Annotated in this window: 50 protein-coding genes, 1 pseudogene and 1 riboswitch; of the genes and pseudogenes, 15 read left to right on the top strand and 36 right to left on the bottom strand. The window is 61.7% G+C overall.

Going from position 1 to position 56,737, the window contains the following annotated elements; translation table 11 throughout:
• The first annotated feature begins 112 nt into the window (after window positions 1-112).
• The 4 genes from IEX16_RS11890 (at window position 113) to IEX16_RS11905 (ending at window position 1,886) form a co-directional block, all read left to right on the top strand.
• Window positions 113-526, top strand: coding sequence for a hypothetical protein (locus tag IEX16_RS11890; RefSeq protein WP_188708709.1), 414 nt, complete (start codon window positions 113-115; stop codon window positions 524-526).
• A 28-nt stretch (window positions 527-554) separates the two neighbouring features.
• Entirely contained in the window at window positions 555-836 is a 282-nt protein-coding gene (locus IEX16_RS11895; protein WP_188708710.1) for a hypothetical protein, read from the top strand.
• Between the two features lie 93 nt (window positions 837-929).
• On the top strand, window positions 930-1,307 hold the full coding sequence (locus IEX16_RS11900; RefSeq protein WP_188708711.1) for a hypothetical protein: 378 nt from the start codon (window positions 930-932) through the stop codon (window positions 1,305-1,307).
• Between the two features lie 114 nt (window positions 1,308-1,421).
• Window positions 1,422-1,886, top strand: coding sequence for a GNAT family N-acetyltransferase (locus tag IEX16_RS11905; RefSeq protein ID WP_188708712.1), 465 nt, complete (start codon window positions 1,422-1,424; stop codon window positions 1,884-1,886).
• Window positions 1,887-2,029: 143 nt separating this feature from the next.
• On the opposite strand, the gene IEX16_RS11910 is transcribed toward IEX16_RS11905, so the two are convergent.
• The 4 genes from IEX16_RS11910 to ahcY all read right to left on the bottom strand — a co-directional run bounded on the left by IEX16_RS11910 (window position 2,030) and on the right by ahcY (window position 6,069).
• Window positions 2,030-2,656, bottom strand: a complete 627-nt coding sequence (locus tag IEX16_RS11910) for a septal ring lytic transglycosylase RlpA family protein (protein ID WP_188708713.1) — start codon at window positions 2,654-2,656, stop codon at window positions 2,030-2,032.
• Window positions 2,657-2,660: 4 nt separating this feature from the next.
• A complete protein-coding gene (gene metF / locus IEX16_RS11915; protein WP_188708714.1) occupies window positions 2,661-3,491 on the bottom strand; it encodes a methylenetetrahydrofolate reductase [NAD(P)H] in 831 nt (276 codons plus the stop codon).
• Between the two features lie 16 nt (window positions 3,492-3,507).
• Window positions 3,508-4,506: a TlyA family RNA methyltransferase gene (locus IEX16_RS11920; protein WP_188708715.1), complete on the bottom strand. Its 999-nt coding sequence runs from the start codon at window positions 4,504-4,506 to the stop codon at window positions 3,508-3,510.
• A gap of 123 nt (window positions 4,507-4,629) precedes the next feature.
• Window positions 4,630-6,069 (bottom strand): adenosylhomocysteinase, encoded by a 1,440-nt coding sequence (ahcY, locus tag IEX16_RS11925; protein WP_188708716.1) that lies wholly within the window; start codon window positions 6,067-6,069, stop codon window positions 4,630-4,632.
• Between the two features lie 99 nt (window positions 6,070-6,168).
• Window positions 6,169-6,243: riboswitch (S-adenosyl-L-homocysteine riboswitch) on the bottom strand.
• Window positions 6,244-6,600: 357 nt separating this feature from the next.
• On the opposite strand from ahcY, the gene IEX16_RS11930 reads away from it, so the two are divergent.
• Complete coding sequence (locus tag IEX16_RS11930) at window positions 6,601-7,428, top strand: HAD-IIB family hydrolase (RefSeq protein ID WP_188708717.1); 828 nt, start codon at window positions 6,601-6,603, stop codon at window positions 7,426-7,428.
• A 6-nt stretch (window positions 7,429-7,434) separates the two neighbouring features.
• Here the strand turns inward: IEX16_RS11930 and IEX16_RS11935 are convergent, their stop codons facing one another.
• Together IEX16_RS11935 and uvrA are read right to left on the bottom strand one after the other, a co-directional pair.
• Window positions 7,435-8,268 (bottom strand): DUF4399 domain-containing protein, encoded by an 834-nt coding sequence (locus IEX16_RS11935; RefSeq protein WP_188708718.1) that lies wholly within the window; start codon window positions 8,266-8,268, stop codon window positions 7,435-7,437.
• Window positions 8,269-8,378: 110 nt separating this feature from the next.
• A complete protein-coding gene (gene uvrA / locus IEX16_RS11940; RefSeq protein ID WP_188708719.1) occupies window positions 8,379-14,375 on the bottom strand; it encodes an excinuclease ABC subunit UvrA in 5,997 nt (1,998 codons plus the stop codon).
• Between the two features lie 185 nt (window positions 14,376-14,560).
• On the opposite strand from uvrA, the gene IEX16_RS11945 reads away from it, so the two are divergent.
• On the top strand, window positions 14,561-15,673 hold the full coding sequence (locus IEX16_RS11945) for an ABC transporter substrate-binding protein (RefSeq protein WP_188708720.1): 1,113 nt from the start codon (window positions 14,561-14,563) through the stop codon (window positions 15,671-15,673).
• A 197-nt stretch (window positions 15,674-15,870) separates the two neighbouring features.
• On the opposite strand, the gene IEX16_RS11950 is transcribed toward IEX16_RS11945, so the two are convergent.
• From IEX16_RS11950 to IEX16_RS12005, 12 genes are all read right to left on the bottom strand, one after another.
• Window positions 15,871-16,323 (bottom strand): hypothetical protein, encoded by a 453-nt coding sequence (locus IEX16_RS11950; protein WP_188708721.1) that lies wholly within the window; start codon window positions 16,321-16,323, stop codon window positions 15,871-15,873.
• A gap of 287 nt (window positions 16,324-16,610) precedes the next feature.
• Complete coding sequence (locus IEX16_RS11955) at window positions 16,611-18,287, bottom strand: MFS transporter (RefSeq protein ID WP_188708722.1); 1,677 nt, start codon at window positions 18,285-18,287, stop codon at window positions 16,611-16,613.
• Between the two features lie 178 nt (window positions 18,288-18,465).
• On the bottom strand, window positions 18,466-19,110 hold the full coding sequence (locus tag IEX16_RS11960; protein WP_188708723.1) for a 2-hydroxychromene-2-carboxylate isomerase: 645 nt from the start codon (window positions 19,108-19,110) through the stop codon (window positions 18,466-18,468).
• Between the two features lie 28 nt (window positions 19,111-19,138).
• Window positions 19,139-19,909, bottom strand: coding sequence for a YbaK/EbsC family protein (locus IEX16_RS11965; RefSeq protein WP_229676315.1), 771 nt, complete (start codon window positions 19,907-19,909; stop codon window positions 19,139-19,141).
• 21 nt (window positions 19,910-19,930) lie between these two features.
• A complete protein-coding gene (locus IEX16_RS11970) occupies window positions 19,931-20,839 on the bottom strand; it encodes a hydroxymethylglutaryl-CoA lyase (protein ID WP_188708724.1) in 909 nt (302 codons plus the stop codon).
• A gap of 168 nt (window positions 20,840-21,007) precedes the next feature.
• Complete coding sequence (locus IEX16_RS11975) at window positions 21,008-21,937, bottom strand: 2-hydroxyacid dehydrogenase (protein WP_188708725.1); 930 nt, start codon at window positions 21,935-21,937, stop codon at window positions 21,008-21,010.
• A 177-nt stretch (window positions 21,938-22,114) separates the two neighbouring features.
• The gene (locus IEX16_RS11980) at window positions 22,115-24,187 is read right to left on the bottom strand and encodes an acetyl/propionyl/methylcrotonyl-CoA carboxylase subunit alpha (RefSeq protein ID WP_188708726.1); all 2,073 of its coding nucleotides are present in this window, start codon (window positions 24,185-24,187) and stop codon (window positions 22,115-22,117) included.
• A 1-nt stretch (window position 24,188) separates the two neighbouring features.
• Window positions 24,189-24,851 (bottom strand): DUF4126 domain-containing protein, encoded by a 663-nt coding sequence (locus tag IEX16_RS11985; RefSeq protein WP_188708727.1) that lies wholly within the window; start codon window positions 24,849-24,851, stop codon window positions 24,189-24,191.
• A 16-nt stretch (window positions 24,852-24,867) separates the two neighbouring features.
• Window positions 24,868-26,019: a dienelactone hydrolase family protein gene (locus IEX16_RS11990; RefSeq protein ID WP_188708728.1), complete on the bottom strand. Its 1,152-nt coding sequence runs from the start codon at window positions 26,017-26,019 to the stop codon at window positions 24,868-24,870.
• Between the two features lie 15 nt (window positions 26,020-26,034).
• Window positions 26,035-26,817 (bottom strand): enoyl-CoA hydratase/isomerase family protein, encoded by a 783-nt coding sequence (locus IEX16_RS11995; RefSeq protein ID WP_188708729.1) that lies wholly within the window; start codon window positions 26,815-26,817, stop codon window positions 26,035-26,037.
• A gap of 24 nt (window positions 26,818-26,841) precedes the next feature.
• Entirely contained in the window at window positions 26,842-28,005 is a 1,164-nt protein-coding gene (locus tag IEX16_RS12000; protein ID WP_188708730.1) for an acyl-CoA dehydrogenase family protein, read from the bottom strand.
• Window positions 28,006-28,022: 17 nt separating this feature from the next.
• Complete coding sequence (locus IEX16_RS12005; protein ID WP_188708731.1) at window positions 28,023-29,657, bottom strand: carboxyl transferase domain-containing protein; 1,635 nt, start codon at window positions 29,655-29,657, stop codon at window positions 28,023-28,025.
• Between the two features lie 151 nt (window positions 29,658-29,808).
• Here IEX16_RS12005 and IEX16_RS12010 point away from each other — a divergent pair, with 151 nt between their 5' ends.
• Window positions 29,809-30,870, top strand: coding sequence for an AraC family transcriptional regulator (locus tag IEX16_RS12010; protein ID WP_188708732.1), 1,062 nt, complete (start codon window positions 29,809-29,811; stop codon window positions 30,868-30,870).
• A gap of 13 nt (window positions 30,871-30,883) precedes the next feature.
• Here IEX16_RS12010 and IEX16_RS20015 read toward each other — a convergent pair whose 3' ends face one another.
• Together IEX16_RS20015 and IEX16_RS12015 are read right to left on the bottom strand one after the other, a co-directional pair.
• Entirely contained in the window at window positions 30,884-31,270 is a 387-nt protein-coding gene (locus tag IEX16_RS20015; RefSeq protein WP_373288336.1) for a class I adenylate-forming enzyme family protein, read from the bottom strand.
• Between the two features lie 69 nt (window positions 31,271-31,339).
• Window positions 31,340-32,458: pseudogene (locus IEX16_RS12015) on the bottom strand (class I adenylate-forming enzyme family protein); the annotation flags it as partial.
• 101 nt (window positions 32,459-32,559) lie between these two features.
• On the opposite strand from IEX16_RS12015, the gene IEX16_RS12020 reads away from it, so the two are divergent.
• Together IEX16_RS12020 and IEX16_RS12025 are read left to right on the top strand one after the other, a co-directional pair.
• Complete coding sequence (locus tag IEX16_RS12020; RefSeq protein WP_188708733.1) at window positions 32,560-34,287, top strand: 2-hydroxyacyl-CoA lyase; 1,728 nt, start codon at window positions 32,560-32,562, stop codon at window positions 34,285-34,287.
• Window positions 34,288-34,308: 21 nt separating this feature from the next.
• Window positions 34,309-34,998 (top strand): GntR family transcriptional regulator, encoded by a 690-nt coding sequence (locus IEX16_RS12025; RefSeq protein WP_188708734.1) that lies wholly within the window; start codon window positions 34,309-34,311, stop codon window positions 34,996-34,998.
• Between the two features lie 23 nt (window positions 34,999-35,021).
• On the opposite strand, the gene IEX16_RS12030 is transcribed toward IEX16_RS12025, so the two are convergent.
• Window positions 35,022-36,587 carry an acyl-CoA synthetase gene (locus tag IEX16_RS12030; protein WP_188708735.1) on the bottom strand — a complete coding sequence of 522 codons (1,566 nt, stop codon included), beginning with the start codon at window positions 36,585-36,587 and terminating at the stop codon, window positions 35,022-35,024.
• Window positions 36,588-36,729: 142 nt separating this feature from the next.
• Between IEX16_RS12030 and IEX16_RS12035 the strand changes: the two genes are divergently transcribed.
• A complete protein-coding gene (locus IEX16_RS12035; protein ID WP_188708736.1) occupies window positions 36,730-37,560 on the top strand; it encodes a hypothetical protein in 831 nt (276 codons plus the stop codon).
• 102 nt (window positions 37,561-37,662) lie between these two features.
• On the opposite strand, the gene IEX16_RS12040 is transcribed toward IEX16_RS12035, so the two are convergent.
• From IEX16_RS12040 to IEX16_RS12050, 3 genes are all read right to left on the bottom strand, one after another.
• Window positions 37,663-38,514, bottom strand: a complete 852-nt coding sequence (locus IEX16_RS12040; protein ID WP_188708737.1) for a nucleotidyl transferase AbiEii/AbiGii toxin family protein — start codon at window positions 38,512-38,514, stop codon at window positions 37,663-37,665.
• Window positions 38,501-39,628 carry a hypothetical protein gene (locus IEX16_RS12045; protein ID WP_188708738.1) on the bottom strand — a complete coding sequence of 376 codons (1,128 nt, stop codon included), beginning with the start codon at window positions 39,626-39,628 and terminating at the stop codon, window positions 38,501-38,503. Before IEX16_RS12045 ends, IEX16_RS12040 begins: the two co-directional genes overlap by 14 nt.
• 161 nt (window positions 39,629-39,789) lie before the next feature.
• Entirely contained in the window at window positions 39,790-40,068 is a 279-nt protein-coding gene (locus IEX16_RS12050) for a YciI family protein (RefSeq protein ID WP_308421344.1), read from the bottom strand.
• Window positions 40,069-40,337: 269 nt separating this feature from the next.
• Here IEX16_RS12050 and IEX16_RS12055 point away from each other — a divergent pair, with 269 nt between their 5' ends.
• The gene (locus IEX16_RS12055) at window positions 40,338-40,892 is read left to right on the top strand and encodes a DUF427 domain-containing protein (protein WP_188708739.1); all 555 of its coding nucleotides are present in this window, start codon (window positions 40,338-40,340) and stop codon (window positions 40,890-40,892) included.
• Between the two features lie 92 nt (window positions 40,893-40,984).
• Here the strand turns inward: IEX16_RS12055 and IEX16_RS12060 are convergent, their stop codons facing one another.
• On the bottom strand, window positions 40,985-42,145 hold the full coding sequence (locus IEX16_RS12060; protein WP_188708740.1) for an aminotransferase class V-fold PLP-dependent enzyme: 1,161 nt from the start codon (window positions 42,143-42,145) through the stop codon (window positions 40,985-40,987).
• A 230-nt stretch (window positions 42,146-42,375) separates the two neighbouring features.
• On the opposite strand from IEX16_RS12060, the gene IEX16_RS12065 reads away from it, so the two are divergent.
• Window positions 42,376-43,926, top strand: coding sequence for a tetratricopeptide repeat protein (locus IEX16_RS12065; RefSeq protein ID WP_188708741.1), 1,551 nt, complete (start codon window positions 42,376-42,378; stop codon window positions 43,924-43,926).
• Window positions 43,920-46,208, top strand: coding sequence for a glycosyltransferase (locus IEX16_RS12070; protein WP_188708742.1), 2,289 nt, complete (start codon window positions 43,920-43,922; stop codon window positions 46,206-46,208). The genes IEX16_RS12065 and IEX16_RS12070 overlap by 7 nt, the downstream gene beginning before the upstream one ends.
• 8 nt (window positions 46,209-46,216) lie before the next feature.
• On the opposite strand, the gene IEX16_RS20020 is transcribed toward IEX16_RS12070, so the two are convergent.
• The 3 genes from IEX16_RS20020 to IEX16_RS12090 are packed head-to-tail and all read right to left on the bottom strand — an operon-like array spanning window position 46,217 to window position 48,548.
• Window positions 46,217-47,020, bottom strand: a complete 804-nt coding sequence (locus IEX16_RS20020) for a response regulator transcription factor (RefSeq protein ID WP_229676316.1) — start codon at window positions 47,018-47,020, stop codon at window positions 46,217-46,219.
• A complete protein-coding gene (locus IEX16_RS12085; protein WP_188708743.1) occupies window positions 47,017-48,024 on the bottom strand; it encodes a PAS domain-containing sensor histidine kinase in 1,008 nt (335 codons plus the stop codon). The genes IEX16_RS20020 and IEX16_RS12085 overlap by 4 nt, the downstream gene beginning before the upstream one ends.
• Window positions 47,916-48,548, bottom strand: coding sequence for a GAF domain-containing protein (locus IEX16_RS12090; RefSeq protein ID WP_188708744.1), 633 nt, complete (start codon window positions 48,546-48,548; stop codon window positions 47,916-47,918). Before IEX16_RS12090 ends, IEX16_RS12085 begins: the two co-directional genes overlap by 109 nt.
• 442 nt (window positions 48,549-48,990) lie before the next feature.
• Here IEX16_RS12090 and IEX16_RS12095 point away from each other — a divergent pair, with 442 nt between their 5' ends.
• The gene (locus tag IEX16_RS12095; RefSeq protein ID WP_188708745.1) at window positions 48,991-49,155 is read left to right on the top strand and encodes a hypothetical protein; all 165 of its coding nucleotides are present in this window, start codon (window positions 48,991-48,993) and stop codon (window positions 49,153-49,155) included.
• Between the two features lie 3 nt (window positions 49,156-49,158).
• Window positions 49,159-49,329, top strand: coding sequence for a hypothetical protein (locus IEX16_RS12100; protein ID WP_188708746.1), 171 nt, complete (start codon window positions 49,159-49,161; stop codon window positions 49,327-49,329).
• Window positions 49,330-49,373: 44 nt separating this feature from the next.
• Here IEX16_RS12100 and IEX16_RS12105 read toward each other — a convergent pair whose 3' ends face one another.
• The 8 genes from IEX16_RS12105 to can all read right to left on the bottom strand — a co-directional run bounded on the left by IEX16_RS12105 (window position 49,374) and on the right by can (window position 56,565).
• Window positions 49,374-50,045: an HAD family hydrolase gene (locus tag IEX16_RS12105; RefSeq protein WP_188708747.1), complete on the bottom strand. Its 672-nt coding sequence runs from the start codon at window positions 50,043-50,045 to the stop codon at window positions 49,374-49,376.
• Between the two features lie 68 nt (window positions 50,046-50,113).
• Window positions 50,114-50,536 (bottom strand): YchJ family protein, encoded by a 423-nt coding sequence (locus IEX16_RS12110; protein ID WP_188708748.1) that lies wholly within the window; start codon window positions 50,534-50,536, stop codon window positions 50,114-50,116.
• On the bottom strand, window positions 50,536-50,955 hold the full coding sequence (locus tag IEX16_RS12115; protein WP_188708749.1) for a rhodanese-like domain-containing protein: 420 nt from the start codon (window positions 50,953-50,955) through the stop codon (window positions 50,536-50,538). The genes IEX16_RS12110 and IEX16_RS12115 overlap by 1 nt, the downstream gene beginning before the upstream one ends.
• 245 nt (window positions 50,956-51,200) lie before the next feature.
• Window positions 51,201-52,331: an acyl-CoA dehydrogenase family protein gene (locus IEX16_RS12120; RefSeq protein ID WP_188708750.1), complete on the bottom strand. Its 1,131-nt coding sequence runs from the start codon at window positions 52,329-52,331 to the stop codon at window positions 51,201-51,203.
• Between the two features lie 45 nt (window positions 52,332-52,376).
• The gene (locus IEX16_RS12125) at window positions 52,377-53,570 is read right to left on the bottom strand and encodes an acetyl-CoA C-acyltransferase (protein ID WP_188708751.1); all 1,194 of its coding nucleotides are present in this window, start codon (window positions 53,568-53,570) and stop codon (window positions 52,377-52,379) included.
• 20 nt (window positions 53,571-53,590) lie between these two features.
• Window positions 53,591-54,073, bottom strand: coding sequence for a hypothetical protein (locus IEX16_RS12130; RefSeq protein WP_188708752.1), 483 nt, complete (start codon window positions 54,071-54,073; stop codon window positions 53,591-53,593).
• Window positions 54,070-55,893 carry a bifunctional isocitrate dehydrogenase kinase/phosphatase gene (gene aceK / locus IEX16_RS12135; RefSeq protein WP_188708753.1) on the bottom strand — a complete coding sequence of 608 codons (1,824 nt, stop codon included), beginning with the start codon at window positions 55,891-55,893 and terminating at the stop codon, window positions 54,070-54,072. Before aceK ends, IEX16_RS12130 begins: the two co-directional genes overlap by 4 nt.
• 12 nt (window positions 55,894-55,905) lie before the next feature.
• Window positions 55,906-56,565, bottom strand: a complete 660-nt coding sequence (can, locus tag IEX16_RS12140; protein ID WP_188708754.1) for a carbonate dehydratase — start codon at window positions 56,563-56,565, stop codon at window positions 55,906-55,908.
• Window positions 56,566-56,737 lie beyond the last annotated feature (172 nt).

Consider the following 56,737-nt stretch of genomic DNA (forward strand, 5'->3'; position numbering starts at 1 on the left):
CCGATCCGCGAACCGTGCACAGCCGAAATGGCGGGGGTGGAAATTGGGTTTTTTTACAGCCTCGTTAGGAGTCAACCAGCGGGGGCATGGCGAGTGATGTCTAACCCTGTCCATGCAAAATAAGTCAATGCGCCAACCCGATACCCCACCTCAAGTCCGCCAGGCCATCATCCTGCTCTGGATCACGCAAACCCTGGTCGTTGTCGATGCAGTCCTCACGCTGATGTTTCCCGAGCCGGACATGGCCGGTGAGACAGGTTTTCTTGTCATTGTTTTTCTGCTTCTTTTGGGCTTGTATGCCACGCTGATCACCTTTGCAGCGAGGCGAAAAAACTGGGCGCGAATCACCTTGCTCGTCTTCGCCGTCATCAACACCGCCGGGTATTTCTTATTGCCATTTGAAACGCCTGAACCCTGGTGGACCGAGGCCAATTTCTGGCTCAGTTCAATCCTGGAGGTGGTCGCGCTGTACTGGTTGTTCTCTGGGGCTGGCGCGCGGTGGTACGCAGGCAAGGCGGCAGAGTAGCCGCTCCATTCACATCAGGTGCTCAATGATGAACAGGTTTCTTCAAAGCAGATACCAGAACTATGTGCGTTGGTGGAACGCTCCGGTCACGCGCCGCGACCGCATCATCGGGGCATTCATAGGCGGTATGGGCTGCTTCTGGATCGGCATCCTCGGCCGGCTCGCGCTTGGCCCCTTGCCGGTCTCTCTGTCTACCCTGGCTTGGTGGGCTTTGGGTTCAATCCTTGTTGGGGTAATGCTGGGCATTTGTTTTCCAAAAAACGTTTCTGTGGTTTGTTTTCCGTTTTCAACTTTTGGGGGAGGCAGCTAACAGTGCATTCGCGGGATCACAGCTTGATGACAAGAGCAGCTACTGCCTTGGAAACACATATGGGCGCCTTCCTGGTCGCTGGTGACCAGTAGCATGAATACAGTGGCTTACTTTGGAGTTCTTTTGGCAGTGGCATTGCTAGCCGCGATTCCCTGGTATTTCGGAACGCGAGATCGCACGAGACCGCCATCGCGGCTCGAAAAAGTTCTTGCAACACTTTGGGTATGGTTGCGCAGACTGGTGTGCTTCACAGTGGGCGGGGCTCTGATGATCGGCGCGTTCTCCACGGCTACCTCAAATCCCGCCGGGAAGTCGCCGGACGACATTTGGCTCGCTGTACTTGCGCTGATTGCAGGTGCAGTTTTCTTTTTTTACCTGGGTTTCTTTGGTCAGGGGCCCAAGCAGAACGAACTCGGGGATGACTTGCGCTTGCACTCGAGCAACAAGCGCCGGTATCGCTGGTGGTTCTAGCGGCCCATCTTGGACAAGCGGCTGACCTTATCAACGCCCTCAGCACCTGAATGACGGCGGCAAAAAAAGAGGCCGTGTCATCTCACCGACATGCTGCCCATGAAAAGTGCAGCCATGACCGATTCACTGATCCTGCGTCTCGCCCTCGCGTCCGATCTGCCCGCTGTGCTGCTGCTCTATGCCCAGCCCGACATTGATGACGGAGACACCCTTCCACTGGCGGATGCAAAGCGTATCTGGGAGCGCATGGCAAGTTACCCCAACTACAAGTTATACGTCGCGGTCCGGGGCACCCAGGTGATCGGCACCTTTGCCCTGCTCATCATGGACAACATCGGCCATCTGGGCGCGCCGTCGGCGGTGGTTGAAGACGTGGCGGTGGACCCTGCTGTGCAGGGCCAGGGTATCGGCAAGGCCATGATGCGCCACGCCATGGCGCTGGCCGCCGAGAGCGGCTGCTGTAAGCTCGCGCTGTCATCCAACATCAAACGCGAGAAGGCGCATGCGTTTTACGACGCGCTCGATTTTGAGCGCCACGGCTACAGTTTTCGCATGGCGTTACCTGCTGCGCCAGCATAAAACGCTATGTATTCAGGAGCTGCTTACGCCCGACGGATAAGGGCTGGAGGCACATTTCTTTTGGGAGAAATTTTCTTTGATGGGTGCGACAGCGGCGCACCCGGCGTGGATCCCGAATCATGTCCGGGATGACAAAGTTGGGTTCAGCGCGGGCTGGGTAACCGCCTGACGGTACGCGGCCGTTTTGTGGCTGCTGGCGGTGCGGCCACCGCTGGTATCGATTCCGGAACCAGCACCACCACCTCCTTGAAACCCAGGCCCAGCATGCCAAGTTCTGCCGCCGCTGCGCGGCTCACGTCAATGATGCGGTTGCGGCTGAAAGGGCCGCGATCCGTGATGCGCAAGTCGACGTCACGACCGTTGACCAGGCTGTGCACCCGCACAACCGTACCAAACGGCAAAGTGCGATGAGCGGCTGTGAAGGCGTTCATGTTGTAGCGTTCGCCGCTGGCCGTCAGCCGGCCATGAAAACCCGGGCCGTACCAAGACGCAGCACCCCGTTCGAACTCGCGCGCAGGCTCCCCCGCCAGTAGAGCCGGCCGAGGCCGGACGCTGGGTGACTCCGGGACTGGCGGGTCAGGGTCCAGTAGCCCACTCGCAACCTCAGGGCTGGCTGCCACGGGCGCCGGTGTGGCTATCGGCAGAGGGCTGGTAACTGGGTGATCTGGTGCCGATGGCGCCGTTGTGCAGGCCGTTAGCAGAGCCAGCAGGCCGAGGGCAACGGCAGGCCTGATGGTGCGCGGCTTCAGCCAATCAACACAAACCAGCATCTCTTCAAGCCGACTGCAGACGCCGGATGATCTCTGATGTCGGGCCAGCCTGGTTCATGGTGTAGAAGTGAATGCCCGGCACACCCGCAGTTTGCAGCTGGTCACACAAGTCGGTGATCACATCAAGCCCGAAGCTTTTGATGGAGGCGATGTCGTCGCCATAACCCTGCAGCCGCAGGCGGATCCAGCGTGGAATCTCGGCGCCGCAGGCATCGGAAAAACGCATCAGTTGCGTCGAACTGGTGATCGGCATGATGCCGGGTACCACCGGCACATCAACCCCAAGCTGGAAAGCGTCATCGACAAATCGGAAGTAGGCGTCCGAGTTGAAAAAATATTGCGTGATGGCCGAGTTGGCGCCGGCTTTGACCTTGGCTGCAAAGGCCTGCAGGTCGGCGTCGGCCGATTTGGCTTGCGGATGAATCTCGGGATAAGCCGCCACCTCGATGTGGAAGGCATCGCCGGTTTCAGCGCGGATAAATGCCACCAGGTCGCTGGCGTAATGAAACTCGCCGCCCGCGCCGTAACCACTGGGCAGGTCGCCGCGCAGCGCCACCAAGCGCTTCACCCCCATGGCCTGCAGGGTCGCCAGTTGTCCGCGCACTGTCGCTTTGGTCGCACCCACACAGGAGAAGTGGCAGGCGGCAACCACGCCCTCTTTCAGAATTTCAACGACGGTACCAAAAGTGCCCTCTTGCGTGGAACCACCGGCGCCAAAGGTGACCGAGCAAAACTCAGGCTTCAGTGCATACAGCGCCTGGCGCGTGATACGCAGCTTGTCGGCGCCTTCAGGCGTCTTGGGCGGAAAAAATTCAAGGCTGATCGGAACGTTCATCACCAGTCTCTCTTGTTCAGTCGTCTTTGTCGCGGCGTTTGCCGCGCGCCGGGCCATGCTGGCCTGCGTGTGCCTCTTCAGAGTCTTCATGCGCTTCATGCATCGCGCGCAGCTCGCTGCGCGGCGTGCGTTTGGCGGCCTTGCGCGCTGGCGCCGCGGGCAAGGGCTGGTCTTCACCGGCATTGTCATGGCCCTTGATGGCGTGGATGAAAAACTCTCGGTTGCCGTCCCCACCTTCAATCGGCGAAACCAGCCAGGCTTTCACGTCCATGCCGAGTGCGGTGCAGGCGTCGCGCAGGCGCTGCTCGACAAATTCGAAATGCGCCACGTCACGCACAATGCCGCCCTTGCCGATTTGGCCGGGTTGCAGCTCGAACTGGGGCTTGACCAGCATCAGCGCATTGCCGCCGGGTTTGAGCAGGCGCACGACGGCGGGCAAAACCAGCGTCAGCGAAATGAAAGACAGGTCGGCGGTCAGGAAGTCAAAATTGGCTTCAACGGGTTCGGCATCCTCGTCGCCGTCGAAATTTTCTTCATCAAATCCGGTCTCAGCCCTTGTCACAGGGGCGGGACCAGCTACCAAATCCATAGCAGTCATGGCGCGCGCGTTAACGCCTTCGATACACACGACGCGGGGGTCTTCGCGCAGGCTGGGGTGCAACTGGCCATGGCCCACATCCACACCCACGACCTGCACAGCACCCTGCTGCAACAGGCAGTCGGTAAAGCCGCCGGTGGACTGGCCGATGTCCAGGCAACGCAGCCCCGCCACCTGGATTCCCGTACTTTTGAGCACGCCTTCAAGCTTGAGCCCGCCACGCGAGATGTACTTGGCTTCAGTGGTGTCGGGAATTTCGATCTCGGCGCCCGCAGGAATTTCGTCCCCATTTTTGGCGACTTTTTTCCAGGGCGAACTTTCTTCGGCACGCCAGCGCACACCCGAGGCAATCAGACGCTGGGCCTGGGAGCGGGTGGCAGCAGAGCCGTTGTCAACGAGGAAGATGTCAGCGCGCATGATGGCTTTCAATGGCGCCACACGGCATGTCATTGCGGGCTCGACCCGCAATCCATGCCGCATACATCGCCAGGGGTGGAAGTCATGGATGCCGGATCAAGTCCGGCATGACACGGCTTGTGGTCAATACCTGTACGTATCTGCCTTGTACGGGCCGGCTTTGCTCACACCAATGTACGCAGCCTGCTCATCGCTGAGTTCGCTCAGCATCGCGCCGACCTTTTTGAGATGCAGACGCGCTACTTTTTCGTCCAGATGCTTGGGCAGCACATAAACCTTGCCCACTTCGTAATCAGCCTGTTTGGTGAACAGTTCGATCTGCGCAATGGTCTGATTGGCGAAGCTGGACGACATCACGAAGCTCGGGTGGCCTGTGCCGCAACCGAGGTTAACCAGGCGCCCCTTGGCCAGCAGGATGATGCGTTTGCCATCCGGGAAGATCACGTGGTCAACCTGTGGCTTGATCTCTTCCCAAGTGCATTTTTCAAGTGCAACGACATCGATTTCGTTGTCGAAATGGCCAATGTTGCAAACGATGGCCTGGTCTTTCATGGCCGCCATGTGTTCATACGTGATGACGTTTTTGTTGCCGGTGGCAGAGACAAAAATATCGCACTTGTCGGCGGCGTATTCCATGGTCACGACCTTGTAGCCTTCCATCGCGGCCTGCAGGGCGTTGATCGGGTCGATCTCTGTCACCCACACTTGCGCCGAAAGCGCACGCAACGCCTGGGCCGAGCCCTTGCCCACGTCGCCGTAACCGGCGACCAGTGCGACTTTGCCGGCGATCATCACGTCGGTGGCTCGCTTGATCGCATCGACCAGCGACTCGCGGCAGCCATACAGGTTGTCGAACTTGGATTTGGTCACCGAATCATTGACGTTGATGGCGCGCAGGGCCAGCGTGCCCTTGACCGACATCTCGTTCAGGCGCAACACGCCAGTGGTGGTTTCTTCAGTCACGCCAACGATGTTTTTCAGGCGGCGGCTGTACCAGGTCGGGTCTTGCGCGAGTTTGGCCTTGATCGAGTTGAATAGGCAGATCTCTTCTTCACTGGTCGGCTTGGACAGCAGGGAGGCGTCTTTCTCGGCCTTGGTGCCCAGGTGCATCAGCAGCGTCGCATCGCCGCCGTCGTCCAGGATCATGTTCGGGCCTTCTTCCGGTGAGCCTTTGGCGCCGGTGAATTCGAAAATACGGTGCGTGTAGTCCCAGTAGTCGGCCAGGGTTTCGCCCTTGATGGCGAACACCGGCGTACCGGCTTCTGCAATCGCGGCAGCGGCGTGGTCTTGCGTCGAGAAGATGTTGCACGAAGCCCAGCGCACGTCGGCACCCAGGGCTTGCAGGGTCTCGATCAGCACACCCGTCTGGATGGTCATGTGCAGCGAGCCGGTGATGCGCGCGCCCTTGAGTGGCTGCGCTTTCGCGAATTCTTCGCGGATGGCCATCAGGCCGGGCATTTCGGTCTCGGCAATTTTCAGTTCTTTGCGGCCCCAGGCGGCAAGCGCCAGGTCGGCAATTATGTAGTCAGGCGTGGTCTGCGCGGGTTTCAATACGGCGTTCATGGGGTATCTCCAAAATCAAGAGTCCAAAGGGCAAAATAGCCTCGGCCGCAAGGCGTCAGGTCAGCGGGGGTTGGTCAACTCACCCGGCTTGAAAGCACATGCGGGTGAGCGTGGTTGCAAATGAATTTCCTGAGCCTAGACCACATGCCGTGGGTTGCAACGCTCCTCAGGAAGCCTGAATTATACCCATGTGTGGGCAATTCACCAGCACGGGCCGCGGAACTGGCCTTGGCCTGTCCTGAGCCTGCCGAAGGGCCAGGAGCCGCAGGCGCATCCTTCGACAAGCTCAGGACGAAGGAATCAAGAAAGGCCACCGCGAAGGCATCTCTTCGCAAGCAGGGGCCGCGGTCCGGCTTTGCCGGCCGCAAGGCGCAGCTTCCCCTCGGGGGGCAGCGACCACACGCAGTGGGAAGCGTGGGGGCAGGTTTTCCCGTCGGGCCGCCCCAAGGGAAAATGCGCCCCCTCGGGGGGCAGGGCGTTACACGCAGTGAGCAACCGTGGGGGCCGCATTCTTCGTGCGAAAATTTCACGATGCAAGAACTGAGCACCTGGCCGGCCAGCGAGCGCCGCGCCATCACCGGCGTATTCACTGACATCGACGACACGCTGACCACCGGGGGCGCTATCACCCCCGACGCGCTGCGGGCCCTCAGCGACCTCAAGGCCGCAGGTTTTCATGTGATTCCCATCACCGGCCGGCCGGTCGGCTGGAGCGAGCCGTTTGCGCTGGCCTGGCCGGTCGATGCCATCGTTGCCGAAAACGGTGCAGTGGCGCTGATTTCAAGCCAAATCGGGCTCCGGCCCATGGCTGGCGGGCATGGGCAGCTATCAAAAAGATACCAGCAAAACGCTCCGACACGGCAGACCAACTACGCCCGCATGCAACAGGTCGCTGTCCGTATCGAGCGCGAAGTGTCCGGCGCGGTGATTTCGCAAGACAGCCCGGGGCGCGAGACCGACATCGCCATCGACCACAGCGAGTTTGTGCATTTGCCGCCCGCTGCCATCGCACAAGCGGTGCAGATCATGCAGGACGAAGGCATGAACGCAACCGTGAGTTCCATCCACATCAATGGCTGGTTCGGCGCGCACAACAAGCTGGCAGGCGCGCGCTGGATTGTCCGCGAACTGTTCGGCCGTGATCTCGATGCGGAGATGGCGAGCTGGGTCTATGTCGGCGACTCGACCAACGACCAGTTGATGTTCGAGGCCTTCCCTCACTCGGTGGGCGTGGCCAACATCCGCCGCTTTGAAGCAGCGCTCAGCCACAAGCCGCGTTACATCACCAACGGTGAACGCGGCGCCGGCTTTGCCGAGGTGGCCACGGCGCTGTTGGACGCGCGCAGCAGTTCGACCTGAGCAGGATCAACGGGCAGCGACCGACAGCACCGAGGGTTTGGCCGCGCTGAGCACCTTGCCCTCCGCAGCGTTGCTGACCATCTCCAGCCGCAGGCTGTAGTCGCCAGCCGGCGGATTCAGCCAGGTTTCGGTCTGGCCAGCGGTGAAATCAAGCACCTCCGGCTTTCGCCCGGCGCGCTCCATGGTCAGCCGGAAATGCCCGGTGTCCGCCGCCTTGGGGCCGACATGCGACACGTTGTAGCCAGTGGCGTGGAACTGGACCCGGAACGGGCCCTTGACGGTTTCACGGTCCGCCGGGCTCAACAGTTCGACACGGGCCGGGCCCTGCACCGACGCTGGTGTCACCGCCTTGTTCTGTTTGCTGATGGTCACGCTCAGCGGTTTGCTGTACACAAAATAGGGGATGTGGCCCTGATCCGCCAGTAGCAGGCGAAACTTGTAGTTGCCCGGCGGCAGGTTCACGACCATTTCCATCTGGCCCTTGCCGAAGTGAATGTACTGGTCGGTGAAAGGCAGGGGCTTCTTGAAGTCCAGCGGCAAATCCTGGTTTACCAGCAAATGGTGGTGGCCGGCGCGGCCGGCGGTCTGGCCCGCAGGCACCAGCCCGCGCATGGACAGCCCGAATCGCGCCACAAACGGCGACTCGTAAGTACCGCCATCCTTCAGATTGGTGAAATAGGTCTCGGCTGCTCGCGGCGCTGGCACCACCCACGGGTGCGGCATCGCCTCGACCTCATCGGTTGCAACAGGGGCCGCAGGCACCTGAGCCGAGACCCCGGTGCCTACGCTCATCAACAGGGCAAAGAAAAGGGTAGGCAGGTGCCAGGCAAATCGTGTCATGGGTGTTCTATGAAAAACGTCAGAAAATACTAGTTAGTAATTTTAAGAACAGTAAGTCACATTTATTTACCGAAACACGGAAACCCCTTCACTATTGCGGGTTTCCCGGATTAACGGGCGAGCACGCTGGCAAGGGCCTTGCCGGTGTGGGTTCCCATCCTGACTACCGCTTCCGGCGGCGCCGATGCCACCACTTGCCCGCCCGCATTGCCACCGTTGGGCCCCAGGTCGATCACCCAGTCGGCCTCGGCAATCACGTCGAGGTCGTGTTCTATCACCACCACGCTGTGACCGCCGTTGACCAGGCGGTGCAGCACATGGATGAGTTTTTCGACGTCGGCCATGTGCAGGCCCACGGTGGGTTCATCCAGCACGTACAGCGTGTGCGGCGCCTTCTGGCCGCGCCGCGTGATGTCGTCGCGCACCTTGGAGAGTTCGGCCACCAGCTTGATGCGCTGCGCCTCGCCGCCCGACAGCGTCGGCGACGGCTGGCCCAGTGTCAGGTAACCGAGGCCCACATCTTTCAGCAACTGCAGCGGGTGCGCGATTGCGGGCATGGACGCAAAAAACGTCACGGCTTCATCGACTTCCATGGTCAACACGTCGCCGATGTTTTTGCCGCGCCAGGTGACGGCCTGGGTTTCCGGGTTGAAACGCGCACCGTGGCAGGTTTCGCACAACACTTTCACGTCGGGCAAAAAGCTCATGCCGATGGTGCGCACACCCGCACCTTCGCAGGTGGGGCAACGGCCTTCGCCGGTGTTGAAGCTGAAACGCCCGGCGCTGTAGCCGCGCGCCTTGGCCTCCAGCGTGTCGGCAAACAGTTTGCGCACCGTGTCCCAGAAGCCGATGTAGGTGGCCGGGCAGGAGCGTGGCGTCTTGCCAATCGGCGTCTGGTCCACTTCCAGCACGCGGTCCACCGCCGCATACCCCTCGATCGCTTCGCAGCCGATCCAGGCCGCCGTCTTGCCTTTGTCGTCGGCATCACGACCGGCCTTGGTAGAGCGCAACATGACGCCGGCATGCACATTGGTCAGCAACACATCGCGCGCGAGGGTGGATTTTCCGGAGCCGGATACGCCAGTGACCGCGACCAGCCGATACAGCGGCACGCTGACCGACACCTTCTGGAGGTTGTGCAAGTCCGCGTTCACCACTTTGAGCCAGGACGTGAACGGCCCGGCCGCCACCGGCGCGGCGTTGTGCAGCGCGCTGGCGCTGGCGGCCGCCGCTTTCAGCGCCGCGGCCTTGAGCGCGGCTGCTTTCTGCTTGCTCACGGGTTTGACATCCGCAGCCTCGGGCGCCTGCGTCATCGCGGGCGCCAAGCCAGTGCGTGTCTCGCGCCTGGGCTGCAGCGGATGGATCAGTGGATTCGCCAGGTAACGCCCGGTCAGTGAATCGGGCAGGGTGGCCAGGTGAGCAGCTGTGCCCTGACCCACAAGCTGGCCGCCGCGTTTGCCTGCGCCAGGGCCTATGTCGATGATGTTGTCGGCGCGGCGAATCGTGTCTTCGTCATGCTCCACCACCACCAGGGTGTTGCCGCGCTCGCTGAGTTTGCCCAGCGCACGCAACAGAATCTGGTTGTCGCGCGGGTGCAGGCCAATGGTCGGCTCGTCCAGCACATAACAGACGCCTTGCAGATTGGAGCCGAGCTGCGCGGCCAGCCGGATGCGCTGCGCCTCGCCGCCCGACAGCGTGGGCGCGCCACGGTCCAGCGTCAGATAGCCCAGGCCCACGTCTTCGAGAAACTCGAGCCGGCTCTTGATCTCGGGGATCAAATCGCGCGCAATGCCGGCTTCGCGGCCGGATAGCGCGAGTTTTTCCACCCAGGCGCGCACATCAGTGACGGACAAAGCGGCGATATCGGCAATGCCAACCCCGGCAAACTTCACCGCCCGCGCCTGCGCGTTCAGGCGCGTGCCCAGGCAACCGGGGCAGGTCGCGTCCAGCACCTCATCAACATCCGCTTCAACAAAACTCTGTTCACGGCCCTTGTTGTTGTCGTCACGCACCGAGTCGTCGAACACCTTGCGCTGCTCTCTGGTCAGCTTGACGCCAGTGCCGACACAGTCCGGGCACCAGCCGTGTTTGCTGTTGTAGCTGAACAGGCGCGGGTCGAGCTCGGGGTAAGAGGTAGAGCACACCGGGCAGGCGCGCTGCGTGGACGAGGCCTGCAACTTGCCAAGCTGTTTGGTCGATGTGCCAGCCATCATCGCGCCGCGCAAACCGGTCAGTGGCGCAAGCACATGCACGACGCCTTTGCCGTGCTGTAGCGCCGTCGCCAATGCCTGGCGCAAGGCCGCTTCGTTGTCGGGCGTCACATGGATATCGGCAATCGGCAGTTCTACCGTGTGTTCCTTGAAACGGTCGATACGCGGAAAGTTCGTCGTCGGCAAAAACTCGCCGTCGATGCGCAGATGCGTGTAGCCGCGGGGCCGCGCCCAGTCGGCGAGTTCGGTGTAGACGCCCTTGCGGTTGATCACCAGCGGCGCCAGCAAGCCGATATGCTGGCCACGGTGCGCCTTGAGCAGCTGGGCCGCAATGCTTTCCGGGCTTTGCGGCATCACGGCCGCGCCATCTTTGGTGCAGTGCTGGATGCCGAGCTTGACGTAGAGCAGACGCAGAAAGTGCCAGACCTCCGTCGTGGTGCCGACGGTGGACTTGCGCCCGCCGCGCGACAGGCGCTGCTCGATCGCCACGGTCGGCGGGATGCCATAGACCGCATCGACCTCGGGGCGACCGGCCGGCTGCACGATGCTGCGCGCATAGGCGTTGAGTGACTCGAGGTAACGCCGCTGGCCTTCGTTGAACAGGATGTCAAAGGCCAGCGTGGACTTGCCGGAGCCCGACACGCCGGTCACCACATTGAACTTGCCGCGTGGGATGTTGACCGACAGGCTCTTGAGATTGTGCTCCTTGGCATTGACGATCTGGATCAGGTTGGAGAAGGCCGGCTTTGTTTTCCAGACCTTGGTGCGCGCCTCTTCCACACCATGCACCTTGCCCATGGCTTTTTCATACTCGCGCAGCGCCAGTGCGGTGTGCGAAGTCGGGTGTTCACGCACAGCTTCGGGCGTGCCCTGGGCCACCAGCAAGCCGCCGGCCTCGCCGCCTTCGGGGCCGAGGTCGATCAACCAGTCGGCGGATCGGATCACATCGAGGTTGTGCTCGATGATGATCAGCGAATGGCCGACGTCGAGCAGCTTGCGCAGCGCGCGCATCAACTTGGCGATGTCGTCAAAGTGCAGACCGGTGGTCGGCTCGTCGAACAGGAACAGGGTGCCGCGGTTGATGTTTTTCAGCGCCAGCGGCTGCCGGCTGACGCTCGCAGTTTTGGACGCGCCAGCCAGGAAACCCGCCAGCTTGAGACGCTGCGCCTCGCCGCCCGACAGTGTCGGCACAGGCTGGCCCAGCTTCACATACTCCAGCCCCACATCCACAATGGGCTGCAGCGCACGAATTACCTCGCGGTCCTGCGCAAACAACTGGCTGGCTTCGCTGACCGTGAGGTTCAACACGTCGGACACATTCATCAGGCGCGGATGCACATCGCCGATCGCTTTGCGCTCAATGGTCACTTCCAGGATTTCAGGCCGGTAACGCTTGCCGTCGCAGTCCGGGCAGCGCAGGTAAACGTCGCTGAGGAACTGCATCTCCACATGTTCAAAACCTGAGCCGCCGCAGGTCGGGCAGCGCCCGTCACCGTTGTTGAAACTGAATTTGGACGAGGTGTAGCTGCGCTGCCGGGCCAGCGGCGCCTGCGCAAACAGCTCACGCACCGCATCCCAGGCGCCCACATAACTGGCCGGGTTGGAGCGCGCCGTCTTGCCAATCGGCGATTGGTCGACAAACACCACATCGGTCAGGTAATCGGCGCCCATCAGGCGGTCGTGCACACCCGGGGTTTCGGCTGCCTTTCCGAACTGGCGCAGCAGCGCCGGTGCCAGGATGTCCTGCATCAGCGTCGATTTTCCGGAGCCGCTGACACCGGTGACACAGACCAGGCGTTGCAGCGGAAACTCCACCGTAAGGTTCTTCAGGTTGTGGTCGCGCGCGCCTTCCAGAATCAGGCGCGGCGTGTTGTCCGTGACGGGCCGCTTGAAACCCATGCCAACCTGCTTGCGCGAGCCCAGGTAGGCACCTGTCAGCGTATCGGCATGTTTGAGGTCTTCAGGCGTGCCGTCGAACACAATCTGCCCGCCCTTCTCGCCCGGACCGGGTCCCATGTCTATCATGCGGTCCGCCGCCATCATCACGGCCGGGTCGTGCTCAACCACCACCAGCGTGTTGCCGGCGTCGCGCAGCCGGTGCATGGCCTGCGTGATGCGATTCATGTCGCGCGGATGCAGGCCGATGGACGGCTCATCGAGCACAAATAGCGTGTTGACCAGCGAAGTGCCGAGCGCCGTGGTCAGGTTGATGCGCTGCACCTCGCCGCCCGACAGTGTGCGGCTTTGCCGATCCAGCGTCAGGTAGCCGATGCCGACATCACTGAGGTACTTCAGGCGCGTATGGATTTCCTCAAACAGGGACTTGAGCGCCTTCTCTTCACCCGTTCGGGCTGAGCCTGTCGAAGCCTGCCCTTCGACAGGCTCCGGGTGAACGGTCACGGCAACAAAAAACTCACGCAAGCGGTCAATCGGCAGCTGCATCAGGTCATGCACGCTCAAGCCGGGCAAGGCCTCAAGCTGTGCGCGGCTCCAGTCCACACCGACCGGCATGAAGCGTTTGTCGGGCGGCAGCGCTGCGTCCGAGGCGTCCTTGGAGCCGAGGCGCCAAAGCAGCGCTTCAAGTTTGAGGCGCGCGCCGCCGCAGGTCTCGCATGGCGTGTAGCTGCGGTATTTGGACAGCAGCACGCGGATGTGCATCTTGTAAGCCTTGGTTTCCAGGTAAGCAAAAAAGCGCTTGATGCCATACCACTGCTTCTTCCACTGGCCGTTCTTGTAAGCCGGTGTGCCGTGAATCACCCAGTGCTGCTGGTCCGGCGTGAGCTTGTACCAGGGCGTGTCGCGCGGAATACCTGCGGATTCCGCGTGGCGCATCAGGTCGTCCTGGTTTTCGGCCCAGGCCGGCGTCTGCAGGGTCTTGATGGCGCCGGAGCGCAAGGTCAGCTTGTCGTTGGGAATCACCAGACCGTAATCGACGCCGATGACGCGGCCAAAACCGCGGCAGGTCTCGCATGCGCCCATAGCCGAGTTGAAGGAGAATAACGAAGGGGTCGGGTCGGCATAACGCAGGTCACTGTCGGGGCAATGCAGGCCGGTCGAAAAGCGCCACATTTCTTCTGCAGCGTGCTGAGACCCCACGCTTTTCACTTCGTGAGCCTGCGGCGGTACGCTGCCCCTGACATCAGGAACAGGGGCTGGCTCGGCTTGGGGCGGCCCTGCGCTCTCGCCGCTTCCGCCCGCCTGCACATACACATTGAGCCGCCCGCCGCGTTTGAGCGCCATTTCAATCGCTTCCACCACACGCGACTTTTCAGCCGCATGAATGCGAAAACGGTCGGCAACCACATCGAGCAGTTTGTGCGGGCCGGCAGGTGCGGTCATGTCGCGTTCCGCATGGACCCGCGTGAAGCCGCTGGCCGACAGCCACTGCGTGACCTCCTCGGCGCTGGTATTTCCAGGCAACTCCACAGGGAAAGTCATCACCAGGCGCGGATCGCCTGCAGCGGTGCGCGCCATCAATTCGGCATAAATCGACTCGGGCGTGTCATGGCGCACCGCCTGCGCGGTCTTTTTGTCGAACAACTGCGCGGCGCGGGCGTACAGCAGCTTCAAGTGATCGTTGAGCTCGGTCATAGTGCCCACAGTGGAGCGCGAACTGCGCACCGGATTGGTCTGGTCAATCGCAATCGCCGGCGGCACACCCTCGACCTTGTCCACCGCTGGTTTGTCCATGCGGTCCAGAAACTGCCGCGCATAGGCCGAAAAGGTTTCGACATAACGCCGCTGGCCTTCGGCGAACAGCGTGTCGAACACCAGCGAAGACTTGCCCGAGCCGCTGGGGCCGGTAACCACCGTCATTTCACCCGTGCGTATGTCCAGGTCGAGGTTTTTTAGATTGTGTTGGCGCGCACCGCGGATGCGGATGATTCCCTGTGACATGGGTGGGGGCTTTCCTGGTGAGGTCAAACATTCTAGACAGCCGGTTCACCACTTCGTCGCGTGGGGTTAAGGCTTCTCCATGCCGCTACACCTTGAAACACATTAAGCGTCCCGGCCGCAGTTTCCACACTGGCAGCGCCGGCAGTGCGCGTGAGCTGTTCGCCCCCCCCCCCCAAGGAGAGAATATGAAGATATCAAGCAAGTGGTGCGTCGCCATCGCCATGGCATTGCTGAGCCATGCTGCTCACGCGCAAATACTGATCGGGCAAACCGCCGGCTTCACCGGCCCTGTGGGCGCGGGGGTCAAGGAAACCATCGATGGAGCGAAACTTTACCTTGATGCCCTCAATGCCAAAGGCGGCGTTAACGGCCAGAAGATCGAACTGATCTCGCTGGACGACAAGTTCGATCCCAAGCTGGCTGCCGAAAACGCCCGCAAGCTGATCGAGGAGCAGAACGTGGCGGCGATGTTCCTGACACGCGGTACACCCCATACCGAAGCCATACTGCCCCTGCTTGAAAAATACAGCGTACCGCTGATTGGCCCGTCCACCGGTGCCATGGTGCTGCATCAGCCCGTCAAAAAATATGTTTTCAATGTGCGCGCCACCTACCAGCGCGAGGCCGAAAAAGCCGTCGCCCACCTGAACTCCATGGGCATCACCCGAATCGGCATTTTTTACGCCGACGACAGCTTCGGCGCCGATGGCGTGGCGGGTGCGCAAAAAGGACTGGCGGCCGCCAAGCTGCAGCCTTCAGTACTGGAAAAATCCAACCGCAGCAAACCTGACTTCGCACCGCTCGCACCCAAGGTGGTGCAGACCAACACACAGGCGGTCATCATGGTGGCCTCCGGCCAGGCAGTGGTGGACGGAACCAAGGCGCTGCGCGCGGCCGGCTCCGCAGCGCAGGTGGTCACGCTGTCCAATAACGCATCGAGCGGCTTTATCAAGAGCCTTGGTGACAATGCGCGCGGCGTGATCGTGACCCAGGTCTTCCCTTATGAACGCTCTATCTCCTACGCAATGGTCAAGGAAGCGCAGGAAATGGCCAAAGCGAAGGGTTCGGGTGACATCAGCCCGGCCACGCTGGAAGGATTTGCTGCCGCCAAGGTGCTGGTAGAGGGCCTGCGCCGCGCCGGCACCAAACCAACACGCGAGAAAATCCATGCAGCGCTGGAAGGCATACGCAAGCTTGACATTGGCGGCCTGGAGGTGAATTTCTCACCGGAAGACCACACCGGACTTGACTTCGCCGACCTTTCAATCATCGGCACAGACGGCAAATTCAAGCGTTGAGCTTCCGCCGGAAAGATGAGAATGCGGGGCGCTCCGCCCGGCTTTTTGCCCGGACCGCTCCGCACATCCTTACAGACATACCCGAGTTCCTTGAATCAATACGTCGGATGTGGCTTTCTGGGTGGGTTATACAGACGTTAAAAAGGCCCCGAAGGGCCTCAACGTACGCATGGGATGCTGTCAACACATAACAGGGTTCAGTCGCGCAAGGCCTGTTCCAGCGCCTCCGCCTTTGCGGGCCCCACGGCGCTCCGAATGGCAGGCAAAAGCGCGAGCAACGCATCCAGGTTACCTGCGCCTTCAACCGCCAGATTAAGGCGAAAGCCCCGCAGGCCCAGGCTTGCCGTCAACTGCGCTGCAACAGGATAGGCATTTTTGTACCGCTCTTGCGACGTCAGTCGCGTTGCAGTCGCCTCTCGCACATTGACCTGAGCTTGCGTTTCCGCCACCACATCGGGTGGCACCAAAAAGCCAAGACCGATCAGGCGGTCAATGTCTTCCGCTGTCACGCCCATGCCCGCTGTGGCTTGCAACACCGCCGCGAGGTCGCGGTTTCCATCAAACAGAATGAACGCAGAGCGCTGACGGGGAGTCAGTAACGACCGGTCTTTCAGGGCAAGTTGCCCAGCTTCAGATTTGTGGTATTTCATGGTGTTGCGTAAGTGTGGCCCTCTTGACTAACGGACCGGCTCCGGCGAAGAGCCGGCCACAACGGGGGCATGAACAGCGTCGCCACCATGCTTTTCACCCCCCAGATCTATATCGCCGCCTTTGCTGAGCATATACAGAGCCAAAGCCGCAAAGGCTACAAATCCAATCACTAATTTCCACATTCCGCAGTCTCCAATAAAAAAGACTCCCGCGCATGAACGAGAGTCTATCGAGTTTCCAAAGTTGAGGCCCCCTCGTTTTCACCGAGGAGGCCTTTCTGACGATTTCAGTCGTTGGCGTAAATATCAACGTCTTTGGTTTCCTTGACCAGCAACATGCCAATCACGAAGGTGCCGGCTGCAACAACGACCGGATACCACAAACCATAATAAATATCCCCGGTAGCCGCCACCATCGCAAATGCGGTAGTCGGCAACAAACCGCCAAACCAGCCATTACCAATGTGGTACGGCAAGCTCATCGACGTGTAGCGAATCCGCGTTGGGAACATTTCTACCAGCATGGCAGCAATGGGGCCGTAGACCATAGTGACCAGGATCACCAGATACACAAGAATGACTCCAATCATGAGCTTGTTCATGCTCTTGTCGTCAGCCTTGGTGGTCAGACCGTTTGCTTTTGCACTGTCAAGCACGGCTTTCTTGAAGTCGGCGATGCCTTTTGCACTCTCCGCAGAAAACGCATTGCGCTTGTCGTTCAAGGTTGCATTCAGTGATGGCACTGAGGTGGTTCCGATTTGAACCGAAGCGACGGATCCAGCAGGACCCGCGATGTTCTTGTACGGAATGAAGTTTTGTGCCAACACGCGCTTGGCCTGGTCGCAAGAGCTGGTGAAGTCGATCTCACGAGCAATCGGGCTACCCTGGAAGGAGCATGATTTTGGATCGGCTGTGACGCTCACGGGAACGGTGTCGTGTGCCATTTTCAGCGCCGGATTGGCGTACTGCAGCAGCATGGGGAACACTGCGAAGTAGGTAATCGCACCCAGCAGGCAACCCGCCATGATGATGGGTTTGCGGCCAATCTTGTCAGACAACACGCCAAAAAAGATGAAGAAGGGCGTACCAATCACCAGTGCGGCAGCAATCAGCAAGTTGGCAGTCACACCGTCTACCTTGGCAATCGTCGTCAGGAAGAACAGCGCGTAGAACTGACCGGTATACCAGACCACAGCCTGACCAGCGGTCAAACCCAGCAAGGCAATGATCACGATCTTCAGGTTTTTCCATTGACCGAAGGACTCGGACAAAGGTGCCTTGGAAGTTTTGCCTTCGGCCTTCATTTTCTGAAAGGCTGGTGACTCATTCATCGACAGACGGATGTAAACGGACACACCCAACAACAAAATGGACACCAGGAAAGGAACACGCCAGCCCCAATCGGCAAAAGCCGCTTCGCCGACCGCCTGACGCACGCCCAGAATCACCATCAATGACAGGAACAAGCCCAGCGTGGCAGTGGTTTGAATCCATGAGGTGTAAAAACCGCGCTGACCGTGTGGCGAATGCTCAGCCACATAAGTGGCCGCACCACCATATTCACCACCGAGTGCCAGGCCCTGAAGCATGCGCAAGGCGACCAGAATGACAGGGGCCGCAATGCCGATCGTGGCGTAATTGGGCAGCAAGCCCACAATAAATGTCGCCGCACCCATGATCACGATGGTGATCAAAAAAGTGTATTTGCGGCCAATCATGTCACCCAGGCGGCCAAACACCAGCGCGCCGAACGGACGCACCAGGAAACCGGCAGCAAATGCCAGCAAGGCAAAAATGTACGCGGCTGAAGGGTCAAGACCCGAGAAAAACTGCTTGGCAATAATTGCCGCGAGCGAGCCGTACAGGTAAAAGTCATACCACTCAAATACCGTGCCCAGCGAAGAAGCGAAGATCACCTTCTTCTGCTCCTTGGACATGGGTCTGTTGTCGATAGCTGTTGACATGTGTTGTGTCTCCAAAATAGTAAGGCCTCCCGTTTGGAAGCTGAAGGCATTATTTTGTTGGCCGCTGACCTAGCTCTGACGTGAAACCAACAGGAGCTTTCGCGAAACTTATCGACTACTGACAAGTCAAGGGAAAACCCGTGGACAACTTTTCAGGATGCGAAGAATGTCGCTTCGTTCATGGTTTTGGGCGGGTGGCACCTGACTCAAGCTGACGCGCCGCGTCCCAGTCAAGGCCGTCAAACCACGCATTGCCCAGCAAATAGGCGCGCAGCATGGGCAAGGCGTCCAGGCCCCAGAACAACTTGCCGTCCACCGTGATCGTGGGCACACCAAACACGCCCTGCTGGATGGCTTCATCGGTATGCGCCTTCAGGTCAGCCTTGACCTCCACGCTGCCGGGCGCACGTTGCGGCGCCAGCAGCGCCGTCATCTGGCCCAGGCGTGACTCGTCAGCAGCGTCCGCACCACCGCGCCACACATGCCGCAGCAGCGTCTCGCACACATAGCGGTTTGGCGTACCTTTTGCATCGCAGGCCACGGCCAGGCGCAACAGGGGCAAGGGGTTGAAGGGATGCCGCGCCGGCAACTGGAACTCAAGGCCTTGCTCGTGCGCCAGCCACAGCACCTGGCGGTAAGTCCACTCCCGCTTGCCGACTATCTCGGCCGGGCCGAGTTGGCCGTGGTGTTTCAGCAAACCGGCGAACAGCAGCGGTTTGTAGGTGACGCTGTAGCTGATGCCCTTTAGCGCTTCCGGCAATTTCTCGAACGCCAGGTAGGCATACGGCGAGATGAAGTCAAGGTAGAAGGTGATGTGTTTCATGCGCAGTACCCTTGATGCGAGGCAAGCATCACGCCTGGAACGCCACGATGCGCTGCTCAATCAGGTTCCAGACCGCGCGTTTGCCGCCATCGCTGGCCTGGCTCCAGCCGGCGATCTCGTCGCGTGTACGAAAGCAGCCTTCGCACCAGCCGGTGAGCGCGCTCATGCGGCACACCGAGATGCAAGGAGAAGGGATATTTATGGTTTCAGCCCTTATTCGACGGGCATGAGCTGCTATTAAATCAATAGCATTCTGCTGCGACACCTGTTCCTGCACCGGGTCCACCGTCACGTCAGCCACCGGCGCACCGGTCAGGTCCGCCAACTGCTGCGGGCTCAGTTTGAACACGCCATGCGGATGGCCCGCCGCCGCCCAGATCTCGTCAAATCGGAACAGGCTCTGGTCGATCAGCGTGACTGGCGGCGTGACATGCGCCAGCGGTGACACGCCGCCTATCGAAAATCCGGTGCGCGCCTTGACGAACTCTGCGTCGGCCCGGCCCAGCCGTTTACCGTCCGGGCAAACCAAGGCCTCAACCTTGCGCTCGTCGACACGCTGGTCGCCGGCCGTGACGACCAGCACCGCTACATCGTCCGACTTGCGCCTGAAGATGATGCTCTTGGCGATCTGGCCGAGCATGATGCCCAGCGCATCCGCCGCCTGTTTCGTCGTGCGCGCCGCGTCGTCGAGCATCACGGGCGAGTGCGGGTGGCCGCGCTCCTGGAGCAAGGCAGCAACGCGTTGAGCGCCTTCAGGAAGCACCTTGAGCTCACTTCCGCACATCTTGAAAGCCCCCACGTTCGCTCCACACCGCGCGCATCAGCCCGCCCTCTTGTTGAGGAGCGCCGTGGACGCACGCGAGTTCGGCTTGCGCTCCAGGTAGTCGCTGATGAATTTGCCGGCGTCGATCAACTTATCGAGGTCGATGCCGGTCTCTATGCCCATGCCTTGCAGCATGTAGACCACGTCTTCGGTGGCGACGTTGCCGGTCGCACCTTTGGCGTACGGACAGCCACCCAGCCCGGCCGACGAGGTGTCGTACTGCCAGATGCCCATCTGCAGGCTGGCCAGCGTATTGCCCAGCGCCTGGCCGTAGGTGTCGTGAAAATGGCCGGAAATATCGTCGACGCCGTAATGCTGCAGCGCCGCTTCCATGGCGCGCTCGACCTTCACCGGTGTGCCCACGCCGATGGTGTCGGCCACGCCGATGTGCTGGACACCAATCTCCTTGAGCAGGCGCGCGACCATGGCCACGCGTTCAGGCGCGATTTCGCCTTCGTAAGGGCAGCCCACAGCGCAGGAGATCGCGCCGCGCACATAAATGTTATTTGCACGCGCCGCTTTAGCCACGGGCCGGAAGCGTTCAATGCTTTCTTCGATCGAGCAGTTGATGTTGCGCTGGCTGAAGGCCTCGCTTGCGGCAGCGAACACCACGATCTCGTCGGGCTTCGACAACACGGCAGCTTCAAAACCTTTCATGTTGGGCGTCAGCACCGAATAACGCACGCCTGGCTTGCGCGTGATGCCGGCCATGACCTCGGCGGCATCGGCCATCTGCGGCACCCATTTGGGCGAGACGAAACTGGTGACCTCGATCTCGGTCAGGCCGGCGTCCTGCAAGCGGTGCACCAGCTCGATTTTGATGGCCGCCGGAACAGGCGCTTTTTCATTCTGCAGGCCATCGCGCGGGCCGACATCGACGATTTTAACTTTTGCGGGATATTTCATGAGACTCTTTCAGGAGATAGGCTATCGCGAGCCGCAGATCGGTTGTCAGTCAAGCAGGGGCCGCGGGTCCGGCTTTGCCGGCCCGCAGGAGCAGCGGCCCCTCTCGTGATGAAAGGGGCAGGGAGATGCCGCAGGCTACACGCAGTGAGCGAACGTGGGGGCGACATTTCAGTATCCCTTCTTTGGGTCAACCACACCGGCAAGGCTGCTTATTGGCGTCCCGCTTTCCACCGCGCGAATCTTGCCGGCAATCTGCGCAATCGTTTCCTCGCGCAGGGTGCGCGCCGAAGTGTGCGGCGTGATGTTGATTTTCGGGTGATTCCAGAATGCGTGCTCGGCAGGCAGCGGCTCGGTGCGAAACACGTCCAGCATGGCCCCGGCAATGTGGCCGCTGTTGATCAGCGCGATCAGGTCTTCGTCCACCAGGTGCGCTCCCCGAGCCACGTTGATGACATAGGCACCGGGCTGCAGCTTCGACAGCATGCCCCGGTTCATGATGTTTGTGGTCTCCGGCGTCAGCGGCAGCAAGCAGACCAGGATACGTGTTGCCGCCAGGAAGTCCGCCATGCCCGCTTCCCCCGAAAAACACTGGACACCTTCGATGGTTTTGGGAGAGCGGCTCCAACCCTTCACCGGAAAGTCAAACTGCGCCAGCGTGCGCGCCACGCGTTCGCCCAGCACACCCAGCCCCATCACGCCCACCGGAAAGTCGCCACGCAGGTTCGGCTTGCGGTAAGACCACTTGCCACTGCGAATGTCGGCTTCGTAACCATCAAACTCCCGAAAATGCCGGATCACCACATGGCTCACATACTCGGCCATCTGCACCGACATGCCGGCATCGTCGAGCCGCACCACCGCGGCCTTGGGCGGTAGCTTGAGTTTCAGCAGGGCATCAACGCCGGCGCCGATGTTGAACAGCGCCTTGAGCTGCGGCTGCTCATCCAGGAATTGCTGGGGCGGTGTCCAGACCACTCCATAGTCGGCCGGTGGCGCGCCCGGCATCCAGTCCTCGACACTTTCCGCAGGAAACTCCGCACGCAGGCCGGCGACCCAGGGCTCGGCCTTGGCACCGGTGCAACAAAAAAGAATGTTCATGGGCTTTATTGTGCCGGGATCAAGGCTGAAAGGATGCCCGCCCCGGCAGGGTGCCCCGCCTTTGTCTGTCATTGCGGGCTTGACCCGCAATCCATGCCCGGAACAAAAGTTGGTTCACACACATGGAGCCCGGATCGAGTCCGGGATGACAAGCCGCAAGAACAGGCGTTCACGTTTCTAGCCCGCCATCTTGAGCAATTCCGCCCCCTCCGTCACCTGGTCACCGGGCGCATACAGCAGCTCCTGCACCACACCGTCGGCCGGTGCGGCAATCGTGTGTTCCATCTTCATGGCTTCCATCACGGCCAGTGCCTGGCCCTTGCTGACTTTGTCGCCGGCCTTCACGGCAAATGAGACGACCTTGCCCGGCATCGGTGCGGTCAGGCGGCCACCTTCGCCGTGGGCCTCGCCCGCATGGGCCAGCAGGTCCATCACCGTGATCTGTGTCGCACCCTGGCGGGCAAACACATGCACCGTCTCACCGCGGCGGTACAGGCGAGCCGTGAGGCGCTGGTTGCCAAAAGTCAGTGTGACCACCTCACCTTCACGCGAGAACACCAGCAAGCCCTCTTCACCGCCCGCCGCCAGGCGCAGGGCGCCGTCATGCAGATAAGTCAGTTCGGCTTTCGCCGGCTCGCCGTGAAATTCGAACTCAAAGCGGCGCAGGGACACTCCGTGCGAACGCCAGCCGTCGCGCTTGCTGAAGGGGTCGGCGGTCTCCAGCGCCTTTTCCTCCAGCAGACGCAAAGCCACGGCGGCTGCAGCGGCCGCCGGGAGGCCAATTTTTTCCTGATTGAACAGTACGGCCTGCTCGCGCGGAATCAGCGCCGTGTCCAGGTCGGCTTCGGCAAAGGAGCGGCTTTGCACCACATGGCGCAAAAACTGCACATTGGTGCTCAGGCCCACGATATGCACTTGCGCCAGCGCCTCGTCCATGCGCGCCAGCGCCTGCTCGCGCGTGTCGCCGTGCACGATCAGTTTGGCAATCATGGAGTCGTAAAACGGTGAGATCACATCGCCCTCGCGCACGCCGGCGTCCACGCGCACCAGACCCCGTTCAAAAGAAACGGATGGCGGCAGGCCGTACACATGCAGCGCGCCGGTTGCCGGCAAAAAGTTGTTGTCCGGGCTTTCGGCGCAGATGCGCGCCTCGATAGCGTGGCCGTGGATACGCAACTGGTCCTGCGCCAGTGGCAGCTTTTCGCCCGAAGCCACAAGCAGTTGCCACTCCACCAGATCGAGACCGGTGATGGCTTCGGTCACCGGATGCTCCACCTGCAGTCGGGTGTTCATCTCCATGAAGTAAAAGGCCCCCACGCTTGCCACTTCGTGTGCTGCGCTGCGCGCAGAGGGGGCTAATTTTCCCAGGGGCGGCCCGTCGGAAAATTGATCTTCATGCCTTTTAGGTGGCTGCTCGACGATGAACTCCACCGTGCCCGCGCCAACATAGTTGACGGCGCGCGCGGCAGCGACTGCGGCTTCGCCCATCTGTTTACGCATGGCGTCCGTCATGCCGGGCGCCGGCGCTTCTTCCAGCACCTTCTGGTGCCGGCGCTGGACTGAACAGTCACGCTCGAACAGGTAGACGTAGTTGCCGTGGCTGTCACCAAACACCTGGATCTCGATATGGCGCGGGCGCTGTGCGTACTTCTCCACCAGCACCGCGTCGTCACCGAAGCTGTTGATGGCTTCGCGTTTGCAGGAAGCCAGCGCGGCTTCAAAATCTTCCGTCTTCTCGACGGCACGCATGCCCTTGCCGCCGCCGCCCGCACTGGCCTTGATCAGCACCGGGTAACCGATGCGGTCGGCCTCGCGCTTGAGCAGCGCAGGGTCCTGGTCGCTGCCGTGGTAACCGGGCACCAGCGGCACGCCGGCTTTTTCCATCAGTTGTTTGGACTCGGCTTTCAGGCCCATGGCCTTGATGGCCGAGGCCGGTGGGCCGATGAAGACCAGGCCGGCCTTGCCGCAGGCATGGGCAAATTCTTCGTTTTCGCTCAGGAAGCCGTAACCCGGATGAATCGCCTCGGCGCCGGTAGCTTTGGCTGCAGCGATAATTTTTTCCCAGCGCAAATAGCTCTCCTTGGGTGCGCTGCCGCCGATGTGGACGGCTTCGTCGCAGACGCTCACATGTTTGGCATCCGCGTCGGCATCCGAGTAAACGGCGACGGTCTGGATGGCCATGCGGCGCGCAGTCGCCGCAACTCTGCAAGCTATCTCCCCACGATTCGCAATCAGTATTTTTTTAAACATGTCAGTCATTCTTCGAAAAAGGGGATTTCAGGGTGAAGGCCGGCGTTGGTCCGCTGTCGGGTCTGCCGCTGAAGATGCGGGCAACACGTGCAAACAGTTGCCGCAGAAAACGCCAGCAGGTGCGGATCAACCAGATGCTGAGCACCAGCATCAGAATCAGCACAACCACAAACACCACCGGATGCGCAATCGCCAGCCACAGTCCCGCCGGCACCAGGCTGTCTTCTACCAGTGAGGCGCCCACATTCGTGAACGGTTCGGGCGAGGTGTTGATGGCCGCGCGCGTCGTGGCCTTGGCGGTATGGCTGGTAGCGGCCAGTGTGCCGCCCGCCAGGGCAGCGAGCAAAGCCATCACGCCGCTGTCGGCGCCAAACACACCGGCCGCGAGCGCCGCGCCGGCGGGAATACGAATGACGGTGTGCACCACATCCCACAACGAGTCCAGTCCCGGAATCTTGTCGGCAAAAAATTCGACGAACACCATGAAGCCGCTGGCACCCAGCACCACCGGGTGCGCCAGCAGGTGCAGGCCTTGCGGCAATTGCATCCAGCCCATGAAGCCGGCCAGGCCAGTCAGCAGCACCACCAGGTAGAGCCGCACACCGCTGGCCCAGCCGAGCGCACCGGCCAGTGCAATCAGTTGAGCGGTATCGAGGGTATTCATGGCAAGCCCCTTGTGTTCATGGCACCCACACCACGTCGTCGTCCACCGCATACAGCTTGCACACGATGCCACGCCTGGCTTGGCAAAAGCCGAGCGCGCGGCCGGCCGCCCAGTCGCCGGTGGCCCAGCCGTTGTAACCCTCGGGGCCAACCGCGTAGGCACGCGGCTTGTTGCCCGCCAAAAACCTGGCATAGGTGTTGTCACGGCTCGCCTTGCTCACCGGCACCCGCTCCACTTCACCCACTTTGGCAAAGTCGCTGGACTGGGGGATGCTCACAACGCCCGGCCTGCTGAAGCCGTTGCGTGCCAGGAAGGCTTCCACCAGCGGCACCCAATTGTCCATGTCGTGGCTAATGCCGCTGTGGCCGTCGCTTCCCGACGCCGGCATGGCATGCAGCTCGGCCTGTCCGCCACCGTCGATCCAGGCACGGTGCCAGCGTTTGGGGTTGTCGGCGCCCCAATATTTGTCATTGGTCCAATAAAACCACTGCATCGGCACTTTGGCCGTGGCTGCCTTGCTGCGCCACAGGCTTTCCATTGCGCGCGGGTTGCAGGGGTCGCCGGCGCGGTTTTCCGGGTCGCCCCCAGTGCCACCCGCAAAGTTGATGCCGGCAACCAAACCCGGCGGATTGCGCGACACCGTGGCCACGGCCGTCATGCCGCCCACCGACTGGCCCATCACGACCCAGCGTTCCGTATTCACATACGGCAGGGTGCGGGCAAAGTCCAGCGTCTGCAGCACCTGGTCCGACGCCGCCATGGCCACCGGTTCGGGGCGCAGGGTATAGCAGCCGCCCGAGTCTTCAGGGTCAAACTGGCCATAGGTTTCGTGGTATCCCAGCCGCGTCGGGATCATCACCACAAAACCCTTGCTCACGAGGTAGCGCGACAGCTGTTCATACCGTTGGCGACCCAGCGCGCCGCGCTTTTCTTTCACCGGCCGACCATGGTTCATGATCACCAAAGGGAAAGGCCCGTCACCGGCAGGCCGGAAGATGGTCACCGGAATCTTGCCCTCAGCCGGTTTGCCATACAGGTCTTGCGTCTTGACAGCAATGTGCTGCACCTCCTCGCGCAGGTCGGCGGCGCGCACCGGTTCGGCCGGCGCCTGGGCCCAGACCGATGTTGCCAGGACGATGGCTGATGCAAGAATCAGTACGCTGCGCATGGTGATCCCTTCCGCTTAAGCCAGCAACCAGATCGGTTTGCGCTTTTGTAAAAAGGACTGTACGCCCTCGCGGCCTTCCGCACTCACGCGGATATCAGCAATGCCGTCGACCGTCATCTGGATCAGCGACGACGAGATCTCCTGCTGCGCCACGTCTTGCACCAGCCTCTTACAAAGCTTCACGGCCTCAGGACCAGCGTTGACCAGCGCTTTGGCGAGTTCCGCCACCTTGGCATCAAGTTCTGCAGCGGCCACCACTTCATGCACAAAGCCGATGCGCAAGGCCTCTGCCGCGTCAAACCGTTCGGCCGTCAGGAAGTAGCGGTGTGCCGCACGTGCACCCATGGCGCGGATCACGTAGGGGCTGATGGTTGCGGGAATCAGGCCCAGCCTGACCTCGCTGAGGCAATAACCGGCCGTGTCCACCGAGACGGCGATGTCGCAGGCTGCGACCAGGCCGGTGCCGCCGGCATACACGTCACCCTGCACTTTTGCGATCGTCGGTTTCGGGCAGACATAGACCACACGCAGCATCTCGGCCAACGCACCGGCATCGGCGACGTTTTCGTCGCGCGTGTAGTCGGCCATGCGTTTCATCCAGTTCAGGTCGGCGCCGGCGCAAAAGGACGTGCCATTCGCCGCCAGCACGATGCAGCGCACCTCCTCACGTTTGCCGAGCTCGATGAAGACCGCCGTCAGTTCGGCAATCACTTCATCGTTGAAGGCGTTGCGCACTTCAGGGCGGTTCAGCGTGACGGTAGAGACACCGTTGCCAAAGCTCAGTTCAAGATGTTTCATGGCTTGTCTTTCTGTTCAATCGCTTCAGTAGCGCTTGGCGACTTCTTCGAGCATCACTTCGGTTGCGCCGCCGCCAATGGCCAGCACGCGTGCGTCACGCCACAGCCGCTCGATGGCCGTCTCGCGGATGAAGCCCATGCCGCCGTGGAACTGCTGGCAGGTCTGCACCACCTCGTTGACCAGCTCACCGGTCAGCGCTTTAAGCATGGAGACATCCTGCACGATGTCATGGCCCTGGGTCACGCGCCAGGCGCAGTGGTACATGAAGGCGCGTGCGGCACGTGTCTTGGCGTCCAGCATGGCCACGCGCTGGCGGATCACCTGCTGGTCCCACAGGGGGCCACCGAAAGCCTGGCGCTGGCGCACATAGTCAAGCGTGAGCTTGAGCGCCTGCTGGCAGTGGCCAACCGCCATGGCGCCCAGCGCAATGCGCTCGGTCTGAAAGTTCTTCATCACCGAATAAAAGCCCCTGCCCTCCTCACCCAGCAAATTCCAGGCGGGGATGCGCACGTTGTCGAAGATGAGTTCGGCCGTGTCCGACGATAGCCAGCCGGTTTTTTTCAGCGCACGGCCGACGGTAAAACCCGGCGTGCCCTTCTCGACGATGAACATCGAGATGTCACGCTTGCCCGGCCCGGTTTTGGCCGCAACAAAGTACAGGTCGGCGTGCACACCGTTGGTGATGAACATCTTGGTGCCGTTGAGTACCCAGTCGTCGGAGCCTGCCCCGGACCCCGATCCGGGGTCGCGTTTGGCCGTTGTGCGTATGCCCGCCACGTCCGAGCCGGCGCCCGGCTCGGTGATACCAACCGCGGTGATCAGCTCGCCCGCGATCACCTTCTTCAAGTACTTGTCTTTTTGTGCCGCGTTGCCTGCGTGATGCAGATGCGGACTGGCCATGTCGGTGTGGACCAGCACGGTGATGATGAAGCCGGCAAAGGTCGATTGCGACAACGCCTCGGCAAACACCAGATTGGTCATGGCGTCGCTGTCAGCGCCACCGTATTTTTCCTCGTACATCAGGCCGAACAGGCCGGCAGCGCCCATGCGTTTGAGCACTTCGCGCGGCACAAAGCCGGACTCTTCCCAGGCGGCAGCATGCGGCTCCACCTCCTTGGCGATGAAGCGGCCAAGCTGGTCGCGCAGGGATTCGTATTCGGGCGTGTCGTAAATGGAGGCGTTGGACATTTTGCGTACCGGTGGCGTCACATGCGGAAAACGCCGAACTTCGGCTCGGGGATCGGTGCGTTCAGGCTGGCGCGCAGGCCCAGTGCCAACACGCGGCGCGTGTCGGCCGGGTCGATCACGCCGTCGTCCCACAGCCGCGCGCTGGAGTAATAGGGGTGCGACTGGTGCTCGAACTGGTCCAGCATCGGCTGCTTGAAGGCTTTTTCTTCCTCGGCGCTCCAGGTGCCGCCCTTGGCCTCGATGGCGTCGCGCCGCACGCTGGCCAGCACCGACGAGGCCTGCTCGCCGCCCATGACGCAGATGCGCGCGTTTGGCCACATCCACAAAAAGCGCGGGCTGTAGGCGCGGCCACACATGCCGTAGTTGCCGGCGCCGAAGCTGCCGCCGATGATGATGGTGAACTTGGGCACCTGGGCGGTGGCCACGGCCATCACCATCTTGGCGCCGTGGCGCGCAATGCCTTCGGCCTCGTACTTGCGGCCGACCATGAAGCCGGTGATGTTCTGCAAAAACACCAGCGGGATCTTGCGCTGGCAGCAGAGTTCGATGAAGTGCGCGCCCTTTTGCGCTGACTCGCTGAACAAAATGCCGTTGTTGGCGATGATGCCAACCGGCATGCCTTCGATGTGCGCAAAACCCGTCACCAGCGTGGCGCCGAAACGTGCCTTGAACTCGTCGAACTCGCTGCCGTCCACGATGCGGGCGATGACCTCGCGCACGTCGTAGGGCTTGCGCGTGTCGGTGGGCACAATGCCGTAGACCTCTTCCGCTACATATTCAGGAGCTACCGGCGCCCGTCCCCTATGGGCTGGAGCCTCTTTTTTCTTGTAATTTGTATTCAGGTTGCCGACCGCGGCCCGCGCCAGCGCCAGCGCGTGCGCATCGTTTTGCGCCAGGTAGTCGGCCACGCCCGACAGGCGGGTGTGCACGTCGCCGCCACCGAGGTCTTCGGCGGTGACGATCTCGCCGGTGGCGGCCTTGACCAGCGGCGGGCCACCCAGAAAGATCGTGCCCTGCTCCTTGACGATGATGGTTTCGTCGCTCATGGCCGGCACGTAGGCGCCGCCCGCCGTGCAACTGCCCATGACCACCGCTATCTGCGCAATGCCCTGCGCGCTCATGTTGGCCTGGTTGTAGAAGATGCGGCCGAAATGGTCACGGTCGGGAAAAACCTCGTCCTGGTTCGGCAGGTTGGCGCCGCCCGAATCGACCAGGTAAATGCAGGGCAGGCGGTTTTGCTGCGCCACTTCCTGCGCGCGCAAATGTTTCTTCACCGTCATTGGGTAGTAAGTGCCGCCCTTCACCGTCGCGTCGTTGCACACCACCATGCAGTCCACCCCGTTGACTCGGCCGATGCCGGTGATCACGCCGGCACACGGCGCGCTGTCGCTGCCGTCACGGTCGGGGTACATGGCCAGCGCCGCCAGCGGGGCCAGCTCCAGGAAAGGCGTGCCGGGGTCCAGCAGCATCTGCACCCGCTCACGCGGCGGCAGCTTGCCGCGTGCCACGTGTTTGGCTCGGGCGGCCTCACCGCCGCCGGCAGCGGCCTTGGCCACCTGCACCTGCAGGTCGGCCACCAGCGCGCGCATGGCGGCGGCATTTGCCTGAAAGTCGGCCGAGCGGGCGTTGAGTTTGGTTTCCAGAACTGGCATGTATCTCCTCTGTGCGGCTGCGTGTGCGCGTGTGGGCCTGCGGCTGGGCCGAGCCACACCTTAACGCCAAAGCATGCAGCTTAGGCCCAAATACAGCACAACGGTCGCCACACAGGTTGCAAATCGTGCCAGCTCGCGTGAAACTCGACCCATGCCCGCTCCACCCACGCACCAGACCGCCAACCGGCCCCCCGCCGCCACGCCGGTGGCCTTTGCACGGGTGATTGCCGCGGCCTACCCGCTGTACGACCAGAACCCGGCCAACGCGCTCAAGTTGGCACAGATCACGCCAGTCAAGCTGCAGCAACCAGAGGCCCGCATCACGGCCCGCCAGATGGAAGTCCTCTCCGGCACCGCCATGCAAGAGCTGGACGACGAAGCCCTGGGCGCCTTCGGCCGCCGGCTGCCTTGGGGCAGCTACGGCATGCTGGCCAGAGCCTCGCTCAGCGCGCCCGACCTGGGCGTGGCGCTCAAGCGCTGGTGCCGCCACCATGGGCTGCTGGCGGACGACATCCGGCTCCGGCTGGTAAGCACCGGCCAGGATGACAACAAGGTCGCCACCATCACCATCGAGGAGCGCAGCGACCTGGGCCGCCACGGCCAGTCCGCGCGCGCCTTCTGCCTGGTGCATGTGCTGCGCAATATCCACGGCCTGGCCTGCTGGTACATCGACTCGCGCATTCCGCTACAGGGCGCGCGCTTCCCGTTTGCCGCACCGGCGCATGCCGACGCCTATGCGCTGATGTTTCCCGGCCCGCTGCAGTTCGACGCGGCTCAGGCATCCATCCGTTTCGATGCGCGTTACCTCGCCCTGCCGCTGCGGCGTGACGAAAAATCCCTGACCCAGATGCTGCAGCGCGCGCTGCCGCTGACGGTGCTGCAGTACCGGCGTGACCGTCTGCTGGTGCAGCAGGTGCGCCAGGCGCTGGCCGCTTACCCGGAGCAAGCGCATCGGGCCGACGGCATTGCGGCGCTGCTCAACATCTCGGCCCGCACCCTGCACCGGCAACTGAAGGAAGAAGGCGCTTCGCTGCAAGCGCTGAAGGACGAAGTGCGTTTCGAACGCGCCCGGGATTTGCTCAACCGCAGCGACAAGCCGGTCAAGCAGGTGGCCGCGGCGGCAGGTTTCCGGAATGAGAAAAGTTTTATCCGCGCGTTCCGGCAATGGTCAGGCGTGCCGCCGACGGAGTTTCGCGCCCGGCACCACACGTGAGCAGCAAGGCGTTTTAGCTGACCACCAGATTCTCTGCCGCGGCAAGGGCACGCTCCCTCAACACGCGATGAAGAATCTTGCCGGTGGCGGTGCGCGGCATGTCGTGGTCGGCCAAAAAAATCACCGTCTGCGGGCACTTGAAGCTGGCCATTCTTTGCTTGCACCAGGTCCGGAATTCTTCTTCGCTGCCTTGCTGCCCTTCGTGCAGCACAATCACGCCATGCACGGCCTCGCCCCACTTGTCGTGCGGAACACCGATGACCGCCACGTCCTTGACTTTCGGGTTGGCACCCAGAACGCCTTCGACCTCGGAGGGGTAGATGTTCTCGCCGCCACTGATGATCATGTTGCTCTTGCGGTCCACCAGCCAGATGTAGCCATCGGCATCGCGGCGGGCCATGTCGCCCACCGAGCACCAGTCGCCGCGGAAAGCTTCGCCGGTTTTCTCGGGGTTCTTCCAGTATCCGTTGAACACATAAGCTGTGCGTGAAAACAGCTCGCCCACCTCGCCATCGGCGACTTCTCTCCCATCAGGATCTAGCAGCTTGATAGCGCCGCTACCGGCCCACTCGCGGCCCACAGACCCTAGCCGTGCGATCTGCTCATCAGGACGCAAGAGCGTGACCCAACCTGTCTCGGTCGAACCATACAGCTCATAGAGCTTGCCGTTGCGAAAATACGCCAGGATGGCAAGCTTGGTGTCCTTGCGGGCCGGCGCGGAAGATATCATGAGCTTGCCAACACGGCTCACGTCATAACGCGCCTTGACCTCTGGCGGCAGCGCTAAAAGCATGATGTAGTGCGTCGGCACCAGCGAGGTGAATGTCACTTTCTAATGCGCCAGGGTCGCCAGCAAGGCCTCGGCGTCAAAGCTGCGCCTGTCGTCGATGACGCAGGTGGCTCCCAGATGAACGAAGGTCATGCCGAAGTACAGCGAATTGGCGTGGCACATGGGCATGACCAGAAGCGCCGTGTCGTCACGGGTAAAACCCATTTCAAGCGCGGTCGCCAACGCGATCAGCGTGCTGCCGGTGTGTGTGCGGATAGCACCCTTGGGTCGGCCTGTGGTACCAGAGGTATACATCAACGCGCAGGTTTCGTCGGGATGCACCGGCTCAAAACCGGCGTCGGCAGTTGGCTGCTGCGCCAGCTCGTGGTAGTCGGTCCAGCCATCAGGCGCCGCGCTGCCCATATGGATATAGCAGCCGTTAGCAATCGGCAGGTCGGCGCGAATAGCATCGATGCGGTCACGCAAGTCGTGACCAACCATCACGGCACGCGCCTCGCTATGGCCCAGGATGTACGCGATCTCCGTCCCCACCAGCCGAAAATTAATGGGCACTGCGACCAGGCCGGCACGGGCCAGGGCCACATAAATTTCCATCCACTCGATGCAGTTGTAAGCAAGCAGCCCGACGCGGTCGCCCTTGCGCAAGCCCAGGCCGAGCAGGCCAGCGGCCAACGCTATCGCCCGCCGGTCCCATTCGGCAAAACTGAGCTGGCGGCTGGAGTCGCGCACCCCGATCTTGTCCGGGGTGAGCCGGGCGTGAGTGGCGACTGCGTCGGCAATGGTCAGCAGGTGGCTCATGGGGACGGGACTCCTGGTCTGGCAGTGTTTGAGAAATCGAATTATAGAACTCTGAATTCAGAATACAATATTCAATCACATTTTTCAGCAAAGGCGCAACCATGGGCACTTCGTCGATTTCCGATCAATCCGCCGCGGCCCTGATCGCTCGGTTTCTCAAACAGCGCGGCGTGGACCGGGTGTTCGGCCTGTGCGGCGGCCACATCATGCCGATCTGGATGAGGCTGGACGCCGAAGGCATTCGCATCATCGACGTCCGGGACGAACGGGCAGCCGTCTATATGGCCCATGCCCATGCCGAGCTCACCGGCGGGCTGGGTGTGGCCCTGGTCACGGCCGGGCCGGGCGTCACCAACGCCATGACCGGCATTGCCAATGCCCATGTCGCGCGTGCACCGGTGCTGGTTATGTCCGGAGTGCCACCGCAGCTTCAGGAAAACCGCGGCGCCCTGCAGGACATGGTGCATACCGACCTGGTGCGGTCGCTCACCCGTTACGCGCGCACCGTGCGCCAGCCCGAGCTGGTGTTGCAGGAGCTTGACGAGGCGGTGTCCTGTGCCTTCGGCCAGGGCGGCGAGCCGGGCCCGGTGTATCTGGACTTTCCGGTGGACACCCTGCGCGCCGAAGTGCCGCTGGTACTGCAGTTGCCCGAACATCTGGCACCCAAGCCCCGGCCCCAGATCGCGCCCGACCCGGCCACAGTACTGGCGGCGGTTGAGCTGTTGTGGTCGGCCCGCAGACCACTTTTTATCTCTGGCCGTGGCGCACGCGGTGCCGGCCCGGCACTGGCACAACTGCTCAGCCGGCTCAACGCTGCCTACCTCGACACCGGCGAAAGCCGCGGCCTAGTGCCGGACGACCATGCTTCGGTGGTGGCGGCCATGCGCGGCTCGGTCATGGGCGAGGCCGACCTGATCATCACCCTGGGCCGGCGGCTGGATTTTCAACTCGCGTACGGATCGCCGGCAGTGTTCGGCGAGGCGAAGTTTCTTCGGATCGCGGACTGTGCGCCCGAGCTGCGCGACAACCGCCGGGGCAGCGTCGAGATGCTGGCCACGCCCGCGCTGGCGCTGGAGGCGATCCTGCAGGCAGCCGGCAGCCGCACCGGGGCCGCCGATGGCGAATGGGTGCGCACGCTGCGCAGCAAACATTGCGAGCGTGCCGAAAAACTGGTGACATCGATGCGCAACGCACCGGCCGGCAGCGACGGGTTGATGCACCCGAACCGGCTGGTGTCGGCCCTCCGCGAAGCGCTGCCCTCCGATGCGGTGGTGGTGGCCGATGGCGGGGACTTCCTCAGCTTCGCGCGTGTGGGTCTGCCCGCCAGCACCTATCTCGACCCCGGCTCGCTGGGCTGCATTGGCGTCGGCACACCTTTCGGCGTGGCAGCCAGCCTGGCTTTTCCGGACCGCATGGTGGTGGTCGCCACCGGGGACGGCGCCTTTGGCTTCAACGCCATGGAACTGGACACCGCCGTGCGGCACAAGGCGCCGCTGCTGGTGGTGGTTGCCAACAACGGCTCATGGGCGATCGAGGTGCGCGATCAGCAGGAAACCCATGGCAAGGTGGTGGGCACGCGGCTGCAGTTCGCCGACCACGCCGCCATGGCGCGCGCCTTTGGCATGTATGCCGAGCGTGTGGAGAAAGCCGAAGACCTTCCCGAGGCGATAAGCCGTGCCATGGCCAACCGGCCGGCCTTGCTGGATGTGCTGGTCACGCCGGAAGCGGCCTCGTCCGATGCCAAGTCCGGCCTGGCCTGGGTACCGGACCTGCAGCCGCTGGCGGCCTGGGACACGGCTGAACGCCACTGGCGCCAGGGCGGAAAATAGTCATCCGCTACCATCACCGACATGAAAATTCTGGAATTACAACCCAAGCTGGTGGAACAGGTCCACGACGCGATCCTGTCCGAAATCAGTGGGGGAAGGCTGCCGCCCGGTGCGCGAATCATCCAGGAGCAGATCGCACAGGAGCTGGGCGTTTCCCGCCAGCCGGTGCAACAAGCCCTGTTGCTGCTGCGCAATCAGGGCGTGTTGCGCGACGCGCCCGGACGCGGCCTGATCGTGGCCCCGCTGGACCCTGACTACGTGCGCAATATGTACGACATGCGGGCGGTCATGGAGGGCCTGGCTTGCCGCAAGGCCGCCGAGATCAATGCGGCGAAAGCCAAAGCCGATGGACCGGCGCTGATTCGCCAGGGCCGCGAAGCCGTTGCCAAGGGATCGGTCAGCGCCATGATTGCTGCCGACATGGCGTTTCACGACTTCATCTACACCTTGTCCGAAAATCCCATGATCGCGCCTGCCATGGAAGCACACTGGACCTACACCCAGCGCGTGATGGGCGAAGTGCTGATGCGCGACGAAAAACCGCGCGACATCTGGGACCAGCATGAAGGCCTGATGAAAGCCATCGCATCGGGCAAAGCCGACAAGGCCGAAGAACTGGCGCGCCAGCACATCCAGAAAGCCGCGGACTTCATGGTGGCCCGCCTGCAGGCCAACGCGCCGAAAGACGGGGCGGCAACGCGCGATCAATGAGGGCGTTCAGCCGATGCCCTTGATCACCTGTTCTCGAACACGGCCCTGTGGCGCTCCCGCAGCTCGCGCTTCAACAACTTGCCGCTCGGGTTTTTCGGCAGCGCATCTGTAAACACCACTGCCTTGGGCGCCTTGAAGCTGGCAATGTGTTCGGCACAGTGCGCCAGCACCTGCTGCTCGGTCAGCGTCTGGCCGTCCTTGACAACAATCACCGCCACCACGGCCTCGACCCATTTGGGGTGCGACACACCGACCACCGCCACCTCGGACACCGCGCCCAGGCGGTAAATCATTTCTTCGACTTCGCGGCTGGCCACGTTTTCGCCGCCGGTCTTGATCATGTCCTTCTTGCGGTCCACCACGGTGATGAAGCCTTCCTCGTCGAGGATGGCCAAGTCGCCCGAGTGGAACCAGCCGCCCTGAAATGCTGCTTTGGTTTTTTCTTCGTCGCGGAAGTAGCCCAGCATCAAATGCGGCGAGCGGTGCACGATCTCGCCGACTTCGCCGGGTGCCACATCGTTCATGTTGTCGTCCACCACCCGTGTTTCGACATTGAGTACAGCGCGCCCACAAGAGCCGGGCTTGCGCAACTGGTCATCGGGGCCGAGCATGGTGGCCAGCGGCGCGATCTCGGTCTGGCCGTAGAGATTCCAGAAACCGACGTCGGGCAGCCGCCGGGCCAGTTCACGCAGCACCTCCACCGGCATGATGGACGCGCCGTAATAACCCTTGCGCAGCAAAGACAGATCGGTGCCGTCGAACAATGGTGAGCGCAGCAGCGCAATCCACACCGTGGGCGGCGCAAAAAACGAATTGATGCGGTGCTGCGCCATCAGCGGCAGCAGATTGTCAGGCGTGGGCTTGGCGGTGATGATGCTGGTGGCCCCCACGTAGACGGCCGGGCCGAAAAATACATCAAGCTGCGCGCAGTGGTACAGCGGCAGCGCATGCAGCATCACGTCACCATGGGCAATGCTGGCGTCAACCGCGCAACTCGCGTACTGCGAGATCACCGCGTCGTGCGTCAGCATCGCGCCTTTGGGCATGGACTCGGTACCGCTGGTGTAAACAATCTGCGCCAGGTCCGTGCTGCCCAGCGCCACCTCGGGCGGTGCGCCTGCGCTGCGCGCCAGTTCATCGAAGGAAGTCATGCCGACCACGGGCTGCGTGGCGTCTTCAGACGGCAGCCAGACAAACTGCGCCACCTGGGTGTCCAGCGCCGCAGCGCTGCGGGCCAGATCGGCCAGGCCGGAGTCGGTGGCCAGCATTTGGGCCTCGGCGTGGCGCAAGATAAACGCCACCTCCTCGGCCTTCAGCATGAAGTTGATCGGCACCAGCACTGCGCCCAGCCGCGCCAGCGCAAAACGCAAGGCCGCAAAACCGTGCGAGTTGCGCGCCAGCACCGCCACCCGGCTCGCATGGCCCACACCCATGCCAGACAGGCCAGCCGCCACACGGTCCACCACTGCATCAAACTCGGCAAAAGTCCAGCGCGTGTTGCCGCAGATCAGCCCGGTTTGGGTCGGCAAGCGTTTGGCGGTGCGGTGCAGCAGGTCGGCAATCGTCTGCCGGCGGATGGCGGGGTTCATGGCTGTCTCCTGTTTTTTGTCGAGACGCTAGTATCCGTCGAGTAAGTCTTTTCTGCAGCGGCCTGAGCTTGCGAACAAAGCGCATGACGCCCCGCGCTAAGTCCACTAGACTCCCGGAACCAAAAACAAAGGAGACAGTACCATGCGCCACCTCGCCATCAAACCCCGCTTCCATCCTTTTCTCTCCGCCGCCTTGGGCCTTGCGGTTTTATTCAGCGCCGCCACCGGCGCGCTGGCCCAGACCAAACCCAAGGTCACCGACGCCGGCGACAAACCGACCTCGGCCATTTACATCGGCAACAGCTTTTTTTATTACAACAACAGCTTGCACAACCACGTGGGCCAGTTGATCGCTGCCGGTCAGCCCGGCTTCCGGCACCGCGCCAGCTCGGCCACCATCAGCGGCTCGGGCATGAACTGGCACGACGTGGAAAGTTATTTCCGCCCCAATGCCGTCGGCTCGTATTCCTTTGGCGCCAACAACACCGTCAGCTTCAACAAACTGGACCGCCTGTTCGACCTTGCGATCATGATGGACTGCAGCCAGTGCCCGCTGCACCCCCAGTTAAAGCCGCTGTTCCATGAGTTTGCGAAAAAGCATTCCGACACCGTGCGCAAACACGGCGCCAAGCCGGTGTTTTTCATGTCCTGGGCCTACAAGGACGTGCCATCCATGACCGCCGAATTGGCCGAGGCCTATACCCAGGCCGGCAATGACAACAACGCACTGGTGATTCCGGCGGGCCTGGCCTTCGGCAAGTCGATCGCCAAAATGCCTGCACTGGATTTGTACGTCGCCGACCTGCGCCACCCCAGCGTGGCCGGCAGCTACCTGGCCGCCTGCGTGACGTATGCGACGCTGCTCAAGGCCTCACCGGTGGACCTGAAGTACACGGCAGGACTGGACCCGGCGATTGCGAAACATCTGCAGACGGTGGCTTGGGAGACGGTGCAGGAGTATTTCAAGCCTTAAGTTAACGCTGTCGCGCAGCGACAGCGTTGTGGCTCGCCAGAAATTCCGACTCGATCTAATCGAACCCGGGGATTGCAGAGCATTTGTCGACGAGGGATGCTGTCAAGACGAGGCGGTCATCCCTAGCGCTTCATACCATGAGCGCACTTGCATATATGCATCCTGTTGAATTTGCTCTGGCGTCATCCCGTCCATCACGCTGGATTCCAGCAAAAACCGCTTAACAGTTTGCGGCCCGTAGCCATTGAAGTCCGCAAACTTGCCTCCAATGCGGCGATAGCCCTCTGCAGCAACGGGATCAATCAACAGCCCGCGGCAAGCTGCAGCAAGTTCTAACGCACCACCTTCAAACTGCTTAATCGAGTAGTAGACGTCATACGCATCTTTCGCCTTGTCTCGGCCAGTCAGTGCGTATCCCTTCATCACCAAAAAAGCTGGAATGCTTGCTACGCGGAGTTCTACAGAGTTGTATCTGCCATCGGGCATATTTCCTGCGAGTTTTTGGCGTACAAAGTTTTCCATGGCAACACCAGCCCCATCTGCTTTCAATACCGCGAAATCTGCAAGTAACGGAGGTCTATTCTTCGTTATCTTTGATTCTCTTGGCATCAACAGATCAACGACGACCACAATTGGCGCTCCGTCATCTACAGTGACTGTGCGACGCATCTGAAACACACGCATATCTGCCTGCCCGCGTTGATACCCAGCGCGTTCTAGCAGTTCCACCAAACTTGCATAGTCACCATCCCCTAGGGCGTTGGCATCGAGACTCAGATCAACGTCTATAGTGCCAATATGTTGCGGATCCGCTTGTGGATACAAAAGCCAAGGGACCGAGCCGCCGATAACAACAAATCTATCGGTGTAGGCACCTAGCACCTGCCCAATTTCAATCAGTACCGCATATACGGCCTGAGTCATGCGGTCGTCGTACTTATTAGCGTTGGTCATATTCCCGGCGCACTTCGGAAAGCAACTTGGGTGCTATTTTTTCATCGTAAAGAAACGACGCGGCTTCTTTGGCTCTGTCACCCATACCCGAGAGATCCAAATATGTTTGTATTAAGCTCGTGCCTCGCAATGGCTCGGGTAGAAGAGAAATACTGTCCAACGAAATCAAGTCGTCCTCGGGCTCATAGATTGCAATGTTTGCTCCGTGCTCAGAAGGCTCCATTTGCAAAGTCTCTTTTATGAGCTCCACCCCTTTTTTATCCGCATAGAAAAATTCTCCTGTCACGCGAGCATAGGGTGCTACGCGTCTTGCAACTGAATGTGCGGCAAGCAGCACAGTTGCATATGGAGTTTTTAAAGCCTTAGAAAAAAGTATTTGTAAATGCGCGTCTAGGGATTTCCCAGACAGCAAGGAGTAACCGGACACAGCGAGTTTGGGCGAGCGACCTGGCGAGTCTTTCCAAGCTTCCAAAATAGCTGCCGGCTGACTAATTCGGAGTCCTTCTTGGGTCGCACTGGCCCATTCTCTGTCCAACAAGGCTTCACGAATTTTGCTAATTTGCCCTGCGCTCACTCGTGTTCGACTAACGAGATCCGTACCTTTCCATGGCCCTGGTTCAGAAAGAAGAAGCCGGAGCACACGACCAGCTTTGGGGCTAAAAAGAGATCTCTGCTTCCGTTTTGTTGAGAATGGATTTAAGTCAGTTTTTGCTATCTCAAGATGGATGCCATCAAAGCTGATTAAGCAGTTTCCCGCCATGTCAAACCACCCTTGATTCTCTTTTCTAAGTATCTCGCGTGATTCTGGCGAAATAAATGGCGCCATGACAATGCCGTAACTCGGCTCCCCACGATGCGTAGCCCAATCTCGAAGACGGAAAGATGCATCACGAATAAAGCGTGGCTCTCCCGACGACTTTGCCTCGATTTGAATGTGGCGAATTCCTGAGGCGGTATGCACAGATAGGAGCGCGTCTGGTCCAGAGCGATTTAAAAGTAGCTCTCCATGAACGTCTACCTCTTCAACCGCTGGCAGGCGCTCCAACGCCTTCATCAAGTCGAAAATGCCTTGCTGCGGATCAAATTCAAAAGGATTCACATTGAGTGCTTTCACCAACTGGTGAAAGATGCATTAATTAGCTAAGGTCTTCGATTTTACGCAGGTTTCATCGTTTGGTGAAACTTAAAAAGTTTATTTGTGAGTGCCCACTTACAAAAATTCACGGAAGGCTTGATGCAGGGCCCGGGCCCTCACTCAAAAAACCGAAGCCCGAGCTATTTCTTGACCGAACAGGTCCCAATCGGGTGCACCTCAATCACCCAGCCTATGTGTTCACCCAGCGTGGCGGCGGGATGCAGTGAGGCGATGCGTATCGCCTCTTCCTTGCTGGGCGCTTCGATGACAAAAAAGCCGCCCACCATCTCCTTGGCTTGGGCATAAGGTCCGTCGGTCACGACGGGTTTGCCGCCGCGCGGGCGCATGCCGAAGGTGGCTTTCGGCCCTTGGAGCGAGCCGTTCCAGACCAAGGCACCGGTTTTGCTGCAGTGCCGCATCTTTGGCCGGCAACTGTTCGACCAGCGCCTGCATGTCGGCGGGCGCCATGGCGTCCATTTTTTCGGGGTCGTAATAAGCGAGGCAGAGGTATTGCATGGCGGTTTTCCTTAAGCGTTTGAAGGGTCAGGACATGACTTTTGAAGCAGTCACAACTGCACGACGAATGCGGCACACCCATTTCGACATTCGCAGTGTTTGAATTTGACTGCCAAGCCGGGTCATCATGCAGCGGAAAGGTCCGGCCCAGAAGATTCAACCAAAATGAACCATGAACAAAACCCCGACCTGGCTGGAAGCAGCCCGCGCCCACTGGAACTGGCGCGGCCAGTCGCGCCCCGCTTTTGCTGTGGAACCCGGTCCCGGTCAGGTGTCGGTGTGGGACTTTCCGCGGCCGCCGCGCGTCGCGGCTGACCCTCGCGAGGTGGTGATTGCGTGGGGTGACGTCGAGGTGGCGCGCAGCAGCCAGTGCGTGCTGGTGCTGGAAACCGCACACCCGCCCAGCTTTTACATTCCATGGGCCGACGTGAAGCGTGGCCTGCTGGTGCGGGCCAGTGGAGGCTCGTTTTGCGAATGGAAGGGCCCGGCCAGCTACTGGTCGCTGGTGCAGGGCGGCAGGTCGCTTGAAAGCGTGGCCTGGAGCTACGCCCAACCGCTGGAAGGTGCCGAAGCGCTGGCAGACTGTGTGGCCTTTTACCCCGTGGCCTTGCGATGCACGGTGGGCGGTGCGCCGGTGCAGGCGCAGCCCGGTGGTTTTTACGGCGGCTGGATTACGCCCGAACTGGTTGGCCCTTTCAAGGGCGAGGCGGGCACACAAGGCTGGTGACGCTGCCGGGCCTGGGCCATTGAGCCCCGCCGCATGCGAAAAAAAGGCTTCCACCCGGGAAGCCTTTTCTATTTAGTAGCGAAACGTCGCTTTCAGCCAGCCACATCCTCAGTCACTTTTTCAGTCACACCAATGCGGTCCAGCGCTTCCGCCAGATTGGCGACGGTCTTGTCGACGTTGTGCCACTTTTCCAGGCCGAACAGGCCGATGCGGAAGGTCATGAAGTCTGCACCCTCGTCGCACTGCAGCGGCACGCCGGCGGCGGTTTGCAGGCCTTCGGCCAGAAATTTCTTGCTGGACTGGATCTCGGGGTCGGTGGTGTAGCTGACCACAACGCCGGGGGCCTTGAAGCCTTCGGCCGCCACGCTGGGCAGGCCGCGGGATTCGAACAGCTTGCGGACCTTGCTGCCCAGGGCGATCTGCTCGTCGCGGACTTTGGCAAAACCGTAGGCCTGGGTTTCCTTCATGGCGGCGCGCAGGCGCGTGAGGGCGTCGGTGGGCAGGGTGGCGTGGTAGGCGTGGCCGCCTTTTTCGTAGGTCTCCATGATCTGCATCCACTTTTTCAGGTCGCAGGCAAAGCTGGAGCTGGTGGTGCCGTCTATGGCGGCTCGGGCGCGCTCGCTGAGCATGACCATGGCGCAGCAGGGTGAGCTGCTCCAGCCTTTTTGCGGGGCCGAGATCAGCACATCGACGCCGGTGGCTTTCATGTCGACCCACATGGCGCCGGAGGCGATGCAGTCGAGCACGAACAAACCGCCGACGGCGTGCACGGCGTCGGCCACGGCCTTGAGGTAGTTGTCGGGCAGCATCATGCCGGCGGCGGTTTCCACGTGCGGGGCAAACACGACGGCGGGTTTTTCTTTGGCAATCGCGGCCTGCACCTCTGCAATCGGAGCCGGCACCCACGGGGCTTGCGCGCCCTTGGCGGTCTGGCGCGCCTTCAGTACGGTGGACGAGGCGGGGATGTTGCCCATGTCGAAGATCTGTGTCCAGCGGTAGCTGAACCAGCCGTTGCGGATGACCATGACGTGTTTGCCGTGGGCAAACTGGCGGGCGACGGCTTCCATGCCGTAGGTGCCGCTGCCGGGCACCAGCACGGCGGATGGGGCGTTGTAGACCTCCTTCAGGATGCTGGAAATGTCGGTCATCACGCCCTGGAAGCTTTTGGACATGTGGTTGAGCGCGCGGTCGGTGTAGACCACCGAGAATTCAAGCAGGCCGTCAGGGTCAACGTTGGGCAGCAATCCGGGCATGGGGTGTTCTCTCTTTGCTAGTTCTGGCTGTTACGGGCTTGTTTCAAAAGCGGTACTGGCAGCTTAGCACCGTTCGACTTCCGGCATGGCGGCGCGGGCTTAAGGCCTAGCCAGGCTGCAGTGATGCGTCATTCCGCCGGAGGCTCCAGACAGGACGCCGACTGTGCAGTTTGCACCGCCTTTGCCATGCTTCTTGCGCGGCATGCATCGCCGCGTGATAGGCTCCTGTCATGAAAACCGGTAGCACTTTTATCGTATCTTTTGGCCTGGCAAGTCTGTCTTTTTTCCTGAACGCCGGGGCCCAGCCCAGCGAAACGGCCGCGACGGTTGGTGCCGAGGCCGCCAGCGTCGAGGCGCTGGTCAGTGCTGCGCGCGCTGCCGCCCAGACCGACCGCAATCGGGAATCGGCCGATCTGTTTGCCCGGGCAATCGAGCTGGCACCGCAACGGCGCGCCGAATGGCTTCAGGAATATGCCGACCAGCTGGTTTATTCAGGCCGCTCGGCGCAAGCCGTGCCCTTGTACCGCGAAGCCTTGACGCTGCCGCGCACTCGCGACCAGCAAATGCGCTTACTGAAGGGCCTGGGCACGGCGCTGTTGTGGGCGGGCAGGCCCAGCCAGGCCCGGACGGTGTTGCAGACCTATCTGCAGGAGAAACCGGGCGATCAGGACGCCAGGCGCCTCTTGGGGCGCGCACTGAGCTGGGGCGGCCGCCAGCGTGAAGCCATCGCGCACCTGGAGCAGTTGCTGCGCGATCACCCTGACGACCAGGAAGCCCGCGTGCAGCTCGCGCAGGCGCAGGCCTGGACGGGCCGGTCCGACCAGGCGGAGGAAGCCCTCGCAGGCGTAACCCAGCCGCGGGACGATGCACGCCGGCTGCGCGAAGACCTCGCGCTGGCCCAGGCGCCACGCACCATGCTTGACACCCAGCGTTCCAGCCAGTCCGACAATCTGGACATTGTTGCTCTGCGCTTGAGCCACTCGCTCAGCTTTGACAGCGGACGTGGCACAGCAGGGGCCCGGCTGGAGCGCTTTGACTACGAGAAGGAAGACGGCAGCGATTCGGCCCAGGTGACACGGCCCATGCTGTATGGGCGCTACCGCTTAAACGATGCCTTTGAGCTGAACATCGAGGCGGGGCGCGACCGGATCGAGCCGCGAAGCGGACCTGCACGTCAGCCAGCGGTGTACGCTAGCTGGCTCACCTGGCGACCCAGCGACCTGTTTCGCTTTGACCTCAGCACCAGCCAGAACACCTTCGACAACCTGCGCTCGCTGCGTCTCGGACTGACGCTCCGCCAGGACGGGCTGTCCATGGACTTCACGCCTTCGGAGCGCGAACGCTACACGGCCAGAATCGATCGCGCGAGCTACAGCGACGGCAATCATCGCGATGGTGGTCAACTTGAGGCCGAGTACCGCTGGCTCAATCAGCCGGAAGCCTGGGTCGGACTCAAGCACACGCGTTTTTCGTTTGAGCGGCAACTGGACAACGGGTACTTCAACCCGCTCGCCTTCAACTCCACCCAGCTGACGCTGCGTACCTTGTGGCGCCCTGACGGATACGACGGGCGCTGGGACTTGGGAGCGTATGCCGCAATCGGACGCGAAAACGCGCAGCCCGATGGCAGCAAGCCCATCTATGACCTGAGCCTGCGTGCCGGCCTGCGCATTGACGCTCGCACGCGGCTGGAGGCCCGCGCGCAGCGCTTCAGTTCACGCACATCGTCCAGCGGTTTTGCGCGCAGTACCGTCGGCCTGGCGCTTGAACGCAAGTGGTAGTGCCGTCCCCCGTGCTCGGAGAGCCGCTGCTCCTGATCGGCTTGTCCAGCAGCCTGGCCGCCGACGTGATTTCACCTCTCACCGCTGCGGGCTACAAGGTGCAGCTTGGCACTCTGGCGCACCTGTCGCGTGGTCGCTGGCAGTTGGTCATCAGTGCGCCGTCCATCCCAGGCCTGGGCAGCATGGAGTTGCTGGCCGCGCTGCGGGAAGGTCAGCACCCGTCTCCGGGTCTGTTGCTGGTGGGTCCTGCTGGACAGCTGCCGCCTTTGGGAGACGGCCCAGGGGCGGCCTGTATAGCCTGGCCTTTCGAGCCACATGAGCTGGTCGGACGGGTGCAGGCGCTGCTCCGCGAAGTACAAAACCCGGCCCCGCCTGCGCCACTGCCAGAACTGCTTGCCGTCTCGCGTTTGCCTGTGCTTGACGAAGCCGCATTTCTTGACGAACTCATGAGCGAGCGAGATGAGCTGCGCGCAGGCCGCGCGCCGGGTGACAGTTTTGTGGTGGCGCTGCGCTTGAATGAACTTGACCAGTTCCGGCAGCGGCTCGGCACGTCTTCCGAAGCGGCCCTTTGGCAGCAGGTGGCCGAGCTCACAGGCCTTGACGCCATGGCCGACGAAAAACTGGCGCGAGGCGGCCAAGGTGACTTTCTCATGCTGCTGCCAGGTACTTCACGGCGGCAGGCGGCATTCCGGCTGGAGGCGCTGAGCAGCCGCCTTGCCAACTTCCCCCTGCAACTCGGTGGCCAGGCCGCCCGGCTTTCGCCGGTGCTCGGCTATTGCGGCTTACGGCGCAGCCCCAGCGCAACGGACGGGCTGGCGAGGGCGCGAGACGCGGCTCGGCAGTCCGCCCTGCATCTAGACCTTCATCCCGTGCTGTGGCAAGGACCCAAAGCCCGGCCAGCCCGGCAAGCCGGACCGGTGAAGATATGGTGGTCGCGCATCTACACGGCGCAAGCTCTCTTTTTTCAATACGCCATCACCATGCTGCTGGGGCTCGGGCTTCCGTTTCTGGTGTACTGGGGCTTGGGCAGCAACGGCTACGACATCAGCACGGGCGTGTATATTTTCGTGGTGGTCGCATTGACACTGACGTCCTTGTCCATCTGGGCAGAAGGCTTGCTGGCCCTCAGGCGCGAAGATCCGCCACCAGAACCGGCCTCACCCTATCCGTCTGCATCGGCGATCATTGCAGCCTACCTGCCGAACGAAGCGCCCATCATCGAAGCCACGGTGGCGGCTTTCCTGCGAGTTCAATATCCGGCGCCACTGCAAATCATCCTCGCCTACAACACCCCGCGCGACATGCCGGACATTGAGGAGCGGCTACGCGAGATGGCACGCGAGGACCCACGCTTTGTACCCATGCGCGTGCAAACCAGCACGTCAAAGGCACAAAACGTCAACGCCGCGCTGCCGTACGTCACCGGTGAGTTCACCGCTGTTTTTGATGCGGACCACCAGCCGGACCCCGAGAGCTTTCGCCGCGGCTGGCGCTGGCTCTCGCACGGAGCTGACGTGGTGCAGGGCCATTGCTTCATACGCAACGGGGCCGCCTCCTGGGTCGCAAAGATGGTAGCCATCGAGTTTGAGCAGATCTATGCCGTCAGCCACCCGGGGCGGGCGCGGCTGCACGGGTTTGGCATTTTTGGTGGCAGCAATGGATACTGGCGTACCGACCTGTTGCGCGAGTTGCGCATGCACGGTTTCATGCTGACAGAAGACATCGATTCTTCCATGCGGGCGGTGGTACGGGGCCGACGGATTGTTTCTGACCCTTATCTCGTCTCGCGTGAGCTGGCCCCTGAAACCTTGTCGGCACTGACCAAGCAGCGCCTGCGCTGGGCGCAGGGCTGGCTGCAAATATCGCTGAAGTGGGTGATTCCGGCCTTGCGGGCGCGCAATCTCACTGTGCGGCAGAAACTGGGCATGCTGCAGTTGCTGGCCTGGCGCGAGGTGTATCCCTGGGTGTCTATGCAAATCCTGCCGCTTATTGCCTGGTGGGCAGTGCAGGCCGGGTCCCTGGCGCGCATTGACTGGCTGGTGCCTCTGTTTGTTGTTACCACCCTGTTCACCCTGAGCACGGGGCCCGGGCAGATACTGTTCACCTACAAGCTGGCTGATCCGCAGCTCAAAAAACACCCTTCGTGGTTCTGGTTCTACACCATGGCGTCCACACTTTTTTATGCTGGTCTGAAAAACGCCTGGAACCGGATTGCCCACTACAAGGAGTGGCGCGGAGAAACCGCGTGGGTGGTGACGCCCCGCGTCAAGGCCAAAAAATAGCGGGAGGTTCAGCTGCGGTGCCGGCGGGGCAGGCGGTTGACACGCGCAGCCAGATCGGCTGGATCAAACGGTTTGGCGACATAGTCGTTTGCCCCTGCGGCCAGCGCCCGGCTGACGGAAGGCTCGTCACCCTTGGCAGTGAGCATCATCACGGGTACGCCCTTCCAGCGCCGAGCACCCCGCAGGATATCGAGCAGCTGCAAGCCGTCCACGCCAGGCAGCATGATGTCGAGCAGCACTACGTCGGTGACTGGCCCGTCCAGAATGGCCGCTACGCCCTGAATCCCGTCGCACGCTTCAAGCACGCGCCAGCCCTGCTGCTCCAGAATGAATCCCAGCAGATAGCGAATGCCAGGGTCGTCCTCTACCACCAGCGCAACCGGCTTCTTCCCCTGCGCCTGCTCTTCGTCTTCCAGGTCCATGGCCGGGACGGTGTCCGGCGAGACCAGAAGAGACGAAACACGGTCGCATAGATGCTGCGGTTCAAAAGGTTTGGCAATAACGTCTACGGCGCCCAAGGCCCGAAAGTCCGCAATCCGCCGAGCGCTCGTGTGGGCTGTCAAAAACACGGCGGGTACATGTTTTAGCGCAGGTTGGCCACGCAGGGCCAGCAGCGTCTGCGGCCCGTCCATGCCGGGCATGGACCCGTCCAGCACCAACAGCGAGGGCGAGAATGCCGCCGTACGGTCAACAGCCTCCCGGCCGGAGCCCAGCGCCAGCACCTCGTGGCCGCCCAACTGCTCCAGCGCAAATTGTGCGACAAGACGAATGTCTTCCTCGTCGTCCACAATCACAATGCGATGCCTGCTCACGGTACGGCAGGCAGCACGACGTGAAAGCAGGTGCGGCCCGGCTCGGAGCTGTATCCGATGGAGCCACCCATCTGCTCGATCATCTGCTTGGCAATTGACAGCCCCAACCCGGAGCCGCCCTTGGGCCGGCTGGTGTTCATGTCGGCTTGGGCAAAGCGCCGGAAGAAGCGCGCGCGGAAGGCTTCTGGAATGCCGGCGCCATGGTCGGTGACCTGAAGCCGGACGCCCGAGCCTTCGCGGGATGCTTCAAGCAGGATGCGGCTGCCCTGGGGCGCAAACTTGAGGGCGTTGGAAACGAGATTGGCCAGCACCTGGTCCAGGCGCTGCGCATCGGCCTTGAGCTGCAGGGCGTCATGGGGCTCAATGGTCAGCTCAACGCCGGCGGTCCGTACCATAGTTTCGTAGGCCTGCGCTGCCCGCCCCAGCGCAGCTGACGCGTCAAGCGACTCGATGTTGAACTCTATCCGTCCCGAGGCAATTTTTTCCAGGTCAAGAATGTCGTCGACGATGACGCGCAGGCGCTCGGAGTTGCGGGCCGCCAGCGCGACCAGGCGCGTGGCGGGTTCGGGCAAGACGCCTGCTGCGCCGCCCTCAAGCAGCTTGACGGCGCCGTGGATGGATATCAGCGGGGTGCGCAGCTCATGGCTCACCACCGACACAAACTCGTTTTTCATGCGCTCGATTTCCTTGCGCTGCGTGATGTCCTGCACCACGGACAGAATGACCGGTCGCCCGAAGCTGGACACCAGCTGCCAGCGCGCCTCCATCGGGCAGGTGTCGCCGGTGATGCGCTTTCGCACGCCTTCAAACACCACGTAGGGCGCGCCCTCCCTCAGCTTGCGGACATGGTTGTCAAACCGCATGCGGTAGGGGTCGTGCGTCACATCCATGGGGGTCATGGTGCGCAGCTGCTCCAGCGTGTAGCCCAGGCTTCTGACAGCGCTGCCATTGGCGTAAAGGTAGCGCAGGGTGTCGGGGTCGGTGACCAGGACTTCTTCGGACACCGTGTCGTCAGCGCGCCAAACCATTGCAGCAGGCGGCTCTGGCGCGCGGCTTCAAGCACGGCCATCAACACGTCTGCCAGCTGGGCAAGCGATTTCTTCTGGTGCTCGTCCAGCGCCTTGGGCTCGGAATCCAGCACACACAGCATGCCGGTAGGGTTGCCCTTGTCGCTGTTGAGCGGGCTGCCGGTGTAGAAGCGAATGTTGGCGTTGGCCAGCATCGGGTTGCCGACAAAACGCTCGTCAAGCTCGGTGTCGGGCACCTCGAACACGCCCGGCTCAAGGATGGCGTGTCCGCAAATGCTTTCAGCACGTGAGGTTTCGCCCGGCGCGCTGCCGTATTCAGCCTTGAACCACTGCCTGTCGCTGTCAATCAGCGTGACCGCCGCATAACGCGAGCCGCAAATGGCGGCGGCCAGCTCGGCGATTTCATTGAAGATCTTTTCGGCCGGCGTATCGAGCACGCCGCCGTCGTGAAGATCGGCCAGCCTCTCGGCTTCGTTGGGTGGCAGGGTGGGGGCAATCATGGGTTGTGCAGGTTGGCGGTGATCTTACCCGGCCCGCGTGATCCGTACCGAGCGAACAGCATTTTTGGCAACAAGTGAAGCAGCGCTTTATTCCTACAAAACGCGACATGTCGCGGGCGTAGGTTGACTCAACCACAACTTAAGGAGTACGACATGCCCAACCCGAACAACAAGACCAAGATGACTGGCGACACACATTTGCCTGACATGGAATCAGAGCTACCGCTAGAAGATGGCAGCACTGGCGCTGTGGGCGCCGACGGTACGCCCAGCGGCCGGGCCAGCCAGGACAGTGGCCAAAACCAGCCGGGCCGGGGGCAAGCAAAAAGCCGGCATTGCACAGGAAGGAGACGAAGGGTGGAAGGGCAGGCAAGGCCAGGGAGGTTCTGGCGCCAGCTCTGGCGCGGGCTCCGACCGCAGCAGCTAATTAACCAAGCTGGAAGTGACGGACGAGGTGCGGCAACTGCGCGAGGGCGTGCTGCTGTCGGAGCTGCATCTGGACAACAACTTCACAGGCTGGGAACACGCCGCGCTGATCGAGTGGCCCGCCGACAAGCAAGCCCCGCAGCGCAGCCTGCTGATACAGGCGCAGGCGCCGTTGGACTAATTTGTGCTGTATTGCCCGCAGGACTACGACTACTTCTGCGCGGAGCCGGTGAGCCAGTGCACCGACTGGCTGAACCTGCTGCCCCAGCACCGCCAGGCGGCGCTGGGCGGCAGCACACTGACCCCCGTTGAACCCCTGGAAGCCGCCTTCAGCCTGACGCCCCGCTGCGTGTGACACGGGGGTGCGCGGTCTGACCCGCCGCACAGTTCGAAGCTTGATCAGCCCAGAAGGCGGGCCAGGTCTTTCATGTCGGTGAAAATGTCCGCGACACCCACCGCCCGCAACGCCGCCGGCGCATCATGCCCAGCCTCTGCCGGGCTGTAGCCAAACACCGTGGCACCAGCTGCCACGCCAGACATGACGCCGGTCACGGTGTCTTCCACCACCGCACAGCGCTTCGGATCAACACTCAGAGCCGCGGCGGCCGCCAGGTAAACATCGGGGGCGGGTTTGGAGCGCGGCAGCTCATGGCCGCTGAAGATGCGGTCCTTGAAGTACGGCATGAGGCCGCATTTTTCGAGTTGCAGCTCGACCTTGAAGCGGTCAGCGCCCGAAGCGCAGGCGATGCGGCCCTGGTACAGCGTATGGATTTGCGCCACCGCTTCAAGCGCACCGCGAATGGGCAGCAGGCCTTCGGCCAGCCCTTCGTTGCGCCGGCCACGAAACTCGTGCAGCCACTCATCGGTCAGGGGGCGGCCGGTTTTTTCCTCAATCAGGGCGGCCTCGTCTTTGACGGCCTTGCCAATGAACAGGCGCATGCATTCGGCGCTGCTGAGCTTCCAGCCGGCTTCTTCCAGCATGTCGCGCAGCACGCCATTGGTAATCGGCTCGCTGTCCACCAGCACACCATCACAGTCAAACAACACCGCGTCAAACTTCAACAAGGACATTTTTTACTACCAATTTAATAGCTGCTAGCGCGATCCCGGCAAGGGCCAGAGGCCGATTTGTCACTCCATCACAGCTGGTCGCCGCCTACATAGTACCAACGACCATCTTCGCGCAGAAAGCGGCTGCGCTCGTGCAGACGCAGCGCCGGGCTGCCCGGAGTTTTCTGGCGGGCGACAAATTCAACTTCGGCGTGTGTGGCATCCAGCACGCGGTGTTGCCGCACCTCCAGACCCAGCCATTTCACGCCGGGGTCAAACTCAATGGCCGCTGGGCGCTGGCTGGTGTGCCAGGTGGCCAGCAGGTAGTCGGCCCGCTGCAGCACAAAGGCGGTGTAGCGTGAGCGCATCAGCGACGCGGCATCGGGTGCCGGTGTGCTTTCGAAGTCGTTGATGAAACGCCCGCAGCAAACGCCCAGCGCCAGCGGCTTGTTCGCTGCGCCGGTTCGGCCGCAGGGGCAAGGCGCCGAAGCGGGTGGGAAGGGCAGCGGCATCAGCCGCTGGCCCTGGCCGCCTTGCGCTCTTCCTGCGTTTCGGTCGGTGCGCCCTGCTTGAGCCATTCGGCATAGCCGCCGTCGATGTGGGCGACATTGCGCATGCCCATGTCCTGCAGCGTTTTGGCGGCCAGTGCGCTGCGCCAGCCGGCGCCGCAGAAGAGGATGAACTCTTTGCCCTCGTCGGCAAACAGCGGCTTGTGGTACGGCGAGGCCGGGTCCACCCAGAACTCCAGCATGCCGCGCGGCGCGTGGAAGGCGCCGACCACGGTGCCGGCGCTCAGCTCGCGCACGTCGCGGATGTCGACGATCTGCACCTGCGGGTCGTTCATCCTGGCCCTGGCCTCTGCAACGCTGTAGGTGGTGACCTGCGCCATCGCCTCGTCAACGAGGGCGCGAAATCCTTTGGTGATGGGCATTTTTACTGACTCCTGCTGAGGTGGTTTGCGCGCCTAGATTACGGGTCACGCCCGCAATGACAGGACAGTTTAAGCCCCTCCCCGTCAAGCGGGGGCCGCCCCCGGCAAGGGGGAGGAGGCTACACGCAGTGAGCCTCAACGGGGGTGGGCCTGGTTTTCCCGGGCTTGACCGGTATCCAGGTGCATCAACTACCGCCACTGGTACGCCTGCATGGATTGCGGATCTAGCCCGCAATGACAAGCTCCTAAGTCAGTGCACGTTGAATGATGATTTTCTGAACATCGCTCGTGCCTTCGTAAATCTGGCAGACACGCACATCGCGATAAATCCGTTCCACCGGGAAGTCGCTGACGTATCCGTAACCACCCAGGGTCTGGATCGCGGCGCTGCAGACTTCTTCGGCGATCTCACTGGCAAAAAGTTTGGCCATGGCCGCTTCCTTCAGGCAGGGCAGGCCTGCGTCACGCAAACTCGCCGCGTGCCAGATGAGCTGACGCGCGGCTTCGAGCTTGGTCGCACAGTCAGCCAGGCGGAAACCGACCGCCTGGTGGTTAAAGATCGCGGTGCCGAAACTCTGGCGCTCTTTGGAATAGTGCAGGGCAAACTCAAACGCACTGCGCGCCATGCCCACACTTTGCGCGGCAATGCCAATGCGCCCGCCTTCCAGCCCACCGAGCGCAATCCTGTAGCCCTCGCCTTCCGCGCCAATCAGGTTCTCGACAGGGATGCGGCAGTTGTCGAAGTTGATCTGCGCGGTGTCGCTGCTGTGCTGACCCAGCTTGTCTTCAAGCCGCGCGACGACGTAACCGGGCGCATCGGTCGGCACCATGAAGGCGCTCAAGCCTTTTTTGCCAGCGCCCTTGTCAGTGACAGCGATGACCACCGCCGCATGGCCGTTTTTGCCGCTGGTGATGAACTGTTTGACGCCGTTGAGGACGTAGCCGTCGCCGTCCTTCACCGCCGTGGTGCGCAGTGACGACGCGTCGCTGCCCACATGCGGCTCGGTCAGGCAGAACACGCCCAGCATGTGGCCCTGCGCCAGCGGTGTCAGCCACTGCTTTTTCTGGGCCGCATTGCCGTAACGCATCAGGATGGCGTTGACCGGGCAATTCGTGACGGAAATCGCCGTGCTGGTGCCACCGTCACCGGCGGCGATTTCTTCCAGCACCAGCGCCAGCGTCAGGTAGTCGAGGTTGGCGCCGCCCCACTCTTCCGGCACACAAATGCCGTAGGCGCCGAGGGCGGCCAGGCCCTTGTGCGCCTCGACCGGAAAGTGGTGCTCTTTGTCCCACTTCGCGGCATGGGGCCAGAGTTCGGTTTGCGCAAAGTCGCGCACCGCGTCGCGAATCTGTTCCTGCTCGGAATTAAGTATCAAATCGGCCTCCAGCCCATAGGGAATGTGCGCAAGCAGCTATGCTATTTATAGCAATTCAAGAGCCAGTGCCGTGCCTTCACCGCCCCCAATGCACAAGGTGGCGACGCCTTTTTTAAGGCCGCGGGCTTGCAGCGCATGGATCAGCGTGACGATGATGCGCGCGCCGCTGGCGCCAATCGGGTGGCCCAGCGCGCAGGCGCCGCCGTTGACGTTGACGATGTCATGACTGATACCCAGCTCTTTCATGGCGGCCATGGGCACCACGGCGAAGGCCTCGTTGACTTCCCACAAGTCCACGTCCTTGACGCTCCAGCCGATTTTCTTGAGCAGCTTGTTGACGGCGCCGACCGGCGCGGTGGTAAACCACTCGGGTTCTTGCGCAAAGGTGGCGTGGCCGACGATGCGGGCAATCGGCTCGGCACCGAGTTCTTTGGCGGTCGATGCGCGCGCCAGCACCAGTGCGGCAGCACCGTCGTTGATCGACGAGCTGGACGCGGCGGTGATGGTGCCGTCTTTCCTGAACGCGGGTTTCAGCGTGGGGATCTTGTCGAGCTTGACCTTGCCCGGACCTTCGTCGATGGAAATCACCGTCTCACCACCGCGGCCCTTGACGGTGACCGGCGTGATCTCGGCCTTGAAGGCGCCGGATTCGGTGGCGGCCTTGGCGCGGTTCACGCTGGTCGTGGCAAAGGCGTCCTGCGCTTCGCGCGTGAATTTGTATTTGTCGGCGCACTGCTCGCCAAAGGTGCCCATGGCGCGGCCCGGTTCGTAAGCGTCTTCCAGGCCGTCGAGCATCATGTGGTCAAAAATACGGTCGTGGCCGATGCGCACGCCACTGCGGCCCTTGAGCAGCAAGTGCGGCGCGTTGGTCATGCTTTCCATGCCGCCGGCCACCATCACGTCGCGGCTACCAACCAGCAACTGGTCATGGGCGAGCAGCGTGGCTTCCATGCCGGAGCCGCACATCTTGGACAGCGTGACCGCGCCGGCGCTGGCTGGCAGGCCACCCTTGAAGCCAGCCTGGCGCGCCGGAGCCTGGCCCTGGCCGGCCATCAGGCAGTTGCCAAACAGCACTTCATCAACTTTTTCGGGTGCGATGCCCGAGCGCTCAATCGCGGCCTTGATGGCGGCGCCGCCCAGGTCGTGCGCGGACAGGCTGGAAAAGTCACCCTGGAAAGCACCCATGGGGGTGCGGGCTGCGCCCAGGATGACGATGGGATCGGTGGTGGATGTGGACATGGTTTTCTCCTTGAAGATGATTAAACAAGCTGGATCACGGTGCCGCGCTCTTCTTCAGCGACACGCAGGATGTATTTCTGGAATTGCGGGTCCTCACCGCGCAACAACAGCGGCAGGGCATTGAAAAAACTCTCACGGCGGCACCAGTCGCGAATGTAGTCATCCCAGCTGTTCCAGCGGCGCGCCTCCACGTCGGTCATGCGCTCGCGCCAGGCCACGATGTAGGCGCGCTCAAACAGCGAGATCAGCATCTCGTAGATGATCATGGCGCGTTCGTTCTGCTCGGTCGTGGGGTGTGACAGGGCCTCGTTGGTGCGCAGATGCAGGTCGGGGTTGGCGAGCACCACCTTCAGAAAGTCGTTGTAAGCGTCAGACAGCAACTGGTATGCCTCTTCGTCTTCGTTGTCGCGCTCCTTGCGCTGCTCGAGTGCAAAGAAAATGATGGCAAATGGCAGGGCCAGCGCGGTCACCACGAAGCTGGCGTATTCCCAGGCGTCTCTCATGGCTTGCTTTCGGCCTGGTCTGGCGCGTACTTGCGCACAAAGCGGCGCTCACGCTCGTAGGGAAACACGTCGTGCACATGCCCTGCGGCGATGCGCTCCTTGTGACCTTGCCAGAAGGCGGCCTCCAGCAGGTCCGCATGGTGCTTCATGAACACTTCGCGCACCGCGTTATTGCCCAGCAGGAAAGGGCCGAAAGTTTCCGGGAAGACATCTTTGGGGCCGACCGAATACCAGACCTCGCCGCTCATCTCTTCTTCCTCGTTGCGCGGCGTCGGCACCTTGCGGAAGTTGCAGTCGGTGATGTATTCGATCTCGTCGTAGTCGTAGAACACGACCTTGCCGTGGCGCGTGATGCCGAAATTTTTCCAGAGCATGTCGCCGGGGAAGATGTTGGCGGCCACCAGGTCCTTGATGGCGTTGCCGTACTCCAACACGGCGCGCTCGATCTGGCCCCTGGCGAACGGGTCGTCCACGCCGGCGTCAAACGCTTCCTGCAGGTAGATGTTGAGCGGAATCATGCGCCGCTCGATGTAGACATGTTTGATGATGACCTCTAGCTGGCCGTCGCCGTCGCGGTCACTGATTTCCAACTGGCTGGGAGCGAATTTTTCAATCTCGGCAATCAATTCGTCGTCAAAACGTTCGCGCGGAAAAGCCACCTCGCTGTACTCCTGCGTATCGGCCATACGGCCGACCCGGTCGTGCTGCTTGACCAGCAGGTACTTGCCCTTGATCTGCTCGCGCGTGGTGTCCTTTTGAGGCGGGTAATAATCCTTGATAACCTTGAACACATAGGGAAAAGACGGCAGGTCAAACACCAGCATGACCATGCCCTTGATGCCAGGGGCGATGCGGAACTTGTCGGTGGAATGGCGCAGGTGGTACAAAAAGTCGCGGTAGAACAGCGTCTTGCCCTGCTTGGCCAAACCCAGCGCGTTGTAGATTTCGGCGCGCGGCATGCGCGGCATCATGCTGCGCAGAAACTGCACATAGGCCGAGGGTATGCCCATGTCGACCATGAAGTAGGCACGCGCAAAGCTGAAGAGGATGAGCAGGTCGTCTTCGCCGATCAGCACCGAGTCAATCGCCAGCTTCCCTGATTTGGCATGCAGCAGCGGCAGCGCAAAGGGCAACTCGCTGAATCCGTTGATCAGTTTGCCGACGATGTACGCGCCCTTGTTCCTGAAGAACAGGCTGGACAGCACCTGGATCTGGAAATTGGCGCGCAGCTTCACTTCGCCAAGTCGCTTGTTCAACTCCTCCACCACATAACCGGCGTCACGCGCCAGGTCTTCAAACGCGATGCGGAGCTCGAAGTCACTGACCAGGCGAACCAGGTGTTCGTGGAGCGTGTCGCGCTGGGGGTAATAAGCGCGGTAGGTCGGCCGCGTGGCCAGCTCGTCGTTTTCGATGTATTCGGTGCTGACGGCCGGCCGCACAAAGATGAAGTCGTTGTGAAAATAGCTGCGATGCAGGATTTTGGTGGTGACCGAATTGAAAAAGGTCTCGGCCAGCTCCGGCTGATGGTGGTTCACCAGCAGACCGATGTAATGCAACTTGATCTGGTGCCAGACGTCCATCGGCTGCTCACCGGCCTTGAACTCACGCTCCAGCCGCGTCGAGGCTTCGCGCACCCGCAGGTCGTAGAACTCGATACGCTCGCGCTGCGCACGCTGCTGGCCGTGCCAGTCAGCGGTTTCAAAACGGTGTTTGGCGCGCGCCGACTCGGTGCGAAACAGCTGGTAGTGCCGGTTGAAGCCATCCATCATCGCCTTCGCGATGTCATAGGCTAGGGGCGAGTCCAGACGCTGCGGAAACATGGCAATTATTGTCTACGACGCGCGGCGTGTGTCCCAGACCCGTTCAACCGCCGCGCGGTAGAAATCATCGAGTTCTGCAGGGTTGGAGATGGTCATTTTCAGGTCCTGCAGCAGCCCGTCATGCACGCCAAAGGCCCAGCCGTGGATGCTGACCTTCTGGCCCTTGGCCCAGGCATCGACCATGACGGTGCTGACGCAAACATTGACCACCTGCTCGATCACGTTGAGGTCACACAACGCGTCGGCACGCACGGCGCCCGACAGGCTGTCGAGCAGTTGCCGGTGGCGGTGGCGCACGTCCTGGATGTGGCGTATCCAGTTGTCGGCCAGACCGATGCGCGCGCCGTCGAGCGCCGCCTGCACACCGCCGCAGCCGTAGTGCCCGACCACCATGATGTGTTCGACCTTGAGCATCTCCACCGCGAACTGGATGGCCGATAGCGCATTGAGGTCGGAGTGCACTACGATGTTGGCGACGTTGCGGTGCACAAACACCTCGCCTGGCTCCAGGCCGGTAATCTGGTTGGCCGGCACCCGGCTGTCCGAGCAGCCTATCCACATGTACCTGGGCTTTTGCTGCTTGACCAGGCTGGTGAAAAAACCGGGGCGCTCGCGCTCCATTTGCCCGGCCCAGGCGCGGTTGTGGGAGAAGAGATCTTGAATAGAGGGCATGAAATATCTTATGTATGTTTGCGGTTCATGACATCACGCTATTCGGACAGAGCCTGTCGAAGCCCCTGGGGCAGGGTTCAGGCGAAAGGCAACAAGCTTCCCGTCCACGACTTACGGAAGTGTCATTCAACAGCCAGGTCAGCACCGCGTGGCGCACAAAGGCCCGTCGTCA

The organism is Polaromonas eurypsychrophila, assembly GCF_014641715.1.
Classification (GTDB): domain Bacteria; phylum Pseudomonadota; class Gammaproteobacteria; order Burkholderiales; family Burkholderiaceae_C; genus Polaromonas; species Polaromonas eurypsychrophila.

Coding starts and splice junctions, on each gene's coding strand:
- IEX16_RS11890 (WP_188708709.1), top strand. CDS start 113: ATGCAAAATAAGTCAATGCGCCAACCCGATACCCCACCTCAAGTCCGC.
- IEX16_RS11895 (WP_188708710.1), top strand. CDS start 555: ATGAACAGGTTTCTTCAAAGCAGATACCAGAACTATGTGCGTTGGTGG.
- IEX16_RS11900 (WP_188708711.1), top strand. CDS start 930: ATGAATACAGTGGCTTACTTTGGAGTTCTTTTGGCAGTGGCATTGCTA.
- IEX16_RS11905 (WP_188708712.1), top strand. CDS start 1,422: ATGACCGATTCACTGATCCTGCGTCTCGCCCTCGCGTCCGATCTGCCC.
- IEX16_RS11910 (WP_188708713.1), bottom strand. CDS start 2,656: ATGCTGGTTTGTGTTGATTGGCTGAAGCCGCGCACCATCAGGCCTGCC.
- metF (WP_188708714.1), bottom strand. CDS start 3,491: ATGAACGTTCCGATCAGCCTTGAATTTTTTCCGCCCAAGACGCCTGAA.
- IEX16_RS11920 (WP_188708715.1), bottom strand. CDS start 4,506: ATGCGCGCTGACATCTTCCTCGTTGACAACGGCTCTGCTGCCACCCGC.
- ahcY (WP_188708716.1), bottom strand. CDS start 6,069: ATGAACGCCGTATTGAAACCCGCGCAGACCACGCCTGACTACATAATT.
- IEX16_RS11930 (WP_188708717.1), top strand. CDS start 6,601: ATGCAAGAACTGAGCACCTGGCCGGCCAGCGAGCGCCGCGCCATCACC.
- IEX16_RS11935 (WP_188708718.1), bottom strand. CDS start 8,268: ATGACACGATTTGCCTGGCACCTGCCTACCCTTTTCTTTGCCCTGTTG.
- uvrA (WP_188708719.1), bottom strand. CDS start 14,375: ATGTCACAGGGAATCATCCGCATCCGCGGTGCGCGCCAACACAATCTA.
- IEX16_RS11945 (WP_188708720.1), top strand. CDS start 14,561: ATGAAGATATCAAGCAAGTGGTGCGTCGCCATCGCCATGGCATTGCTG.
- IEX16_RS11950 (WP_188708721.1), bottom strand. CDS start 16,323: ATGAAATACCACAAATCTGAAGCTGGGCAACTTGCCCTGAAAGACCGG.
- IEX16_RS11955 (WP_188708722.1), bottom strand. CDS start 18,287: ATGTCAACAGCTATCGACAACAGACCCATGTCCAAGGAGCAGAAGAAG.
- IEX16_RS11960 (WP_188708723.1), bottom strand. CDS start 19,110: ATGAAACACATCACCTTCTACCTTGACTTCATCTCGCCGTATGCCTAC.
- IEX16_RS11970 (WP_188708724.1), bottom strand. CDS start 20,839: ATGAAATATCCCGCAAAAGTTAAAATCGTCGATGTCGGCCCGCGCGAT.
- IEX16_RS11975 (WP_188708725.1), bottom strand. CDS start 21,937: ATGAACATTCTTTTTTGTTGCACCGGTGCCAAGGCCGAGCCCTGGGTC.
- IEX16_RS11980 (WP_188708726.1), bottom strand. CDS start 24,187: ATGTTTAAAAAAATACTGATTGCGAATCGTGGGGAGATAGCTTGCAGA.
- IEX16_RS11985 (WP_188708727.1), bottom strand. CDS start 24,851: ATGAATACCCTCGATACCGCTCAACTGATTGCACTGGCCGGTGCGCTC.
- IEX16_RS11990 (WP_188708728.1), bottom strand. CDS start 26,019: ATGCGCAGCGTACTGATTCTTGCATCAGCCATCGTCCTGGCAACATCG.
- IEX16_RS11995 (WP_188708729.1), bottom strand. CDS start 26,817: ATGAAACATCTTGAACTGAGCTTTGGCAACGGTGTCTCTACCGTCACG.
- IEX16_RS12000 (WP_188708730.1), bottom strand. CDS start 28,005: ATGTCCAACGCCTCCATTTACGACACGCCCGAATACGAATCCCTGCGC.
- IEX16_RS12005 (WP_188708731.1), bottom strand. CDS start 29,657: ATGCCAGTTCTGGAAACCAAACTCAACGCCCGCTCGGCCGACTTTCAG.
- IEX16_RS12010 (WP_188708732.1), top strand. CDS start 29,809: ATGCCCGCTCCACCCACGCACCAGACCGCCAACCGGCCCCCCGCCGCC.
- IEX16_RS20015 (WP_373288336.1), bottom strand. CDS start 31,270: ATGGCCCGCCGCGATGCCGATGGCTACATCTGGCTGGTGGACCGCAAG.
- IEX16_RS12020 (WP_188708733.1), top strand. CDS start 32,560: ATGGGCACTTCGTCGATTTCCGATCAATCCGCCGCGGCCCTGATCGCT.
- IEX16_RS12025 (WP_188708734.1), top strand. CDS start 34,309: ATGAAAATTCTGGAATTACAACCCAAGCTGGTGGAACAGGTCCACGAC.
- IEX16_RS12030 (WP_188708735.1), bottom strand. CDS start 36,587: ATGAACCCCGCCATCCGCCGGCAGACGATTGCCGACCTGCTGCACCGC.
- IEX16_RS12035 (WP_188708736.1), top strand. CDS start 36,730: ATGCGCCACCTCGCCATCAAACCCCGCTTCCATCCTTTTCTCTCCGCC.
- IEX16_RS12040 (WP_188708737.1), bottom strand. CDS start 38,514: ATGACCAACGCTAATAAGTACGACGACCGCATGACTCAGGCCGTATAT.
- IEX16_RS12050 (WP_308421344.1), bottom strand. CDS start 40,068: ATGCGGCACTGCAGCAAAACCGGTGCCTTGGTCTGGAACGGCTCGCTC.
- IEX16_RS12055 (WP_188708739.1), top strand. CDS start 40,338: ATGAACAAAACCCCGACCTGGCTGGAAGCAGCCCGCGCCCACTGGAAC.
- IEX16_RS12060 (WP_188708740.1), bottom strand. CDS start 42,145: ATGCCCGGATTGCTGCCCAACGTTGACCCTGACGGCCTGCTTGAATTC.
- IEX16_RS12065 (WP_188708741.1), top strand. CDS start 42,376: ATGAAAACCGGTAGCACTTTTATCGTATCTTTTGGCCTGGCAAGTCTG.
- IEX16_RS12090 (WP_188708744.1), bottom strand. CDS start 48,548: ATGATTGCCCCCACCCTGCCACCCAACGAAGCCGAGAGGCTGGCCGAT.
- IEX16_RS12105 (WP_188708747.1), bottom strand. CDS start 50,045: ATGTCCTTGTTGAAGTTTGACGCGGTGTTGTTTGACTGTGATGGTGTG.
- IEX16_RS12110 (WP_188708748.1), bottom strand. CDS start 50,536: ATGCCGCTGCCCTTCCCACCCGCTTCGGCGCCTTGCCCCTGCGGCCGA.
- IEX16_RS12115 (WP_188708749.1), bottom strand. CDS start 50,955: ATGCCCATCACCAAAGGATTTCGCGCCCTCGTTGACGAGGCGATGGCG.
- IEX16_RS12125 (WP_188708751.1), bottom strand. CDS start 53,570: ATGTCCACATCCACCACCGATCCCATCGTCATCCTGGGCGCAGCCCGC.
- IEX16_RS12130 (WP_188708752.1), bottom strand. CDS start 54,073: ATGAGAGACGCCTGGGAATACGCCAGCTTCGTGGTGACCGCGCTGGCC.
- aceK (WP_188708753.1), bottom strand. CDS start 55,893: ATGTTTCCGCAGCGTCTGGACTCGCCCCTAGCCTATGACATCGCGAAG.
- can (WP_188708754.1), bottom strand. CDS start 56,565: ATGCCCTCTATTCAAGATCTCTTCTCCCACAACCGCGCCTGGGCCGGG.